48 protein-coding genes and 1 pseudogene (1 of these 49 cut by a window edge) are annotated in these 56959 nt (G+C 71.6%); 21 read left to right on the top strand and 28 right to left on the bottom strand.

Features of this window, described 5'->3' with window-relative positions:
- A protein-coding gene (locus ACLQ2S_RS21880; protein WP_155214721.1) for a carbohydrate-binding protein crosses the window boundary here: on the bottom strand, positions 1-532 show its 5' end (the start). 890 nt of this gene lie to the left of the window's left edge; 532 of the gene's 1422 nt are visible here — the first part of the coding sequence; it begins with the start codon at positions 530-532; its stop codon lies off the left edge, out of view.
- 216 nt (positions 533-748) lie between these two features.
- On the opposite strand from ACLQ2S_RS21880, the gene ACLQ2S_RS21875 reads away from it, so the two are divergent.
- The 4 genes from ACLQ2S_RS21875 (at position 749) to ACLQ2S_RS21860 (ending at position 5786) form a co-directional block, all read left to right on the top strand.
- Entirely contained in the window at positions 749-1897 is a 1149-nt protein-coding gene (locus ACLQ2S_RS21875) for a carboxylate-amine ligase (protein WP_425702548.1), read from the top strand.
- A gap of 14 nt (positions 1898-1911) precedes the next feature.
- Entirely contained in the window at positions 1912-3318 is a 1407-nt protein-coding gene (locus ACLQ2S_RS21870) for an FAD-dependent oxidoreductase (RefSeq protein WP_309222562.1), read from the top strand.
- Between the two features lie 52 nt (positions 3319-3370).
- A complete protein-coding gene (locus tag ACLQ2S_RS21865) occupies positions 3371-4795 on the top strand; it encodes a WGR domain-containing protein (RefSeq protein ID WP_155214719.1) in 1425 nt (474 codons plus the stop codon).
- Between the two features lie 118 nt (positions 4796-4913).
- Complete coding sequence (locus ACLQ2S_RS21860; RefSeq protein ID WP_230462225.1) at positions 4914-5786, top strand: aminoglycoside phosphotransferase family protein; 873 nt, start codon at positions 4914-4916, stop codon at positions 5784-5786.
- A gap of 56 nt (positions 5787-5842) precedes the next feature.
- On the opposite strand, the gene ACLQ2S_RS21855 is transcribed toward ACLQ2S_RS21860, so the two are convergent.
- Positions 5843-6652, bottom strand: a complete 810-nt coding sequence (locus ACLQ2S_RS21855) for an Fpg/Nei family DNA glycosylase (protein WP_309222561.1) — start codon at positions 6650-6652, stop codon at positions 5843-5845.
- Between the two features lie 147 nt (positions 6653-6799).
- Here ACLQ2S_RS21855 and ACLQ2S_RS21850 point away from each other — a divergent pair, with 147 nt between their 5' ends.
- The 4 genes from ACLQ2S_RS21850 (at position 6800) to rocD (ending at position 10814) form a co-directional block, all read left to right on the top strand.
- Complete coding sequence (locus ACLQ2S_RS21850) at positions 6800-7489, top strand: SDR family NAD(P)-dependent oxidoreductase (protein ID WP_155214718.1); 690 nt, start codon at positions 6800-6802, stop codon at positions 7487-7489.
- A 128-nt stretch (positions 7490-7617) separates the two neighbouring features.
- The gene (locus tag ACLQ2S_RS21845) at positions 7618-8433 is read left to right on the top strand and encodes a thrombospondin (RefSeq protein WP_425702544.1); all 816 of its coding nucleotides are present in this window, start codon (positions 7618-7620) and stop codon (positions 8431-8433) included.
- A gap of 354 nt (positions 8434-8787) precedes the next feature.
- The gene (gene ddaH, locus ACLQ2S_RS21840; RefSeq protein ID WP_196222438.1) at positions 8788-9603 is read left to right on the top strand and encodes a dimethylargininase; all 816 of its coding nucleotides are present in this window, start codon (positions 8788-8790) and stop codon (positions 9601-9603) included.
- Positions 9600-10814, top strand: coding sequence for an ornithine--oxo-acid transaminase (rocD, locus tag ACLQ2S_RS21835; RefSeq protein ID WP_155214715.1), 1215 nt, complete (start codon positions 9600-9602; stop codon positions 10812-10814). Before ddaH ends, rocD begins: the two co-directional genes overlap by 4 nt.
- 53 nt (positions 10815-10867) lie before the next feature.
- Here the strand turns inward: rocD and ACLQ2S_RS21830 are convergent, their stop codons facing one another.
- From ACLQ2S_RS21830 to ACLQ2S_RS21795, 8 genes are all read right to left on the bottom strand, one after another.
- The gene (locus tag ACLQ2S_RS21830) at positions 10868-12016 is read right to left on the bottom strand and encodes an FHA domain-containing protein (protein WP_155214714.1); all 1149 of its coding nucleotides are present in this window, start codon (positions 12014-12016) and stop codon (positions 10868-10870) included.
- Complete coding sequence (locus ACLQ2S_RS21825) at positions 12013-12306, bottom strand: 4a-hydroxytetrahydrobiopterin dehydratase (RefSeq protein WP_425702541.1); 294 nt, start codon at positions 12304-12306, stop codon at positions 12013-12015. Before ACLQ2S_RS21825 ends, ACLQ2S_RS21830 begins: the two co-directional genes overlap by 4 nt.
- A gap of 116 nt (positions 12307-12422) precedes the next feature.
- Entirely contained in the window at positions 12423-13262 is an 840-nt protein-coding gene (locus ACLQ2S_RS21820) for a DUF4097 family beta strand repeat-containing protein (protein WP_425702539.1), read from the bottom strand.
- Between the two features lie 75 nt (positions 13263-13337).
- Positions 13338-13862, bottom strand: a complete 525-nt coding sequence (locus tag ACLQ2S_RS21815) for a DUF1778 domain-containing protein (RefSeq protein WP_155214711.1) — start codon at positions 13860-13862, stop codon at positions 13338-13340.
- A 97-nt stretch (positions 13863-13959) separates the two neighbouring features.
- Entirely contained in the window at positions 13960-17505 is a 3546-nt protein-coding gene (locus tag ACLQ2S_RS21810) for an SCO7613 C-terminal domain-containing membrane protein (RefSeq protein WP_425702537.1), read from the bottom strand.
- A gap of 20 nt (positions 17506-17525) precedes the next feature.
- Positions 17526-17846, bottom strand: coding sequence for a divalent-cation tolerance protein CutA (gene cutA, locus ACLQ2S_RS21805; protein WP_309222559.1), 321 nt, complete (start codon positions 17844-17846; stop codon positions 17526-17528).
- A 9-nt stretch (positions 17847-17855) separates the two neighbouring features.
- Positions 17856-18872, bottom strand: a complete 1017-nt coding sequence (locus ACLQ2S_RS21800) for a 1-acyl-sn-glycerol-3-phosphate acyltransferase (protein WP_155214709.1) — start codon at positions 18870-18872, stop codon at positions 17856-17858.
- Positions 18872-19702: a patatin-like phospholipase family protein gene (locus tag ACLQ2S_RS21795; protein ID WP_155214708.1), complete on the bottom strand. Its 831-nt coding sequence runs from the start codon at positions 19700-19702 to the stop codon at positions 18872-18874. Before ACLQ2S_RS21795 ends, ACLQ2S_RS21800 begins: the two co-directional genes overlap by 1 nt.
- Before the next feature lie 121 nt (positions 19703-19823).
- Between ACLQ2S_RS21795 and ACLQ2S_RS21790 the strand changes: the two genes are divergently transcribed.
- Positions 19824-21446, top strand: coding sequence for a protein kinase domain-containing protein (locus tag ACLQ2S_RS21790; protein WP_425702534.1), 1623 nt, complete (start codon positions 19824-19826; stop codon positions 21444-21446).
- Between the two features lies 1 nt (position 21447).
- Here ACLQ2S_RS21790 and ACLQ2S_RS21785 read toward each other — a convergent pair whose 3' ends face one another.
- From ACLQ2S_RS21785 to ACLQ2S_RS21765, 5 genes are all read right to left on the bottom strand, one after another.
- Entirely contained in the window at positions 21448-22509 is a 1062-nt protein-coding gene (locus tag ACLQ2S_RS21785) for a glycosyltransferase family 4 protein (RefSeq protein WP_425702605.1), read from the bottom strand.
- Between the two features lie 142 nt (positions 22510-22651).
- Positions 22652-23323: a BON domain-containing protein gene (locus tag ACLQ2S_RS21780; RefSeq protein ID WP_425702532.1), complete on the bottom strand. Its 672-nt coding sequence runs from the start codon at positions 23321-23323 to the stop codon at positions 22652-22654.
- A 172-nt stretch (positions 23324-23495) separates the two neighbouring features.
- Complete coding sequence (locus ACLQ2S_RS21775; protein ID WP_425702530.1) at positions 23496-25043, bottom strand: trypsin-like peptidase domain-containing protein; 1548 nt, start codon at positions 25041-25043, stop codon at positions 23496-23498.
- 62 nt (positions 25044-25105) lie between these two features.
- Positions 25106-26659 carry a sensor histidine kinase gene (locus ACLQ2S_RS21770; RefSeq protein WP_309222557.1) on the bottom strand — a complete coding sequence of 518 codons (1554 nt, stop codon included), beginning with the start codon at positions 26657-26659 and terminating at the stop codon, positions 25106-25108.
- The gene (locus tag ACLQ2S_RS21765; protein ID WP_155214704.1) at positions 26656-27357 is read right to left on the bottom strand and encodes a response regulator transcription factor; all 702 of its coding nucleotides are present in this window, start codon (positions 27355-27357) and stop codon (positions 26656-26658) included. The genes ACLQ2S_RS21770 and ACLQ2S_RS21765 overlap by 4 nt, the downstream gene beginning before the upstream one ends.
- Positions 27358-27544: 187 nt before the next feature.
- Here ACLQ2S_RS21765 and ACLQ2S_RS21760 point away from each other — a divergent pair, with 187 nt between their 5' ends.
- The 6 genes from ACLQ2S_RS21760 to ACLQ2S_RS21735 all read left to right on the top strand — a co-directional run bounded on the left by ACLQ2S_RS21760 (position 27545) and on the right by ACLQ2S_RS21735 (position 35420).
- A complete protein-coding gene (locus tag ACLQ2S_RS21760) occupies positions 27545-28195 on the top strand; it encodes a hypothetical protein (RefSeq protein WP_155214703.1) in 651 nt (216 codons plus the stop codon).
- Between the two features lie 165 nt (positions 28196-28360).
- Complete coding sequence (locus ACLQ2S_RS21755) at positions 28361-29296, top strand: ABC transporter ATP-binding protein (protein WP_155214702.1); 936 nt, start codon at positions 28361-28363, stop codon at positions 29294-29296.
- Entirely contained in the window at positions 29293-30108 is an 816-nt protein-coding gene (locus ACLQ2S_RS21750; RefSeq protein ID WP_155214701.1) for an ABC transporter permease, read from the top strand. The genes ACLQ2S_RS21755 and ACLQ2S_RS21750 overlap by 4 nt, the downstream gene beginning before the upstream one ends.
- A 287-nt stretch (positions 30109-30395) precedes the next feature.
- Positions 30396-34163: a multifunctional oxoglutarate decarboxylase/oxoglutarate dehydrogenase thiamine pyrophosphate-binding subunit/dihydrolipoyllysine-residue succinyltransferase subunit gene (locus ACLQ2S_RS21745; RefSeq protein ID WP_425702526.1), complete on the top strand. Its 3768-nt coding sequence runs from the start codon at positions 30396-30398 to the stop codon at positions 34161-34163.
- Between the two features lie 85 nt (positions 34164-34248).
- Positions 34249-34428 carry a DUF6104 family protein gene (locus tag ACLQ2S_RS21740; protein ID WP_091124467.1) on the top strand — a complete coding sequence of 60 codons (180 nt, stop codon included), beginning with the start codon at positions 34249-34251 and terminating at the stop codon, positions 34426-34428.
- Positions 34428-35420 (top strand): glycoside hydrolase family 6 protein, encoded by a 993-nt coding sequence (locus ACLQ2S_RS21735; RefSeq protein WP_155214700.1) that lies wholly within the window; start codon positions 34428-34430, stop codon positions 35418-35420. Before ACLQ2S_RS21740 ends, ACLQ2S_RS21735 begins: the two co-directional genes overlap by 1 nt.
- Positions 35421-35475: 55 nt before the next feature.
- Here ACLQ2S_RS21735 and ACLQ2S_RS21730 read toward each other — a convergent pair whose 3' ends face one another.
- Both ACLQ2S_RS21730 and ACLQ2S_RS21725 read right to left on the bottom strand, forming a co-directional pair.
- Complete coding sequence (locus tag ACLQ2S_RS21730) at positions 35476-37665, bottom strand: bifunctional polysaccharide deacetylase/glycosyltransferase family 2 protein (protein ID WP_155214699.1); 2190 nt, start codon at positions 37663-37665, stop codon at positions 35476-35478.
- On the bottom strand, positions 37658-38458 hold the full coding sequence (locus ACLQ2S_RS21725) for a hypothetical protein (RefSeq protein WP_155214698.1): 801 nt from the start codon (positions 38456-38458) through the stop codon (positions 37658-37660). The genes ACLQ2S_RS21730 and ACLQ2S_RS21725 overlap by 8 nt, the downstream gene beginning before the upstream one ends.
- Before the next feature lie 466 nt (positions 38459-38924).
- On the opposite strand from ACLQ2S_RS21725, the gene pta reads away from it, so the two are divergent.
- Together pta and ACLQ2S_RS21715 are read left to right on the top strand one after the other, a co-directional pair.
- Positions 38925-41018 carry a phosphate acetyltransferase gene (gene pta / locus ACLQ2S_RS21720; RefSeq protein WP_309222555.1) on the top strand — a complete coding sequence of 698 codons (2094 nt, stop codon included), beginning with the start codon at positions 38925-38927 and terminating at the stop codon, positions 41016-41018.
- Between the two features lie 58 nt (positions 41019-41076).
- Complete coding sequence (locus tag ACLQ2S_RS21715; RefSeq protein ID WP_155214697.1) at positions 41077-42195, top strand: acetate/propionate family kinase; 1119 nt, start codon at positions 41077-41079, stop codon at positions 42193-42195.
- A 91-nt stretch (positions 42196-42286) separates the two neighbouring features.
- Here the strand turns inward: ACLQ2S_RS21715 and ACLQ2S_RS21710 are convergent, their stop codons facing one another.
- Positions 42287-42454 carry a hypothetical protein gene (locus ACLQ2S_RS21710; protein ID WP_196222425.1) on the bottom strand — a complete coding sequence of 56 codons (168 nt, stop codon included), beginning with the start codon at positions 42452-42454 and terminating at the stop codon, positions 42287-42289.
- Between the two features lie 97 nt (positions 42455-42551).
- Between ACLQ2S_RS21710 and ACLQ2S_RS21705 the strand changes: the two genes are divergently transcribed.
- Positions 42552-43544: an alpha/beta hydrolase family protein gene (locus ACLQ2S_RS21705; protein WP_155214696.1), complete on the top strand. Its 993-nt coding sequence runs from the start codon at positions 42552-42554 to the stop codon at positions 43542-43544.
- An 85-nt stretch (positions 43545-43629) separates the two neighbouring features.
- Here the strand turns inward: ACLQ2S_RS21705 and ACLQ2S_RS21700 are convergent, their stop codons facing one another.
- The 3 genes from ACLQ2S_RS21700 to ACLQ2S_RS21690 form a co-directional block, all read right to left on the bottom strand.
- On the bottom strand, positions 43630-44592 hold the full coding sequence (locus ACLQ2S_RS21700) for a zinc-binding dehydrogenase (RefSeq protein ID WP_309222554.1): 963 nt from the start codon (positions 44590-44592) through the stop codon (positions 43630-43632).
- A 112-nt stretch (positions 44593-44704) separates the two neighbouring features.
- Positions 44705-45883 (bottom strand): NAD(P)-dependent malic enzyme, encoded by a 1179-nt coding sequence (locus tag ACLQ2S_RS21695; RefSeq protein WP_155214694.1) that lies wholly within the window; start codon positions 45881-45883, stop codon positions 44705-44707.
- 138 nt (positions 45884-46021) lie between these two features.
- Positions 46022-46414 (bottom strand): S24/S26 family peptidase, encoded by a 393-nt coding sequence (locus tag ACLQ2S_RS21690; RefSeq protein WP_155214693.1) that lies wholly within the window; start codon positions 46412-46414, stop codon positions 46022-46024.
- 25 nt (positions 46415-46439) lie between these two features.
- Between ACLQ2S_RS21690 and sodN the strand changes: the two genes are divergently transcribed.
- The gene (gene sodN, locus ACLQ2S_RS21685) at positions 46440-46844 is read left to right on the top strand and encodes a superoxide dismutase, Ni (RefSeq protein ID WP_099849980.1); all 405 of its coding nucleotides are present in this window, start codon (positions 46440-46442) and stop codon (positions 46842-46844) included.
- A 142-nt stretch (positions 46845-46986) separates the two neighbouring features.
- Here sodN and ACLQ2S_RS21680 read toward each other — a convergent pair whose 3' ends face one another.
- Together ACLQ2S_RS21680 and ACLQ2S_RS21675 are read right to left on the bottom strand one after the other, a co-directional pair.
- The gene (locus ACLQ2S_RS21680; RefSeq protein ID WP_155217525.1) at positions 46987-48276 is read right to left on the bottom strand and encodes a GAF domain-containing protein; all 1290 of its coding nucleotides are present in this window, start codon (positions 48274-48276) and stop codon (positions 46987-46989) included.
- Positions 48277-48566: 290 nt separating this feature from the next.
- Complete coding sequence (locus tag ACLQ2S_RS21675) at positions 48567-49058, bottom strand: SgcJ/EcaC family oxidoreductase (protein ID WP_155217527.1); 492 nt, start codon at positions 49056-49058, stop codon at positions 48567-48569.
- Positions 49059-49116: 58 nt separating this feature from the next.
- Between ACLQ2S_RS21675 and ACLQ2S_RS21670 the strand changes: the two genes are divergently transcribed.
- The gene (locus tag ACLQ2S_RS21670; RefSeq protein ID WP_425702519.1) at positions 49117-49581 is read left to right on the top strand and encodes a MarR family winged helix-turn-helix transcriptional regulator; all 465 of its coding nucleotides are present in this window, start codon (positions 49117-49119) and stop codon (positions 49579-49581) included.
- A 128-nt stretch (positions 49582-49709) separates the two neighbouring features.
- Here the strand turns inward: ACLQ2S_RS21670 and ACLQ2S_RS21665 are convergent, their stop codons facing one another.
- From ACLQ2S_RS21665 to ACLQ2S_RS21655, 3 genes are read right to left on the bottom strand one after another with little or no spacing between them, the layout of a single operon-like run.
- Complete coding sequence (locus ACLQ2S_RS21665; RefSeq protein WP_155217531.1) at positions 49710-50747, bottom strand: sporulation-delaying protein SdpB family protein; 1038 nt, start codon at positions 50745-50747, stop codon at positions 49710-49712.
- Entirely contained in the window at positions 50744-51313 is a 570-nt protein-coding gene (locus ACLQ2S_RS21660; RefSeq protein WP_155217533.1) for an SdpA family antimicrobial peptide system protein, read from the bottom strand. The genes ACLQ2S_RS21665 and ACLQ2S_RS21660 overlap by 4 nt, the downstream gene beginning before the upstream one ends.
- Before the next feature lie 56 nt (positions 51314-51369).
- Positions 51370-52023 carry a hypothetical protein gene (locus tag ACLQ2S_RS21655; RefSeq protein WP_425702516.1) on the bottom strand — a complete coding sequence of 218 codons (654 nt, stop codon included), beginning with the start codon at positions 52021-52023 and terminating at the stop codon, positions 51370-51372.
- 142 nt (positions 52024-52165) lie between these two features.
- On the opposite strand from ACLQ2S_RS21655, the gene ACLQ2S_RS21650 reads away from it, so the two are divergent.
- Positions 52166-54850 (top strand): LuxR C-terminal-related transcriptional regulator, encoded by a 2685-nt coding sequence (locus ACLQ2S_RS21650; RefSeq protein WP_425702514.1) that lies wholly within the window; start codon positions 52166-52168, stop codon positions 54848-54850.
- Between the two features lie 145 nt (positions 54851-54995).
- Here ACLQ2S_RS21650 and ACLQ2S_RS21645 read toward each other — a convergent pair whose 3' ends face one another.
- Positions 54996-56612 carry a GDSL-type esterase/lipase family protein gene (locus ACLQ2S_RS21645; RefSeq protein ID WP_425702512.1) on the bottom strand — a complete coding sequence of 539 codons (1617 nt, stop codon included), beginning with the start codon at positions 56610-56612 and terminating at the stop codon, positions 54996-54998.
- A 201-nt stretch (positions 56613-56813) separates the two neighbouring features.
- Positions 56814-56959, bottom strand: a pseudogene (locus tag ACLQ2S_RS21640) (IS5 family transposase); the annotation flags it as partial.

Below are 56959 nucleotides of genomic sequence, written 5' to 3'. Positions count from 1 at the left end.
GCCAGTTGTGGTAATTGCCCCGGTACGGCGAACCGAGCGCCCAGAACGCCGGCCAGTACCCCATCGCGGCGGCGCCGGTGACGTTGGGCATCTGGAGGCGGCCCTCGATGGCCAGCACCCCACCGGCCGGGGCCTTGAAGTCGCTACGTACGGTCTCGATGCGGGCCGAGGTCCAGCGTCCGGCGCCGTCGCGCAGCGGGGTGATCCGCAGGTTGCCGGCCCCGTCGTGGCTGACGTTGGCGGTGCTGTTCGTGTACGTCTGGATCTCGCCGGTGCCCCAGTTGGGCGGCCCACCCGGGTAGCTGGTGCCGGTGTCGATGATCCAGTTACTGGCGGACGGCAGGGTGCCGGCGGCGCCGGTGAAGTCGTCGCTCCACACCAGGCTCCAACCCGACGGTGGTGGTGGCACGGCGGCGTCCGCGGTGGTGGTGAGCCCGGCCAGACCGGCGGTGAGGGCGGTGACCAGGGCTAACGCCAGCGGTAGCCGGCGTCGCGCAGGCAGGGCGGCGGGTGCCGCCGGGGCAGGTGTCATGGGGTTTGCCTCTCTGCGGGACGGGAATGAGAGAGCGCTCTCTCAGGAGTTGTACGTCTCACCCAGGCAGTTGTCAATGTCGATCGATACGACCCGCTCGACGATCGAACGCCCGGCGCCACGCAGGCGGGCGTTTCCGGGTACCACCACTGGGGGTAATTGCCCGCCGACCCGGTGCGGACAGCCCGCCACCGGCAGGAGTGGACGGTGGTAGTGATGGTCAGGCAGACGGCGACGGCCCCCGAACCGACGACTGAGTCAACCGACCTCCTCACCGTGGGTGTCGAGGAGGAGTTCCTGCTCGTCGACCCGGACTCCGGGGCGGCGACGCCGGCCGTCGAGGCGGTGCTGGAGCAGGTCCCCGCCGAACTGCGGGGACAGATCGAGCGGGAGTTCCAGACCAGTCAGATCGAGATCGGCAGCCCACCCGGATTGGAACTCTCCTCGATCCGGCACTCGCTCGGCCTGCTCCGCTCCGCGCTCGCCGACGCCGCCGAGCGGGCCGGTGCCCGACTGCTGGCGATCGGCACCGGACCGATCGACGGACCGGTGCCCCCGGTGGTCGACAAGCCCCGCTTCGACCGGATGCTCGCCCGGTTCCGGCTCCTGGTGCCCGGGCCGGGTAACAACGGGATGCACGTGCACGTCGGTGTGCCGGACCCCGACGCCGGTGTCCAGGTGCTCAACCACGTACGGCCGTGGCTGCCGATCCTGCACGCGATCACCGCCAACTCGCCGTTCTCCCGGGGAGCGGACACCGGCTACGCCAGTTGGCGGTCGGTCGAGTGGGAGCGCTGGCCGTCGGTCGCGCCGACGCCCTACCTGGTCTCCCACGAGCACTACCAGCGACTGATCCGTCAGCTGATCGCCAGCGGCGTGATGCTCGACGAGGGGATGCTGTACTGGTACGCCCGCCTGTCGGCCAAGTATCCGACGGTGGAACTGCGCATCGGTGACGTCTGCCCGACCGTCGACGACGCGGTCCTGGTCGCCGCGCTGGTCCGTGGGCTGGTGGCCACCGCGCTCGACGACATCGCCGCCGGGCGGCCGCCGCTGCCCACCGACCACCACCTGTTGGTCGGCGCGCACTGGCGGGCCGCCCACGACGGGTTGGAGGGCGAGGCGGTCGACCTGTCCAGCGGCGAACTGCGGCCGGCGTGGGACGTGCTGCACCAGCTCGTCGGGCGACTCGGCCCGGCCCTGGAACGACACGGTGACCTCGCCGAGGTGACCAGCCTGCTGGAGGGACTGCGCTGGCACGGCAGCGGCGCCGCACGGCAGCGTTCGGTGTACGCGCGGACCGGACGGTTGGAGGATGTGGTGGAGGACGTGGCACGACAGACCCGGGGCGAGGGCCCGGCCTGACGAAGGGTGATGCCGTGGCGGAACGGTTGATCGTCATCGGCGCGGACGCGGCCGGCATGTCGGCCGCGGCGCAGGCGCGTCGACGCCGGGGCACCGACGACCTGGAGATCGTGGCCTTCGAACGCGGGCACTTCACGTCGTACTCGGCCTGCGGGATCCCGTACTGGATCAGCGGACTGGTCACCGACCGGGAGCAGCTGGTGACCCGGTCGCCCCGCACGCACCGCGAGGACTACGCCATCGACGTGCGGCTGCGGCACGAGGTGGTCGGGATCGACCTGGTCCGTCGCGAGGTGGTCGCCCGCGACCTGGACGGCGGCGGCGAGGTCCGCGAGCGGTTCGACACCCTCATGTACGCCGCCGGGGCGGTGCCGAAGAAGCCGGCCTGGGCGCACACCGACGCGGCGGGCGTGTTCGGGGTGCAGACCCTCGACGACGGCTCGGCGCTGCGTGCCTGGCTGGAGGCGGACCCACCGCCCCGGCGGGCGGTGGTGGTCGGCGGCGGCTACATCGGGGTCGAGATGGCCGAGGCACTGGTTCGCCGCGGCCTGTCGGTCACCCTGGTCGAGCGTGACGAGCAGCCGATGTCGACCGTCGACCCGGACATGGCCCGGCTGGTCACCGATGCGATGCGCGGTCTGGGGGTGGACATCCGCACCGGCGTGCGGGTCACCGGGCTGACGGAGCGCGACGGCCGGGTCTGCGAGGTGGTCACCGACCAGGGGTCGATTCCGGCCGACCTGGTGGTGCTCGGTCTCGGCGTGAGCCCGAACACCGAGTTGGCCGCCGCTGCCGGCCTGCCGCTCGGGCCGACCGGCGGGATCAGGGTGGACCGCCGGATGCGGGTGTCCGGGGTGCCCGGCGTGTGGGCCGCCGGAGACTGTGTGGAGACCCTGCACAAGGTCAGCGGACTGCCGGTGCACGTGCCGCTGGGCACCCACGCCAACAAGCAGGGCCGGGTCGCCGGGATCAACATCGGCGGCGGGTACGCCACCTTCGCGGGAGTGATCGGCACCGCCGTGACGAAGGTGTGCGAGCTGGAGGTGGGTCGCACCGGCCTGCGGGAGCGGGAGGCCCGGATGGCCGGATTCGAGTTCGTCTCGGTGATCGCCCGGTCGACGAACCGCGCCGGCTACTACCCCGGATCCCGGCAGATGACGGTGAAGCTGATCGCGGAGCGGCCGAGCGGGCGGTTGCTGGGCGCCCAGATCGTCGGCTGGTCGGAGGCGGCGAAGCGGATCGACACCCTTGCCGTGGCGCTGTGGAACAAGATGACGGTGGACGACATGACCGCACTCGACCTCGGCTACGCCCCGCCGTACGCCCCGGTCTGGGATCCGGTGCTGGTCGCGGCCCGCAAGGCCGTCGACGCGCTCGCCGCCGATCCCCGCGCGCCCGGTTCTGTCAGTGGCAGGGGTTAGCGTGTACGCGCCGCCCGGTCAGGGCTGACGCGAACCCCTCGGAGGAACACCCATGTCGCAGGAGACGACTTACCTTGAGCTGTCCGAAGTGGACGGTTCAGCGCACAAGTTCTATGAGGTGGTGGTCGATGACACCACGATGACTGTGCGCTACGGGCGGATCGGCGACCAGGGCCAGGTCAAGAGCACCGGCTACCCCGACAACGCGCGGGCCCGGGCCGCCGCCGCGAAGAAGATCGGCGAGAAGGTCCGCAGGGGATACGCCCCGGCGGTGCCCGGCGTACGCCAGAAGCGGGCCGTCTCCCGGCGGCAGATCGTCAGCACCCGCTCGACCGCCCGCACCGCCCCCGTGCTCTGGCGGTACGAATCCGGCGCACCGGCCTTCGGCATCTTCGTCGACGGGCGCACCTGCATGGTGGGCAACGAGCAGGGTGTGATCACCACTCTCGACCACGACGCCCGCGTGCTCGACCAGGTCCGCCTCCCCGACGGGGTCAAGTGCATCGTCGCCGACGACGCCTGGATCTACGCCGGCTGCGACGACGGCAACGTCTACGACCTCTCCGGCAAGATCCCCCGGGTGGCGTACGCGATCGTGCCCGACATCGACATCTACTGGCTCGACATCCACGACGGCGTGCTGGGTGTCTCCGACGCCGACGGCGGGATCGCCGCCATCGACCACGAGGACGAGTTCCTCTGGCGACGCGCAGGACGCGGCCGGTCGGCCTGGATGGTGCGCTGCGACGCCGACGCCGTCTACCACGGCGACTCGGCGGGGGTGACCGGCTACGACTGGCGCACCGGCCAGGAGTTGTGGCACACCCGCACCGGCTCGGTGCTCTTCGGCTGGCAGGAACGCGACGCCGTCTTCGCCGGCACCGCCACCCGCGAGGTCGTCCGGCTCGGCAAGCACGGCGGTTCCGCGACGCGGACCTACCGGGCCGACGCGCCGGTCTTCTCCTGCGCCACCGCCTCCGACGGCCGCTACGTCTTCGCCGGGGACAGCCAGTCCTCGATCTACTGCTTCGCCGCCGACGGCACCCGGCTGTGGAAGCTCGGCACCGGCTGCGGTTCGGCGTACTCCATGCAGTACCACGACCAGCGCCTCTACGTGGTGACCACCAGCGGGCACCTGGCCTGCATCGACGCCAGCGAGCCGGCGATCCGGGCGGCGGAGGCGGGCAGCGTGCCGGAGGTGGTCGACGTCAAGGCCCCGGCCCGGTTGCCGGAGCCCGCCGCCGTGACCCAGGTCGAGGTGGTCGGCGACACCGGCGGCGGCGTGGTGGTCGAGTGTGTCGAGCAGGGCGGGCGGCTGCGGGTCCACGTGCTCTCCAGCGGCTACCGCCCGGACTGGTCGGTGCAGTTCCCCAAGGGCATCCGCGAGCCCGGGGCGCGCTACCTGGTCACCGAGGTCCGCGAGTCCGGCCGGGGCGGCTTCTATCGCGCCTACGGCGACATCCGCCGCCTGCGCTGAGGGTGAGCATGGCGGGTTCGGCGGTGGTGAGTGCGCGTGCGGCAACCCGCGGGGACAGCCGGGTGCGGCCGGTTGAGCCGTGTTGTGCCGTCAGGTCGGGCTCGGCCAGGATGAGCCGATGACCGGCGTGCTGCGGATTCCCGACGGGTTGACCTGGTTGCACGGCATGCCGGGCGGTCCGCAGTGGTTGGCCGAGCTGCCGGAACTGTTGGCCACCTGTGCCCGACGCTGGTCGCTGCGGCTCGGTGCGCCCTTCGGGTACGCCTTCGCCTCGCTGGCGATGCCGGCCGACCTGCCGGACGGCACCCGGGCGGTGCTCAAGGTGCAGTTTCCGGACGCCGAGAGCGAGCACGAGGCGACCGCGTTACGCCACTGGGACGGCGACGGTGCCGTCCGGCTGCTCGCCCACGACCCCGACCTGCGGGCACTGCTGGTGGAGCGCTGTGACCCCGGCACACCGTTGCACGCGTTACCGCTCGACGAGGCGCTCGACGCCGTGGTGGCGCTGCTCCCCCGCCTCTGGGTGCCGGCCGGTGAGCCGTTCACGCCGTTGACGGAGGCGGCTGCCGGCTGGGCGGACCGGCTGCCGGTCAAGTGGGAACGCACCGGACGGCCGTACGAGCGGCGACTGGTCGATCTCGCGCTCGACCTACTCGGTGCGCTGGCCGGCAGCCAGGGTGAGCAGGTCCTGGTCAACCAGGACCTGCACGCCGCCAACGTGCTCAGCGCGGCACGCGAACCGTGGCTGGTGATCGACCCCAAGCCACTGCTCGGCGAGCGGGAGTTCTCGGTGGTGCCGATGGTGCGCGGTACCGAGCTGGGTCACTCCCCGACCGCCGTCCGTCGCCGACTGGACCGCCTCAGCGCCGAGTTGGGGCTGGACCGCGACCGGGTACGCGGCTGGACGATCGCTCAGACCACGGCCTGGAGCATCGACGGTGACCGCGTCTTCACCGACCACGTCGAGGTGGTCCGCTGGCTCGTCGGGTAGCGCGGACCCTGGCCGGGCACCTGCGGGCGGATGGGCGGCACGATCCGCCCAGGGTCTCAGGCGGCCTGGCAGGTGGCGCACCAGTAGAGGTTGCGGGCAGTGATGGTGCCTCGGCTGACCGGCGTGCGGCAGACGTGACAGGGCTGGCCCGGGCGACGGTAGACGTACACCTCTCCGCCGTGCCGGTCGACGCGGGCCGGGCGACCCATCGCCTCGGGCAGGTGGGCGTCGCGGACGGTGTCGATCCGGCCGGTGGCGACCGCGCGTGTCATCAGCTCCACCAGATCGGCCCAGAGCACCTGCCAGCCAGCCCGGGTCAGCTCCCGGCCGGGCAGCCTCGGCGACAGCCCCGCGCGGAACAACGCCTCGGTCACGAAGATCAAACCCGTGCCGGCCACCACCGACTGGTCCAGCAGCAGCGCGGCCAGCGGCGTCGCGCTGCGCGAGATCCGGGCGTACGCCCGGTCCGGGTCGGCATCGGCGCGCAGCGGATCCGGGCCGAGTCGGGCCCGCAGCGCCGCCACCTCGGGCGGGCTGAGCAGCTCACAGGCGGTCGGGCCGCGCAGGTCGAGCCAGTGCCGGTCGCTGGTCAGTCGGAGGCGGATCTGCCCCACCGGCTCCGGCGGCTCACCGTCACCATCGGTGACCTTGCCGTAGAGGCCGAGGTGCACGTGCAGCGCCAACTCACCGGCGTGGTGGTGCAGCAGATGCTTGCCGTACGCCTCGGTGCCCTCCAGCACCGTCCCGGAGATCAGCGCGGCACCGTCGGCGAACCGCCCCTGCGGGCTGGTGGCGTGCACCTTGTCACCGACGAACAACTCGGCGTGCCGGGCCGCCAGGCGATGGATGGTGTGTCCCTCTGGCACGCGTCAAGCGTAGCCAGCGGGCAGGTGAGCAGCGATCGAGCCGTGAGCTACTCGACGGTAGGGAATCCTTCTCGCCGTCTGGTTCAATTGCCGGTCGAGCCGCCGGCACGGGCGGGCGCCACGTCGACTCGATAGGGGCAGTGGGTCATGACGGTTCGGATGCGCCGTGCGGTGGTGATCGGCAACAGCGACGGGATCGGGCTGGCGTTCACCCGCAGACTCCTCGCCGACGGTTGGCTGGTCACCGGGCTGTCCCGGCGGGACAACACGATCATCGTCCCGACGTACACCCACCACACCGTCGACGTCACCGCGCCGGACTATCCGCAGGTGCTGGGCAAGGCGGTCGACGAACTCGGCGGCCTGGACCTGTGCGTCTACGCCGCCGGCATCGGCGAGCCGGTCGACCCGACCGACCTGGACACGCAGACGCGCACCTTCGAGGTCAACCTGATGGGCGCGGTACGCACCGCTGCCGTGGTGGTGCCGAGAATGCTGGCCACCGGTGAGGGGCACCTGATCGGGATCTCCAGCCTCGCCGACCGGCTCGTCTCCGGCGAGGCCCCCGGGTACGCGGGTTCGAAGGCCGGGCTGTCGTCGTACCTGATGGGCCTGTCGGCGGCGCTGCGGCGGCATGGCGTGCACGTGACCACCGTGCGGTTCGGTTTCGTGGACACCAAGATGGCCAAGGGCTCGTCCCGGCCGTTGATGATCCCGGTCGAGCGGGCCGTGGAGATCCTCGTGCGCTGTGTCCGCAGCCGTCCCGTCCTGGTCTCCCGCCCCCGCCGCCTGGCCCTCCTCACCTCCGCCCTGGCCTGCCTGACCCGCCCTCGCTGAGTCACCTGTTCCCGCGTGGCGGGAACGGGTGTCGGCGCAGCGGGGTGGGGGTACCTCCGGGGTGTTGTGGCGTGGCTGGCGATACGGGGCTGATGCCGCCGTCCACGCATCGATCAGGAGGTGAACCTATGAGATTTCCTTCGCTGTCACGTCGGGACGAACCGACGCCGCCGGCAGACGGTCGGGGCGGGACGGTCGCCACCGACACCCGTCCCGACGGGCGAACCGACGTCGAGGGCCGCTCCGACGGCGGCACACCGGCCGCCGACAGCACCACCCGCCGCGCACCGGCCGACGGCAGCACCGCCGCTGGCCGGGCCACCGTGGATGACTCGGCGGACAGCCGGGCCGACGCGCGACGGGCCGCCGAGGCCCGGGCCGCCACCGCACGGTCCACCGTTCACGGCTCCTCCCGGGCCCGTACCACCACCGGGACCGCGGACCGCGACCGGACTGTCGACGAGCGTGACCCCCGTCTCGACGGCGACCGGGCCGAAGTGGGCCGTACCGCCGACCGGGAGCGGATCGACGACAGCGATCGGCCGGTCAACCCGGTCGACGAGGACCGGGGCCCCGCCGGTGACGCCAACCGGGACGTCCCGGCGACGCCGGTCGGACCGCGACCACGGGCCAGTCTGCTGGCGACGCTCGGCCTGATCGTGGGCGTCGGCGGCATCCTGTTCGTGCTCACCGGCGCGCTCGCCGGGTACGGCATCGCGCTGGGCGCGTTCGGGGCGGTGCTCGCCGTGCTCGGGCTGATCGCCACCCGTCGGCGGCACATCGCCGGCAAGTCCGACGCGCTGCTGGGCATCGCCTTCGGCCTCGGTGCGGTGGTCCTGGGCGTGCTGGCGATGACCGGTCAGTACGACTGGCCGAGCACCGACGGCGACCTGGTCGCGCGCTTCCGTGAGTGGCTTGATTCACAGTTTGTCGATCGCTGGTAGTGGGCACTTTTCGGCCCGCCGGTGGTTCACCGAGCCGGTCGGTGAAGAACCGACCGTAGTCCGATCACATCTGGTGGTTCACCAGTCGGACGCACACGCTCGTCAGGGGCGGCGATTCGCCGCCCCTGACGTGTGTCCGGGGTCGGCCCGGCCGCCGCCGACACGGATCGGGGTCGACGGCCTCACGCGCAATGAACGGCCACCAAGCAGGCGTTATACGCAACGATCTGCCACTGAATGCAAGGGTTCGCGGTGGATCCTGCCGGTCGGGCCCGCATACCGTTGAGCCACGGCGCCAGCCCGTGGGCCGACGGTGGCCGGGCGCGCCCGACCCTGGGAGCAGGACTCATGACGATGGACGCCACCCGCCAGCGCTTCCTGATGTGCCGGCCGACGTACTTCGCCGTCGACTACGCGATCAACCCCTGGATGGACCCGACCGCTCCGGTCGACGTCGATCTCGCCGTTCGCCAGTGGGAGCGGCTACGCCAGATCTACCTGGACCTGGGCCACACCGTCGAGGAGATCACTCCGGTACCGGGCCTGCCCGACATGGTCTTCGCCGCCAACGGCGGCACCGTGATCGACGGCAAGGCGATGGCGGTGCAGTTCCGTGATCCGCAACGCGCCGACGAGGCCCCCGCGTATCGCGCCTGGTTCGAGGCCGCCGGTTTCGAGATGTACGACCCGAAGCACGTCAACGAGGGTGAGGGCGACGTCCTGCTGGCCGGCGACCACCTGCTCGCCGGCACCGGTTTCCGCACCGCGCACGCCTCGCACGCCCAGCTCCAGGAGGTCTTCGGGTACCCGGTGGTCACCATGCAACTGGTGGACCCGCGCTTCTACCACCTGGACACCGCGCTGACCGTGCTCGACGAGCGCACCGTGGCGTACCTGCCGGAGGCGTTCTCGCCCGGCAGTCAGGCCGTGCTGCGGCGACTCTTCCCGGACGCGGTGCACGCCACCATGGCCGACGCGGAGGTGCTCGGCCTCAACGCGGTCAGCGACGGTCGGCACGTGGTGCTGCCCGAGCAGGCCACCGGCCTGGCCGCCAAGCTGCGCGAGCGGGGCTACGAGCCGATCGGCGTCGACCTGTCCGAGCTGCGTCGGGCCGGCGGCGGCCCGAAGTGTTGCACGTTGCGACTCCGTCAGGGAAAGGCGAACCGATGATCGAGGACATGCTCCGGACTCCTGTCGCGGTGCAGGACGCGGAGCGGCACACCGCGCACAACTATCACCCGCTGCCGGTGGTGATCTCCTCCGCCGAGGGCGCCTGGGTGACCGATGTGGACGGCCGGCGCTACCTCGACTGCCTGGCCGGCTACTCGGCGCTGAACTTCGGCCACCGGCACCCGACGCTGATCGCCGCCGCGCACGCCCAGCTCGACCGGTTGACGTTGACCAGCCGGGCGTTCATCCACGACCAGTTCGCCGACTTCTGCCGCGAGCTGGCGGCGCTGTGCGGCAAGGACCTGGTGCTGCCGATGAACACCGGGGCCGAGGCTGTCGAGACCGGCATCAAGGTGGCCCGCAAGTGGGGCTACCAGGTCAAGGGGGTGCCGGCCGACCAGGCCAACATCGTGGTCGCGGAGGGCAACTTCCACGGGCGTACGACCACCATCGTCAGCTTCTCCACCGACTCCGACGCCCGAGCCGACTTCGGGCCGTACACCCCGGGCTTCCGGATCGTCCCCTACGGTGGCCTGGCCGCGCTGACCGAGGCGATCGACGAGCACACCGTCGCCGTGCTGCTGGAGCCGATCCAGGGCGAGCAGGGCGTGGTCGTGCCGCCCGAGGGCTACCTACCGGGCGTCCGACGGCTCTGCACCGAACGCGACGTGCTGTTCATCGCCGACGAGATCCAGTCCGGCCTGGGCCGCACCGGCACCACGTTCGCGTGCGAGCAGGAAGGCGTCGTGCCCGACATGTACCTGCTGGGCAAGGCGCTCGGCGGCGGCATCGTGCCGGTCTCCGCGGTGGCCGCCGACACCGACGTACTCGGCGTCCTGCGCCCCGGCCAGCACGGTTCCACCTTCGGTGGCAACCCGCTGGCCTGCGCGGTGGCGACCGAGGTGGTCCGGCTGCTGGCGACCGGCGAGTTCCAGCGCCGCTCCACCGAGTTGGGCGAGCGACTGCACACCGGCCTGCGCGGGCTGATCGGCAAGGGTCTGGTCGCGGTACGCGGCCGGGGCCTCTGGGCCGGTCTGGACATCGACCCGTCGCTGATGAGCGGCCGGGTGGCCTGCGAACGGCTGATGGCGCGGGGGGTACTGGCCAAGGACACGCACGGCTCGACCATCCGACTCGCCCCGCCGCTGGTGATCACCGAAGAGGAGATCGACCACGCGGTGGCACAGGTGGCCGCCGTCCTGGCCAGCTGAGCGGTCGTACCGTCCGGGTGGGCGTGCGGGGCACGCCCACCCGGGGTCAGGTCTCAGCGGGGTAGGCGCATCGCCATGGTCGGCGCCTCGGACATCACCGAGTCCGGGTTGTACGGTGCTCCCGACGGAAACTCGCTCGGACGGCCGACCTGCACGCCCGGGTACAGCTCCACCATGTCACCGGCGCCGAGCACCCGGGACTGCTGCGGGGTCAGCGGGATCCGGTCCGCCTCCGCCATGGAGCCACCCGGCCGTACGCCGGAGCCGTTGGTGCTGACGTCGATGGCGACGATGTCGCTGCCGCGCAGTTCCAGCCGCAGGTGGTTACGGCTGATCCAACGCCGCGCCTCGTCGTTGAGCCACTGGCCGAGCATGATGCCGCCGGTGCCCTCCGGCGCGCGGCCGATCATCACCGGCTGTTCCTCGGTGACCACGAACCGACGGCGGATCAGGCCACCGACGCGTACCGCGAGGACCTCGCTGCGCGGTCGGGGACCGGCGTCCCGCAGCCGCGTGCCGTGCCGGGGGCAGGTGGGTACGCCGTTGCGCAGCGACGGCGGCGGTTGCCCGGTCGGCGCACGGTCGATCCGGGCCAGGTCGGCGAAGGCACCGCCGCCGCCGGCACCGCCGAACAGGGTGCAGCCCGACTCCGGGCAGCGCCACTCGCGGGACAGCAGCTTGGCGGCGGCCGGTGCGGGTGGACCGGCGAGCGGTGTGTGACCGCCGCCGACGTGGGCGATGAAGACCGGGCCACCGGCACCCGGCACCGGCGCCACGATCCGACCCGGCTGCTCCACCAACCAGGGGAACCGTCCGCGCAGACCGTCGAAGCGGACCCGGCTGAGCACCGGCAGACCGAGCAGGTCGGCCACCTCCAGCATCCGGTCACCAGGGTTGTCGAGCACCTCCACCAGACCGTCGTCGGCCCACCTGCGCACCACCATGCGCTCGTTGGAGGTGAGGTCGGCGTCGGAGAGCATCCCCCGGTGCACCACCGCATAGACCGGGACGCTGTCCTCCTCCAGGCTGCGCGCCAGCGCGTCGATGACCATGCCGAGCCGCAGCGAGCTGGCCGGACGACCGCCGTCGAGATCCTGGTAGCGGATGATCTCGGCCAGGTCCAGCACCGCACGGGCCAGTTGCGGGTCGGTGCAGACCCGCCCCTCGATGGCGTCCAGCACCTTGCTGATCTCGAACCTCATCGGGCACCCTCCACGATCTCGTCGATCCGCCGGGCCAGCCGGATGTCACGCATGGTGACCCCGCCGGCCGAGTGGGTCGTGCAGCGGAAGGTCACCGTGGGCCACCGGATGTCGATGTCGGGGTGGTGGTCCTGTTCCTCGGCCGTGGCGGCGACCCGGTCGACCACCGCGATGGCGTCCGGGAAGCTGGCCAGCTCCACGGTTCGGGTGATCCCGGCGGGGTCTCCCGACCAGCCCGCCAGCCCACCCAGCTCGTTTCGCACCGCCTCGGCGGTGAGCACCTCTGCCATGGCCAGACCCTACCGGTGCCGGCCGATACCACCGCAGCGGTGACCGGCCCATCGGGCGGAGACCGGTGGTGGCCACCGGGTACCCGTCATGATCTTTTCTTCCGGATCCGGTGCGGTCAGGCGCGGTGGACGGTGATGTCGCCGTAGGAGGTGCGCCCGCGTACCTCGACCGTCTTGTCGCCGGCTTCCGGCCGGGTGGCGTCCTGGAGCAGGTTGCGCACCTGCCCGAAGTTGGTGTGCACCTCAAGCCAGGCGGCGGTGCCTTCGGCGATACCGATGTCCAGGTCGCCTGCGGCGGTGGCGAGGACGACCTCACCGCGTACCACCTCACGGAGGTGGATGCTGCCGTTGGAGGTCTTCACGTCGACGCCGGCACCGGCCCGCGCGAGGTCGATGGCACCGTTGGCGTTACGGACCCGCACGTCGCCGCCGACCGCACCGATCGTGGTGTCGCCGTTGGAGTTCTTGACCTCCGCGGTGCCCGCGATCTCGCCGATCTGGATCTTCCCCGAGCCGGTGGAGACCTGCGCGTCGCCGGTGACCTCGTCAGCGGTGAGGTGACCGAATCCGGTGTGCAGGCGCAGCGAGCCGGTCCGTTCGAGCCACACGTGGCCGGTGGTCTTGACCCGGCACTCGCCGAGCCGACCGGTAGCGCGGACGTCCCCCAGCAGCAGGTGCGCGTCGAGCCGGGAGTCGCTGGGCAGTTCGACGGTCAGGTCGACCGACCTGGTCTTCCTGGCGAGGTCGAAGGCGCGCCGGGGCCCGGTGACGCGCAGCGTGCCGTCGGCGTAGTCGATCCGGATCTGGGCGGCGGCTTGCACATCCGACTCGTCGGCCGCGTCACTCGGCCGGACCTCGACGACCGTGTCGGTCCGGTCGCTGGCGGTCACGCGTACGTTGCCGACACCGATCTCGACCGAGACGGAGATGGCTGCGGGCGTGTCGAAAACAGGCATGGTGGTCCCCACTTCCTGGGTAGCTGGGTCGTCCCCGCAGATCGGGGGCGTGAGGTGGAAAGCCGAGCGGCGCGGTCAGCGCACCCAGCCGGTCAGGCCCTGTTTGGCTCGTTTCGCACTGCTGCGTGGCGTGGTGCGCTGGTCGCGGTCGGGCCGTTGCAGTGCGGCGGCGGCCGACCGGACCAGCCAGGCGTTGACCGAGCGCCCCTCCTTCGCCGCAGCCTCCTCGATCGCCGTCTTGAGCTGCTCGGGCATGCGTACGTTGATGCGTGCCACCGGACCGTCCTCGGCAGCAAGCAGGTCGTCGGCGGTGTCCGCCGCGGTCGTCGCGGTCGGTGCCCCACCGTCCGGCTCGGCCGGTGGCAGGTTGACCACGAAACCGGGCTCGCGACCGCGCAGGCGTAGTTCCACCGAGCCCGGAGCCATGTCCCGGGTGATCTCGTCGGCTGCCGCCGACAGCACGTCCAGCAGGGTCATCCGGATCGCCGACTCAAGCGAGCCGGTCAGCCGCTCGACCAGCGCACGCGCATCCTCACCGCCGGCTTCGGCGAGCGTGGCGAACTCGCGGCCGAGGTTGCTCACATACGGGGTGACATCCATGGCACCATCTTGGCACGTGTTTGGCATCACGCCAAGCTCTAATGGCCCACAATGCCGTCAGCATGGCACCACACGGTGCCGCACCCGCGGAGCCTGGTCAGCTCATACGACCCACGGCAGAGCGCAGCCGGAGCAGGTCGCGACGACGGCGCTCGTAGGTGGTCGCCAAGCCGATCAACGCCAGCCCGGCGGCGGCCAGGAAGGCCCACCGGGGCAACAGGTCCCAGCTACGCACCAGCTCGTGCAGGGCGAGCAGGCCGAGCGTGCCTCCACCGAGCACCACCGGTGCCTGCCACCGGCGCACCGCGCCGAGCAGCGTCACGGCGAGCGCGGCGACACCGAGCAGCAGCCGCCGCCAGGGCTGCGGGTCGGGCCCGAACAACACGCTGTTCAGGCTGGGCAGCAACGCGGCCGCCAAGCCCGGGCCGAGCGCCAGCCAACTGTTCAACCCCGCGCGGGTACGCAGCCCCACCGCACCAGCGACCAGTGCCACCGCCGCCACCGGGACCGTGTATGCCTCCAGCACGGTCACCCCGCCGGCTGCGAGCAGCAGCCAGACGGCCAGCAGTTCGCTGCCACCGCCGATACCGGCGAAGAGCCAACGCCGACCGGTCGACTCGCCCCGGCGCAACAGCCGCACGCCCATCGCGACGCCCCAGAGCACGCAGACCGTCGCGGCGTGCCGAAGGGCACCCAGGGTGAGCAGCAGCGCGAGCAACGCGACCGCCTGTGCGACGGCGTCCAGCACCCGGTTCAGCAGGGACTCCGGCGCAGGTCGCGTGGCAGCCTCGGCGGCGGGCGGATTCGGCCGGCCCGACGGCAGCGTCGCGGCCAGCGCGAGGGTGAGCGCGGCGACACCGAGCACCGCGAACGCCGCCACCCGTAGCGGTTGCCCCGCGGCCAGTGGGGCGGTGACCGCGAACCCGGTCGCCGCCGCCACCGCGACCAGCCAGCCGAGCAGACGTGCCGTGACGTGACGTGCGCCCACTCCGACGATCGTCGCCGCCACCACCAACAGACCCGCCGCAGCCAGAGTGCCGGCCCGGGTCGCCTGCACGTTGAGCAACCCGCCCCCGGCCAGCACCAACCCGACCGGGATGGCCGTCCCGACGAACGCCCTACCCGGGGCCCGCAGTGCGGCGGTCGCCAGCACAGCCACCCCGCCCAGCAGCGCCACTGCCGGCACCACCGGCCAGTGCACCTCGGCGGCGACCAGCAGCACCAGACCGGCGGCGGCCACGAAGGGCAGCATCAGACCGGCGGCCCGCCACCACACACCACGCATACCGGTCGGGGTGTCCCCGGGTGCGAGCCCGGCGATCAGGGCCGCCAACGACAGCAGCAGCAGGGCCAGGCCGACCGGAAGCGCCCCCGGCGACGGCTGGACCGTCGGCACGCCGGACCAAACCGCCGGCGGCGGACCGTACGGCGTCAGCAGGGCGGTCACCACCATCGGCAGGGCCGCCAGCACCGCCACCCCGGCCAGACCCAACCCGGCCACCGACAACGGCCGTGCCCGGCCGGCCCGGAACCCGGCGAGCGCGACGAGCGACGCGGCCACCGCCGCGTACACCGTCACCCGCTCATCGCCCGGTACGACCAGGGGCGACAGGCCGGTCAGCACCGCCACCACGGCGAGCCCGGTCGAGGCGTACCCGGTCAGGTCAGACCAGGACCGAGGCAGCGCGAGCAACGCCACCGCCGGCAGCGCGACGGCGGCCAACGCGGCTCGGGCCTGCCACCACGGCGGGGCGCCGACGCCGATCATCGTGATCGCCGCTCCCGCCGGGACCACGAGTACGGTGGCGGCCAGCTCGCACCCGGCCACGACCCGCCGTGGCAGGTCCCCGCGCCGACCGAGGGCCGCCACACCGACGCCGACGGCCGCGATCACCGCGCAGGCGACACCGGCACCGGCGGGCTCGGCCAAGCCGACCAACAACCCGTGCCCGAGCAACGCCGCACCGGCGGCCGACGAGATCAGCACCAGCGGAGTGGCCAGCGCCGGGCGAGCCACCGCCGTGACCAGCAACACCGACCCCACCACGAGGTCGATCGCGACCACGGCCGGCCAGGGCGCGGCCCAGGCCACCGGCACCGCGAGCACGGTCGCGGCGACACCGACCAGCAGCACCGCCGGACGAGCCACCCGGGACAGCAGCAGGGCCGCCGCCCCCGAGGACAGCGCCACCACCAGCGGCAACTGCCAACCCCAGGCGAAGGCCGGCCCCGCCTCGGCCCCCCGCCACGGCGGCAACGACCGGCCCACGGCAGCGCCGGCCAGCATCAGCCCGGTCAGCGCCGCCAGCGCTCCCGCGCCACCGGCGACCAGCAACGCCCCCACCCGTGGACCGGTCCGCCAGCCACTCGGAAGCAGCCGTACCGCGCCGGCCAGCCCCACCACGACCAGCGCCGACACCAGCAGCCACACCGAGGGGCGCACCGCCACCACCGGGCGGACGACCGCACCGGCCAGCACCGGCACCAGCGCACCACCCGCCAACGTCCGGGCCGGGTCACCGCCGGTCAGCAGCGCCGCGCCGAACGCGGTCAGCGCCACCAGCAGCATCGGCCCGCCGGCCAGCAGCGGTACGCCACCGGCCCGACCGACCAGCAGCGGCACCAGCGCACAACCCGCGGCGAGCAGCAGCCAGCCGGCGAACCCGATCCAGACCAGCGCCGTGCCGGCCAGCCGCAGTGCCGGTGTCGTCGCGGCCCCCTCGCCCGCGACCACACCGGCGCGCTGCCGCAGGGCGACCACCACCGCCAGGTCGACAACCGCCACCCCGACGAAGACCACCGCCCAACCGGCCGGTTCCGGGCGCGCCTCGGCGGCGAACAACGGCAGCACCGGCTGGGCGACGAGCAATGCGGCGAACCACGGCACCACCAGGCGGCTGAGGCGGGCGTAACCGACCGCCACCGCCACCCCGACCACCGCCACCAGCGCGGCGTACCGGCTGCCCGGCCAGGTGGTCACCGCGAACAGGTCGACCGACCAGGCGGCATACCCGTCGAGCAGCACCAGCAGCAGCCCGACGGCGGCGAAGGTCTCGGCGGTGCCGCGCAGCCCCCGCCAGCGGGCCACCAGTGGCACCGCCAGCAGCAACGCGGTGAACGCCAGCAGGATCAGCGCCCGACCGGCCACCCCGACCGATGCCCAGGCCACCGCCGCGAAGACCGTGGCCGCCGTGCCGAGCAGCAGGCCACCCAGCACGAAGAGCAGGCCCTGCACGGTACGCGTGGAGGCTTCGGCACCTCCCGGGCGAACCGGCACCTCGACGGGCCGTCCGGCGGAGGCCGCCACCGGCACCGGGCGCGCGTACCCGCCGACAGCCGGTGCCCCGCCACCGACCGGCGGTACGGCGGGCACCGGGAACTCCGTCCGGATCGCGGCGGCCAACTCGCCTCGCCGCCGCCGTACCGCCTCCAGCCGACCGCGCAGCCCCTCGTACGCCTGACGGGCCCGCTGCACCTCGCCGCCCAACACGACGATCTCCCGGTCGAGCCGGATCACCTCGGCGGCTGCCGGGTGTGGCGGTCTGCCGCAGCCGGAGCAGCCGGAGTTCAGATTGGCCGGGGAACCGCAGGCCGGGCAGGGGTAGGCGTTGTCCACACCAGCATCCTTGTCGGCCGGTGCCACCGGCAACAGAGTGCGCGTACTCAGGGACGGGTGTGCTCGAAGACCCAGGTCGCGTACCCGGGATCACCGCAGTCGACCCGACTGACCAGGATCTCCGGCACCTCGTAGGGATGGCTGGCCCGCAACTGATCGACCAACGCGTCCACCCGGTCGAGTGCGGTCTTGAACTGCACCGACCACTCGGTGCTGGTCTCCACCGCCGACCGCCACCAGTATGTGCTGTCCACCTGGCCACCCACCTGCGCGCAGGCCGCCAGCCGCCCGGCCACCGCGGCGGCGGCCAGCAGATCGGCGACCGAGCGCGCGTCGACCACTGTCGTCACCACGCTGATCTGCTCCACGAGCGCACCCTACGTCGCGTCGTCGTGGTTGGTCGCGATCCACTCGTCTATCCGACTCCACCAGTCGTAGAGCCAGTCGATGCGCTGCTGCCGGTCGGTCGGGACCTCCTCCGGGGGCACCGACCAGAACCGCATCACCAGTTGTTTGTCCATGGGCAGTTCGCGCCACACGTCGGCGACGGTGAGCATCCGGTCCAGACCGGTGTGCGCCACGAAGATCACTCCGGCGTCGGGCGCGGCCTCCAGCGCGGCCAGCAGACCGCCTGGCTGCGGTGCGAGCACGTGCCGCATCGCCTCGGCCTTCACCGCCATCCGCTCGTGTCCACGGTCGCGCAGTCGGGCGATGGCCCGCAGGCGGCGCTTCGGGGTGAAGTTGCCGCCCTCGGGAAAGATCACGAAGGCGTCGTCGTCGTCCAGGCCGGTGGCGAGATGGCCGACCTGTTCGGACAGCGAGCCCTGGTCGGCCCGGCCCGGCGCGATGAACCGGCTCGGCAGCCGGTTGAGCAGCACGTCGATCGCCGGATCCCACTGGAGCGTGTCCTTGAGGACGATCCGGGGCTCCCGGCGGAACCAGTTCACCAACGCGTGGATCAGGATGAACGAGTCACCCGGGCCGGCGTGGCGGCACAGCACCAGTTCGGGCCGGCCCGGCAGGGCCGTGTCCGGGTCGGTGCCGACCACGTCGACGCGCAGCCGCAGCGTCCACCGGGCCTGCCAGAACAACACCCGCAGGAACCAGCCGGCCAGCACGTAGTGGGCCCGTTGGAAGGCCGGTGAGCGTACCCGCCAACCGAACCCGGACCCCACCCAGAGGGCGAAGAGGCACAGCAACGCCGCCGCGTCCCACACGAGATAGAAGCAGCCGATCCAGAGCAGCCGCAGCGGACGCAGGTGCCCGGGGAAGAACGGGGACACGGCGAGCGCCAACAGGGCCCACAGCGGCACCGTGGTGACCAGCAGCATCGCCAGCAACACCACGCCGGGTGCCAGCAGCAGTCGGCGCAGCCAACGCGGCGGTAACGGCATCAACGGTCCAGGTTGGCCAGGTAGTGCCGGGAGGCCGAGTAGGCCCGGCTGATCCGTCGGCCGACCGCCGCCATGTCCCGGTACGCCCATGGGCTGTCGTCGCGCGGTTGCAGCCCACCGGTCGGCAGCACGTGCACCTCCACGCCGTCGGGCACGGCGGCCATCTCCCGGGCGAACCGGTGCCGCCGGGCGATCTCGAACGCGACCTGGGCGACCTCCCAGGGCCGCCGGGGCGGTGCCAGCGCCCGCTCGATCCGACCCACCTGGAGTACGAAGATCCGGCCGGCGCCGGCCGCGACCGCCTCGCCGATGGGGATGGAGTTCACGATTCCTCCGTCCACGTAGTGCTGGTCACCGATGCGGGCCGGCGGCAGCAGTCCCGGCACCGAGGCGGACGCCAGGACGGCCGGCACCACCGGGCCGTCGACGAACCAGTGCTCGGCGGCCCGTTCGATGTTCGCCGCACAGCAGCGGAACGGCACCTTGAGATCGGCGAAGGTGGTCTCGGCGCCGAGTTCGTTCTCCAGCAACTTGCGCAGCGGGCGGGGCGAGTGCAGGTAGGTCCGGGCGGCGAAGCGCCGCAGCTGCCGGGCGACCGAGTCGCCGTACACCTCGCTGGCCTCCGGGGAGGCCCAGAGTCGTACCAGCCGGTCGGTCACCGCCTCGGTCGGGTCGGCGGCCACCAGAGCGCCGTTGACCGCGCCGATGGACGTGCCGAGCACCAGGTCGGGCCGGATCCCGGCCCGGAAAAGGGCACGCAACATGCCCACCTCGACCGCGCCCAGGACGCCCCCGCCGCCGAGCACGAAAGCCACCGGTCCCCGCGCCATGCCGTTCATCCTGGCACGACCGCGCCCGGCCGGGCCCACCCATGTGCGTCCGGGGCACCCGGCGCATCGAGGCCCGTTGACAGTGAGGCAACATTCGCGCAACCTGATACCGCTCCCACCTATGAGGCAGGTGCGATCCGTGAAGCCAGCGCTGCAGCCAGGCCGCTTGCTGGCCACCAGATACCGACTGCTCGACCAGATCGGTGCCGGCGGCATGTCGGTGATCTGGCGGGCCCACGACGAGGTACTCGACCGCGTGGTCGCCCTGAAGGTGCTCGCCCCGTCACTGGCCGCCGATGCCAGGTTCCGCGACATGGTCCGGGAGGAGGCCCGCGCCGCCGCCCAGTTGGTCCACCCGAACGTCACCTCGGTGCACGACTACGGCGAGACGGTGTCGCCGGACGGTGCCATCACCTCCTTCGTGGTGATGGAGCTGCTCTCCGGCGAGGAACTGGAGTTCCGGCTCACCGAGGGTCCGCTGCCGTGGCCTCAGGCGGTGGAGATCAGCGCCCAGGTCGCCGACGCGCTGGCCGCCGCCCACCGGCTCGGCATCGTGCACCGGGACATCACCACGGCCAACGTGATGATGACCCAGACCGGCGCGAAGGTGCTCGACTTCGGCATCGCCACCCGGATCGGCACCCCGGACGACGACGAGGACGGCGCCACCTTCGGCACGCCCGCGTACGTCGCCCCGGAGCGGCTCGACGGTGCTCCGGCCCAACCGGCGACCGACGTCTACTCGCTCGGGGTGCTCCTGCACGAGACGCTGACCGGTCGGGTGCCGTACCCGGCGGACACCTGGGACGAACTCACCGTCGCGCTGGCCGAGGGCCCTCCGCCGTCCCTGGCCGGGGTGCCGGGGCTGCCGGAGGCGGTGGCCCGCATCTGTCTGCGTTGCCTGTCCCGCGACCCCGCCGACCGTCCCACCGCAAGGCAGGTGGCGACCGTGCTGCGCGACCAGACGCAGCCTGCCGATCCACCGGCCCACCCGGTCTCCGTCCCGACGGTCACCCTGCCCGCGATGGGGTCGGCCGGTCCCTCCGGCCCGGCCCCCGCCTGGGTCGTCCCGACCGTCGGCGACCCCGACCCGCAACCCTCGCCCGGCGGGGCCGGTGCTGCCGCGGTCGCCACCGACAGCCAGCCGGGTGACCGCCCCGACGGAGCCGACACCGGCGAGGGCGCGCACGTGCCGTCGAATTCCTCTATGGACGGTGGACGGGGGCGCCTGCGGCGGCCTCTGCTCGTCACGGCGGCCGTGGCCGCGCTGATCGTGGCGGCGCTGACGGTACCGGCGCTGCTGTCGAAGGACGGCGAAGACCTGCCCACCGTGCTGCCCACGACGGAGCCGACCGGGCCCTCCGAGCCGCCCGAGCCGGACGACACCGCCAGCGCCCCGCCGACCGCGGTGCCGTCGAGGCCCTCCCCCACACCGGCGGCCACCTCCGGCGTACCGAATCCACCCGTGGGTGGCGACAGCCTCGTGGAGGCCGCGAACCGCTTGGACCAGGTGATCGATGCCGGCCTCGCCGACGGCGGCATCCGCGACGACGTCGGCCTCGACCTGCGCAACGAGCTGCGCAACCTCACCCAGGCGGTGACCGGTGGCGAGGGCGAGCTGGGGCCGGGAGTCGCCCGGCTGCGGGAGAAGGTCTCCATCCGGCTGCGCGAGGACGGGCTGAGCGCGGCGTACGCGCAGGAGTTGGACGCGGCGATCACCGCGCTCGGCGCCGCACAGGTCTGAGTCAGGCCGGGGTGACCCGGGCGGGCTCGCGGACCGGCTCACGCCGGTTGGCGGCGGCGAGGAAGCCTCGGTACACCTCCTCGTAGCCGACCGCCATCCGTTCCGTCGAGAAGGTCCGCGCCACGTGTGCCACGCACTCCTTCGGGTCGAGATCGGGGGCCTGCCGTAGCGCCGCCGGCAACTCGTCCGGCTGCTGGCAGATCAACCCGCTCACCCCGGGACGGACCAACTCCGGCACCGCTCCCCGGTTCAACGCCACCACCGGCGTACCGGTCGCCATCGCCTCCAGCATGACGATGCCGAACGGCTCCTCCCACTGGATCGGCATCACCAGGCAACGCGCCTCGATCAGCAGGCGCAGCACGGTGCTGCGGTCGGCGTCGAGCACCACCGTGACGTCTGATCCGAGCATCGGTCGGACCACCTCGTCGAAGTAGCGCCGTTCGACCGGCTCGTTGCACTTGCCAGCCAGCACCAGCGGCAGACCGGCCTCGCGGCAGGCGCGGATGGCCAGGTCCGGCCCCTTGTCCGGACTGAACCGGGCGAGCCACAGCACCGGCCCGTCGCTGGGGCTGTCCTTGCGCGGGAAGTCGTCCAGGCTCATCGCGTTGTGCACGGTGCCGACCCAGGGCAGGTGTGGGTTCAGCCCTCGCTGGGCGTGTGAGATCGCCACCAGGCCCACGCCCCGGTCGGTGTCGCTGAGCACCGTGCCGTACTCGCCCACCGGGTTGCCGTGCACGGTGGCCACCGTGGGTACGTCCCGCCGCCCGGCCACCAGCGGGCCGATGGTGGTGTGGTCGTGCACGATGTCGAAGTCGGCCCGGCTGAGCAGATGGTTGATCCGGGCCAGGTGAGCCAGTTCGGGCAGCGCCTCACCGAGCCGGTCGAACTGCAACTCGTCGACGGTGGCGAGGAAGTCTGCGGCGGTGCCGTGCGCCGCACCGGCACCCATCAGCGTCACCGCGTGCCCCCGGGCGACCAGGGCGTCGACCAGACCGGCCACCACCTGTTCCAGACCGCCGTAGCCGGGTGGCGGCACGGACAGCCAGGGTGGCACGACCATGGCGATCCGCAACCGGTGCTGACGCGCAAGGTTGTCGCTCACGTGCCCTCCCCCGTCGCTCTCCCGCCGCGTCGACGCCGATCGCCGCCAGGCTGGTTCGAGCGTCTTCCCGGTCTCGGTACGGACAAACCGGGTTGACGATTCAGCCGCCCACCAGCAGGTGGTCCCGTACCATGCACACGCCCTCCGCCGACCAGGCGATCCGTTCCGCCTGATCCCGCTCCCACCAGGACCGCACCACCCCGCGCAAGGTCACCGTGTCGCCGTCCACCTGGGCGATCACCCGTTCCGTGCCGATGCCCCGCATCAGGGCACGCTGCACGTCACTGCGGATGCGGTCGGCGTCGGCCGGGGCGGCGGGCCGCACCTCGACCAGGTTGGTGACGCCGCGTACGCCCCGCAGCCGACGCAGCTCCCGCTCGGCGATCCGCCGCTGCCAGCCGAACTCCACCGCACCGCGCAGCATCAGCCAGCCATCGGCGACGGTGAGGTCCAACCGCTCGGCCGGCACGAAGCTGTTCCACTCCAGGGCACGGCTGGCCGCGAGCGCCAGATCGCCGTCGGTGATGTCGACCGGCCCGACGGGGCGTACCTCGATGTTGTCGGCGACCGCCCGCACCCCGCGTACCCGCTGCGCCCCGCGTACCGCCGCCCATTTGCGGGCGGCGCTGTCCACACCGCCGGTGAGCGACACCACCCCGGCGTGCACGCTCACCCCGATGTCGGTCGAGCGCACCTGCGCGTCCCAGGCGAGTTCGTCGAGCACGTCGCGCTGGATCTGGTCATCGCTGCGGGTCGCCGTCGCCGTGGTCATGGCACCCCCATCCGCCGCCGTGTCCTTCTCCGCCCGAGATTGCCGACCGGCGGGGTTAGCCCGGTTCACCCCGCCCGGGTGAACCGGTAGAAAGAAGGGCGGCGGGTGTCGCGGCCAACCCCCTTGGCCGCGCCACCCGCCGCCCCGGAGGGAGGAAAGCAGTCCTGTTTCGTTATGACGCTTCGGCGAGCGTCACGGTTGCCTTCGCCTCGGCCCCATTTCGCAGATACGTCACCTCGACCTCGTCACCGACCTTGCCGGCCTGGACGGCGGCGACCAGATCGTTCGAGTCGTTGATCACCTTGTCGCCGAACCGGGTGACCACGTCGCCCTGTTGCAGACCGGCCCGCTCGGCCGCGCTGCCCGGATTCACCGCGCCGATCAGCGCGCCGCCGTCGGGAGCGGAGTTCACGCTGACCCCCAGCGACGGGTGGCTGATCTTCTCGCGACGCTGAAGCTTCCCGGCAACGTCCTTGGCCTTGTTGCTCGGGATGGCGAAGCCGACGCCGATGTTGCCGGTGTTGCCCTGCCCAGCTGTGGCGATCGCGGTGTTGATGCCGATCACCTCGCCCCGGGTGTTGACCAGCGCCCCACCGGAGTTGCCCGGGTTGATCGGGGCGTCGGTCTGCAACAGCCCCGAGATCGAGCTGACCCCCTGGCCGGGGATCTGCTGCCCCCCACCGGCCTGGATGGTGCGGTCCCGGGCGCTGAGGATGCCCGCGGTGACCGAGCCCTGCAGACCGAGCGGGCTACCCAACGCGAGCACCTGGTCGCCGACCTGCATCGCGTCGCTGTCGCCGAAGGTGGCCGGTTGGAGATCGGTCATCCCGTTCGCCTTCAGCACCGCGAGGTCGGTCCTCGGGTCGGTGCCGATGACCTCGGCCTGGGTGTTGGTGCCGTTGGCGAAGAAGACCCGCACGGTGTCGCCGCCACCGGCGATCACGTGGTTGTTGGTCAGCACGTAACCATCGGCGCTGAGCACCACGCCGGAACCCTCGCCGCTGCCGGTGCTGATGGACACGACGCTGTCCTGCACCGCCGCCGCGATACGTGGCAGATCAGCGCTGTCGATCACGGGCGCGGCGGTGTAGGTGCGGGTGACCCCGCCACCGTCACTGAAGGCGAGGGCGAGGGCACCACCGGCGGCCCCGCTGCCGAGCATCAGGGCGAACACCGCCACGCCGGCTCCGGCCACCTTGGCGATCCGGCCGGGGCGGGGCCCGGTGGGCGGGTTGGGTGCCCACGGGTTCGGCTGACCTGGGTGGCCACCCGGCATCCCGGCGGCCTGCCCCGGATACCCGGGTTGCCCGGCACCGGGTCCCGGGGACTGAGCACCGCTCCAGGTCGGCTGACCGGGGTACCACGGATTGCCGGGGTAGCGGGCACCTGGCTGGTACGGGTGCTGGTACTGCTGGTGCTGGTACTGCTGGTGCTGAGGGCCGGCCGGTGCCCAGGCGGACTGACCGGCCACCGGCTGACTGGCCGGGGGTGAACCGCCACCGTCACCCGGGCCGGGGCTGCTCGGGGTGGCGTCCGGGCCGGTCGACCCCGTTTCGACGGCCCGAACCGGCACGGTCGGCGCCTCAGCCGTCGGGGCGGCGTCGGGGCGGTCGGTGGACGCAGAGTCGGACCGCGCGTACTCGGCGCGGGACAGCTCGGATTGCGACGGCTCGGCGTCGGTGGGGGCCGGCCGGCGCGGGTCGGACTCGTACTCGGTCATGTCCCTACCTTCTCCCATCGCTCTGCGCCCCGCCTTGGGCTGACCTGAGGATTGGCTGAAAATCACTCATCGTCGATGTCAGTGGCGGGGGCGAGCGGCAACCGTACCCGGAAGGTGGCTCCGCCGCCCGGCGTCCCGGTCACCTCGACCGTGCCCTGGTGTACGGCCACCAGCGCGGCGACGATGGCCAGGCCGAGGCCGGTGCCGCTGTTGCCGTCGGTCCGCCGGGTCCGCGAGGCGTCCACCCGGTAGAACCGCTCGAAGACCCGCTCCGCCTGCTCGGCGGTGAGCCCCGGCCCGGTGTCGGCCACCTCGATCACCGCCAGGTTGCCGGGCTCGGCGCGCAGCCGCAGCGTCACCGCCGCCTCGGGTGGCGTGTGCCGCAGGGCGTTGGTCATCAGGTTGCCGATCACCTGACGCAGCCGGGCGTCGTCGCCCCGCACCACCAGCGGGCCCGAACCCGCCTCGATCTCCAGCTCGATCCGCCGGTCCGGGGCCATCACCCGCGCCGCCGCCACCGCGTCGGCCGCCAGCACCGGCAGTTCCACCGGGGTGAGGGCCAGCGGTCGTTCGCGGTCCAGTCGGGCCAGCAGCAGCAGGTCCTCCACCAGCAGCCCCATCCGGGCCGCCTCGTCCTCGATCCGGCGCAACAGGTCGGAGGTCTGCTCGGGGGCGCGGGCCGCACCCTGGCGGTACAGCTCCGCGAAGCCCCGGATGGTGGTCAGGGGGGTACGCAGCTCGTGTGAGGCGTCCGCCACGAACTGTCGCATCCGTTCCTCCGAGCGACGGGCGCGAGCCTCGGAGGCCCGCGCCGCCTCGGCGGCCTCCCGAGCGGCGACCTCGGCGTACCGGGCGGCGGATTCCGAGGCCGCTCGGGCGGTGAAGGCCATCTCGATCTGGCTGAGCATCGCGTTCAGGGCCCGGGACAGCCGCCCCAGCTCCGAGGTCGGGCAGGGCTGGCCGTCCTCCGGATCGGGCACCCGTCTACTGAGATCGCCGCCGGCGATGGCCGCGGCGGTACGTTCGATCTCCACCAGCGGCTTGAGGCTGGTCCGGACGATCGCCGCGCCGATCGAGGCGAGCAGCACCAGCACCGCCCCGCCGACCAGCAGGTCGATCCAGATGAGGCGTTTCACCGCCTGGTCCACGTCGGTCAGGTGCTGCGCGATCGCCGTCCACTGGCCGTTGGGCAGCTCCGTGTAGAGCATCCGCCAGCGCATGTCGCTGGCCCGCGCCCGAGCGGGGAAGGGTTGTCCGGCCGCCTGTTCGAAGCCGGCGGCGTTCTCCGGCCAGGGCGGCAGGTCGTTGACGTCGAACCGCTTGGTGTCGAAGTACACCGAGTAGACGGCGCCGGTCCGACTGTCGGTGAAGACCACCAGGTAGTCGGTGGGCAGGTCGGTGCCGAACCGTTCAGCGCCGGCCACCGCCTCCAGGTTGTCGGCCACGCTCTTCAGCTCCGCGTCCACCTGGTCCACCAGGTAGCTGCGCAGGAAGATCGTGGTCAGCGAGGCGATCACCAGCAGCGCGGCGGCGACCAGGGTCAGCACGGCCGCGACCAGCTTGACCCGCAGCGGAATCGTGCGGAGCCAGATCTTGGCCTGCTGCAACGCGTTCACGCCACCGGCTTGCGCAGGACGTACCCGACGCCACGCAGGGTGTGGATCAACCGGGGATCGGTCGTGTCCACCTTGCGTCTCAGGTACGAGATGTACGACTCGACGATGTTGTCGTCGCCGCGGAAGTCGTAGTTCCACACGTGGTCGAGGATCTGCGCCTTGGACAGCACCCGGTTGGCGTTGAGCATCAGGTACCGCAGCAGCTTGAACTCGGTTGGCGACAACTGCACCCGCTGACCGGCCCGGTAGACCTCGTGGGTCTCCTCGTCCAACTCCAGGTCGGCGAAGGTGAGCCGGGCGGGGGCCTGCTCGCCGGTGCTGGTGCGGCGGAGCACCGCGCGGATCCGGGCGGTCAACTCCTCCAGGCTGAACGGCTTGGTGACGTAGTCGTCACCGCCGAGGGTCAGCCCACGGATCTTGTCGTCGGTGGCGTCGCGGGCGGTGAGGAAGACCACCGGGGTACGGGTGCCGCCCTCGCGCATCATCCGGATCACCTCGAACCCGTCGAGGTCCGGCAGCATCACGTCGAGCACCACGAGATCGGGGCGATGGTCCCGGGCCGCGCTCAGCGCGGCGCTGCCGCTGGTGGCGGTGGCGACGTCGAAGCCCGCGAAACGTAGGCTCGCGGAGAGCAGTTCGAGGATGTTCGGGTCGTCCTCGACGACGAGCAGTCGCGCCTCGGTCTGGGTAGCGGCCATGCCGCCCATCATCCGCGCAGCCGCTGCACCGGCGCTGGGCGGAGCCTGAAAAAAGCCTGTGAGCGGCGGGTACGGACCCGGCGAGCCGGTGCTCCGGCGGTGACCCGTCAGGTCGACCGGTGGCGGATACGTGCGAGGCTGCCGGTGCCCGGCGACGAGGCCGGACCACGTGGCGGAGGGAGACTCGATGATCATCGAGGGGCGCTTCAACGGACCGCCCGGCTCGGGCAACGGCGGATGGAGCGCCGGTGTCTTCGCCACCGCGTACGGCGGGGACGGTCCGGTCGAGGTGACGCTGCGTCGACCACCGCCGTTGGACACCCCGTTGACGCTCGCCGACGCGGAGGTGCGCGACCCGGCCGGCGAGGTGGTCGCGCTGCTGCGCGCAGCGGAGGAGTTCGACGAGGCGGCGGTCCCGCCGGTGGATCTGGCGACCGCCCGGGCCGCTTCGGCGGCGTACCCGGGCCTGGTGGACCATCCGTTTCCCGGGTGCTACGTGTGCGGGCCACAGCGCGCCGACGGCCTACGGGTCTTTCCCGGTCGGCTGCCGGACGGCCGCACGGCCGCCCCGCTGCGGGTGCCACCGCAAGTGGAGGTCGCCACGATCTGGGCCGCCCTGGACTGTCCCGGCGGGTGGGCGGTGATCGCCGCCGGTCGACCGTACGTGCTCGGCCGGATCGCGGCCCGCGTCGAGGCGCTGCCCGGCCCGGGCGACGAGTGCGTGGTGACCGGCGCGGTGATCGGCACCGAGGGCCGTAAGGCATTCGTCCGCACCAGCCTGTACGCCCCGGACGGCCGCCTGCTCGGCCACGCCCGGGCGACCTGGATCGCCGTGTAGGCCCGGATCCGGGTCGGCACCGTCGTCGATCGGGTCGTCCCTGGGGATGAGACGACTCCTGCCTGAGGCGGATCACCATCTCCCGACCGAGCCCGATTGATTTGCCCAACCGCTAACGTCACGCTGTGCAACGGCGCATCCCGGCGCCGCCACGGGAGGAGAACGATGACCCACGGGCGACCAAGCCCCACCAACGACGCGCAGATCGTGGTCTCCGGTCTGACCAAGCAGTACCGCAACGTGCTCGCGGTCAACAACCTGTCGTTCACGGTCGAACCGGGTCGGGTCACCGGCTTCCTCGGCCCGAACGGCGCGGGTAAGACCACCACGCTGCGGATGCTGCTGAACCTGGTCACCCCGACCGCCGGGGTGGCGACCATCGGCGGTCACCGGTACCCCGAGCTGACCAACCCGTTGGGACACGTCGGCGCGGTCCTGGAGGCGTCCAGCGCGCACAAGGGCCGTACCGGGATCAACCACCTGCGGGTGCTCTGCGCCGCTGCCGGGCTGCCCCGGGAGCGGGCCGACCAGGCGTTGGAGCTGGTCGGGTTGACCCCGGCGGCGAACCGCAAGTTCAAGGGCTACTCGCTGGGCATGAAGCAGCGGCTCGGTATCGCCGCGGCGATGCTCGGTGACCCCCGGGTGCTGATCCTCGACGAGCCGGCCAACGGCCTGGACCCGGAGGGCATCCGCTGGATGCGCGGGTTCCTCAAAGGGCTGGCCGCCGAGGGACGGACCGTGCTCGTCTCCAGCCACCTGCTCTCCGAGATGCAACTGCTGGCCGACGACGTGGTGATCATCGCGGCGGGCCAGTTGGTCCGGCAGGGCCCGGTGGACCAGGTGATCGGTTCGATGGCGCAGGGCGTCCGGGTCCGGGTCCGCACCCCGCAGGCCGACGCGCTGACCGCCGCGCTGGCCCAGGGGCCGGCCACGGTGGAGAACGACGGGCAGGGCACGCTGTTGATCGGCGGGGTCGACGCTCCGACGGTGGGCCGGGCGGCCCTGGCCGCCGGGGTCGAACTACACGAGCTGACCACTGAACGACCAGACCTGGAACGTGTGTTCCTGGAGCTGACGGCCGGAAAGGCGGGCATCCGATGAGCAACCTTGTCCGCTCCGAACTGCTCAAGATCCGTACGACCAGCACCTGGTGGTGGTTGGCCATCGGGGCGTTCCTGTCGATCGCCCTGGCCTTCGCCTTCAACGCCTGGCTGGCCAGTGAGACCCTCACCGGCGGCGGGGAGGAGTTCGGCTACACCGGCGACGCCGCCTCCGCGCCGGCTCAGGCGGCGAACCTCTACACCTCGGGCCAGTACCTGGGGCTGATGTTCGTGATGCTCATCGGCATCCTCATGGTCACCAACGAGTTCTTCCACCAGACCGCGACCACGACCTTCCTGGCCACCCCGCGCCGCACCTCGGTGATCGTCAGCAAGCTCATCGCGGCCAGCCTGCTCGGTTTCGCGTTCTGGCTGGTGACCACGGTGATCGACCTCGCGGCCGGTGCGGCGTTCCTGTCGCTCAACGACTTCGGCACCCAGCTCGGCGAGTGGGAGGTCCACCGCGCCCTGCTGCTCAACCTGATGGCGTACGCGATCTGGACGGTGCTCGGTGTCGGCATCGGCACGTTGGTCACCAACCAGCTCGGCGCGGTGATCACCGCCTCGGTGCTCTACCTGATCGGCACGCAGGTGGTGGGACTGCTCTTCCTGCTGTTGGCCAACCTGATGGACAACATGGCCGTGCTCAAGTGGCAGGTGATCTGGCCGGCCGCCGCGTCCCAGGTCATGATCACGCCGGGTGAGAACGAGATGCTGCCCGTCTGGTGGGTGGGGGCGCTCGTGCTGGTGGGCTACGCCGTCGTCAGCGGCGTGGTCGGTGTCCTGATCACCCGACGCCGCGACATCTCCTGACGCCCGAGCGGCCGAGCAGGGTCGCACCGCCCGACGGGCCCGGTACACCGGTGGACGACCGGCGTACCGGGCCCGTCGGCGGGTCAGGCACCGGCCATAGCAGCGACCGGAAAGACACGCAGCGCTTACCGAACTTCTGGCATCTTCTGTGAATCCGACCACGCGACCGAGGCGGAAATGCCCTGGGGTTCGCTACGGCGTAGCCTGGGAACCGTCCTGTGCGCCCGTCCCGGCGCGTCGGGCACCGCGTGACACACAAACCCGCGTGAAAGAGGCGATTACCGGCCGTGTCGACCCAGCAGACTTCGCAGGAGAACCCACTGGCGGGTTTCGGCCCGAACGAGTGGATCGTCGAGGAGATGTACCAGCGGTATCTCGCCGATCCCAGCAGCGTCGACCCGGCCTGGCACGACTTCTTCGCCGACTATCGGCCCGGTCAGGGCACAGCGAGCGGCGGTGACGGCCGACCGGTCGCCACCGAGACCAAGGACGCCGCCCCGACCAAGACCGAACCGGCCCCCAAGAGCCAGCCGGCGGCCAAGGCCGAGCCGGCCGGCAAGGGCGAACGCCGCTCGGCGGCACCGACCACGTCGAAGCCGGCACCCGCCGCGGCCAAGCCGGCCGTCGCGAAGCCGACCACCGGTAAGCCGGCGGCGGCCAAGGCCGAGCCGACGAAGACCCGGACCGCGCCCACCGCCAACGGACCGCAGACCACGCCACTACGCGGCGTAGCCGCCAAGATCGTCCAGAACATGGACGCCTCGCTGGCCGTGCCGACCGCGACCAGCGTGCGCGCCGTACCGGCCAAGCTGCTGGTCGACAACCGCATCGTGATCAACAACCACCTCGCCCGGGGGCGCGGTGGCAAGGTCAGCTTCACCCACCTGATCGGCTACGCCCTGGTGCGGGCACTGGTCGCGCACCCGGAGATGAACAACTCCTTCGCCGAGGTCGACGGCAAGCCGGCGATGGTCCGCCCCGAGCACGTCAACCTGGGCATCGCCATCGACCTGACCAAGCCGGACGGCAGCCGCAACCTGGTGGTCCCCTCCATCAAGGCCTGTGAGCAGATGGACTTCCGGCAGTTCTGGCAGGCGTACGAGGACGTCGTCCGGCGGGCCCGCCGCAACGAGCTGACCATGGAGGACTACTCCGGCACCACGATCTCGCTGACCAACCCCGGCGGCATCGGCACCGTGCACTCGATGCCGCGGCTCATGCAGGGCCAGAGCGCGATCATCGGGGTCGGTGCCATGGAGTACCCGGCGCCGTACCAGGGGATGAGCGAGGCCACCCTGGCCGAGCTGGCGGTCAGCAAGGTCATCACGCTGACCAGCACGTACGACCACCGGATCATCCAGGGCGCGCAGTCCGGCGAGTTCCTCAAGGCCATGCACGAGCTGATGCTCGGCGAGCACGGCTTCTACGACCAGATCTTCACCTCGCTGCGCATCCCGTACGAGCCGGTGCGCTGGATGCGCGACGTCGCGGTCGACAGCGAGGGTCAGATCAACAAGACCGCCCGGGTCCATGAGCTGATCCACTCGTACCGGGTGCGCGGTCACCTGATGGCCGACACCGACCCGCTGGAGTTCAAGATCCGTAAGCACCCGGATCTGGACGTCCTCCAGCACGGGCTGACCCTCTGGGATCTCGACCGCACCTTCCCGGTCAACGGTTTCGCCGGTCGGCAGCGGATGAAGCTGCGGGAGATCCTCGGCGTGCTGCGTGACTCGTACTGCCGCCGGGTCGGCATCGAGTACATGCACATCCAGGACCCGGCCGAGCGGCGCTGGATCCAGGAACGGGTCGAGCGCAAGTACGAGAAGCCGCCGGCCGGCGAGCAGAAGCACGTGCTCAACCGGCTCAACGCGGCCGAGGCGTTCGAGACCTTCCTACAGACGAAGTACGTCGGCCAGAAGCGCTTCTCGCTGGAGGGCGGCGAGTCGCTCATCCCGCTGCTCGGTGAGGTGCTGGAGGCCGCCGCCGAGGACGGGCTGGACGAGGTCGTCATCGGCATGGCCCACCGGGGCCGGCTCAACGTGCTGGCCAACATCGTCGGCAAGCCGTACGAGAAGATCTTCTCCGAGTTCGAGGGGCACCTGGACCCACGGTCCACCCAGGGCTCCGGCGACGTGAAGTACCACCTGGGTCAGAACGGCAAGTTCAGCACCCCCGACGGCGACCACGCCGTGAAGGTCTCGGTGGTGGCGAACCCGTCGCATCTGGAGGCCGTCGACCCGGTGCTGGAGGGGATAGTGCGGGCCAAGCAGGACCGCATCGACCTCAAGCTGGAGGGCTACACCGTGCTGCCGCTGGCGGTGCACGGCGACGCCGCCTTCGCCGGTCAGGGCGTGGTGGCCGAGACGCTCAACCTCTCCCAGCTGCGCGGTTACCGCACCGGTGGGACGGTCCACGTGGTGGTCAACAACCAGGTCGGCTTCACCACCGCACCGGAGTACAGCCGCTCCAGCCTCTACAGCACCGACGTGGCCCGGATGATCCAGGCCCCGATCTTCCACGTCAACGGTGACGACCCGGAGGCCGTGGTGCGGGTCGCCCGGCTCGCCTTCGAGTACCGCCAGGCGTTCAACAAGGACGTCGTCATCGACCTGGTCTGCTACCGGCGGCGCGGACACAACGAGGGCGACGACCCCTCAATGTCCAACCCCCAGATGTACCGGATCATCGACTCGAAGCGCTCGGTCCGCAAGCTCTACACCGAGGAGCTGATCGGGCGGGGTGACATCACCGTGGAGGATGCCGAGGAGCTGCTGCGCGACTACCAGGCGCAGCTGGAGCGGGTCTTCAAGGCCACCCGTGACGCGGCCAGCACGCCGCGTCAGTTGAGCCGCCCGCCCCGGCAGGACGAGCCCGAGCCGAAGGTGGAGACGGCGACCGAGGTGTCGGTCATCAAGGCCATCGGTGAGGCGCACGTCAACCTGCCCGAGGGCTTCACCCCGCACAAGCGGATCCAGCAGCTGCTCGACCGGCGGGCCCGGATGGCCGTCGAGGGCAACATCGACTGGGGCTTCGGCGAGATCATCGCCTTCGGGGCACTGCTGCACGACGGGATAACGGTCCGGCTCGCCGGTCAGGACTCCCGCCGGGGCACCTTCGTGCAACGGCACGCCTCGATCGTCGACGCGGAGACCGGCGACGACTACCTGCCGCTGAAGTCGCTCACCGCCGACGGCGAGCGTTCCCGGTTCTTCGTGCACGACTCGCTGTTGAGCGAGTACGCGGCGATGGGCTTCGAGTACGGCTACTCGGTGGAGAACGTCGACGCGCTGGTCTGCTGGGAGGCGCAGTTCGGCGACTTCGTCAACGGCGCCCAGACGGTGATCGACGAGTTCATCTCCTCCGGTGAGGTGAAGTGGGGCCAGCGGTCCGCGGTCACCCTGTTGCTGCCGCACGGCCACGAGGGCCAGGGGCCGGACCACACCTCCGGCCGCCCGGAGCGGTTCCTCCAGCTCTGCGCCGAGGACAACATGCGGGTGGCGAACCCGACCACCCCGGCGAACTACTTCCACCTGTTGCGCCGTCAGGCCCTCTCGCCCAAGCGCAAGCCGCTGGTGGTGTTCACGCCGAAGTCGCTGCTGCGGCACAAGCTCTGCGTCTCCTCGGTGGAGGACTTCACCACCGGCACCTTCTCCCCGGTGCTGCCCGACCCGGCGGTGAGCGCGCCGGAGCAGGTCAAGCGGGTGCTGCTCTGCTCGGGCAAGGTCTACTACGACCTGTTCCAGGCCCGGCAGGAACGCGGTGTCACCGACACGGCGATCATCCGGCTGGAGCAGCTCTACCCGATGCCGGTGGAGGAGATCCGGGCCGCCCTCGCGCAGTACCCGAACGCGGAGGACTTCGCCTGGGTACAGGAGGAGCCGGCCAACCAGGGCGCCTGGTCGTTCGTCGCGCTCAACCTGCTGGAGCACCTCGACGGTGTCCGGCTGCGCCGCATCTCCCGCCCGGCCGCTGCGGCTCCGGCCGTCGGTTCGGCGAAGATGCACGAGGTCGAGCAGACCGCGCTGATCGAGGCGGCGTTCCCCCGCCCCTGACGAGAACTGACCCGGTCCCGTCCCACCGATGGTGGGGCGGGACCGGCCGGTCACCGGGACATTCCGGTGAGGAAGCGAGCAGGTCATGTACTTCACCGACCGGGGCATCGAGGAGCTGGTCGAGCGCCGCGGCGAGGAGCAGGTCAGCCTGGAGTGGCTGGGTGAGCGGCTGCGTGACTTCGTCGACCTGAACCCGGAGTTCGAAACCCCGATCGAGCGGTTCGCCACCTGGCTGGCTCGGCTCGACGACGAAGACGACGAGTGATGCGTCGGCGCGTCGTGGTGGCCGCCGTCGCCCTGGCGATGCTGGCCGGCTGTTCCGACCCGCCCACCCCGACTCCGGCACCCGATCCGACGGGCTCCGCGCCACCGCCCGCGCCTTCGGTGTTCTACCTCGACCCGGCCAATCCGGCCGAGGCGGAGGCGCAGCGGCGTGCGGCGAAGGGCGATGTGACCGCCGCGGAGGCGCTGGGTGTGATCGGCAGCCGACCGAGCGCGAAGTGGCTCACCGGTGGCGCGGCCCGGGACGAGGTCGACGCCTTCCTCGGCCAGGCCGCGATCGCCGGCCAGACCCCGGTGCTGGTGGTGCACAACGTGCCGCAACGGGACTGCGGTCGGCGTGGCACCGGCGGTGCCCGCACCGGGGCGGAGTACCAGGCGTGGATCCGCGAGGTCGCGGCGGGTGTGGCCGGTCGACCGGTGATCGTCGTGCTCGAACCCGGCGCGCTGCCGGACGCGGTGGCCGGCTGCGTGGCCGACACCGCCGGGCGGCTCGCGCTGCTGCGTGACGCGGTCACCGTGCTGGCCAGCACGGGCAAGGCACAGATCTACCTCGACGCCGGGCATCCGGGGTGGATCCGCGACGTCGAGGCGTTGGCGGGTGCGCTGCGTCAGGCCGGGGTGACCGAGGCCGACGGGTTCGCGCTCAACGTGGCGAACTTCGTCCGCACCGGGGACAACGTCGCGTACGGGCACCGGATCTCCGATGCGCTCGGCGGCGACACCACCTTCGTCATCGACACCAGCCGCAACGGCAACGGCCCCTACCCGGCCGAACGCGTCGACGGTGCGCCGAGCTGGTGCAATCCCCCCGGACGGGCGATCGGTGAGGAGCCCACCGCCGACCCCGGGCTGCCCCGGGTGGACGCTTTGCTCTGGGTCAAGTTCCCCGGTGAGTCCGACGGTGACTGTCGGGCCGGTGAGCCGCCCAGCGGCGAGTTCTGGCCCGCGTACGCCATCTCCCTGGTCCGGTCCTGAGCCTGCCCGGCGGGCCTCGGCGGCGGGTGAGGCGGGGGCCAGGCCGGCACACTCCTCAGCCCGGCGGGGCCTCGGCGGCGGATGGGGCGGGGGCCAGGCCGGTTCGGCGCAGCTTCTGCCAGCCCAGGCGGCCACCGGTCAGCGCGGTCGTCACCGACTGGATCATCACCAGGTACATCAGCTGCCGGTACACGAACTGCTGCAACGGCAGCACCCACAGCACGCCGAGCTTCTCCCGGTCCAGCCGGAACGCCACCACGGCGCTCAGCGTCTGCATCGCGAGCATGACCAGCCAGGCCACCGCGGTCGCGGTCCGGTCGAGGAAGAGCAGGCCGTAGAGGGCGAGCAGGTCGATCACCGGTGCCAGCAGCGGCAGGAGCACCCCGAACAGGCTCAGGAACAGCAGGCAACGCCGGGTGAAACGGCCGGAGGCTCCCCGGTCGACCAGCGAGCGTCGATGCTTCCACATCGCCTGCATGGTGCCGTAGCTCCACCGGTAGCGCTGCTTCCACAACTGCCCCAACGTCGCCGGGGCCTCGGTCCACGCGCGGGCCTTCTCCTCGTAGACCACCTTCCAACCGGCGCGGCCGAGCGCCATGGTGATGTCGGTGTCCTCGGCCAGCGTGTCGTCGGTCATGCCACCGGCGTAACGCAGCGCCTGCCGGCGGAAGGCGCCGATCGCCCCGGGCACGGTGGACATGCAGCGCAACGTCTCGTAGAGCCGACGGTCGAGGTTGAAGCCGATGACGTACTCGATGTGCTGCCACTTGGCGATCAGGCTGGCGCGGTTACCCACCTTGACGTTGCCGGCGACCGCGCCGACCTGAGGGTCGGCGAACGGCTGGACGAGCCGCCGCACCGAGTCACGCTCGAACACGGTGTCGCCGTCGACCATCACGACCAGCTCGTGCCGGGCCAACGCCAGCCCGGTGTTCAACGCGCGGGGCTTGCCGCCGTTGGGGGTCCGGACGACCCGGACGTTCGGTAACCGGAGCGCCTCGACGATCTCGGCCGTGCCGTCGGTGGAGCCGTCGTCTACGACGATCACCTCGATGCCGCCGGGATGGTCGCCATCGGCCAGCGAACGGACCGCCGCGGCGATCCCCTCCTTCTCGTTGTACGCGGGCACGATCACCGAGACCGGCTCGGTCACCGGTGGTCCCCATGACCAGCTCCTCGCCCGGCGTCGGCGGGCGTGTCGCCCGGCGAGCACGAGCAGCAGCACGGTACGCCCCACCGTCAGCGCACCCACCGCCAGGAAGAGCACCCCGAGCCAGCCCAGCGTGCGGTCCGCGCCCTGCACCCCCCAGGTCAGCATCCGCCCGCGCCAACGCTCCCCCGCGCTGGCCGCCTGACCGGTCTCGACCCGGTGGTCGATGCCGGCCTCGGCGAGCGCCAGGTTCAGCCCGTCGGTCACCGTGACGAAGCGGTAGCCGCGCTCCCGCATGAGCGGGATGAACCGGTCGAGCGCGGCGACCGTCTGCGCCCGGTCGCCGCCCGCGTCGTGCCAGAGCGTGATCGCTCCGGAGTATCCGGGCGGCGTCACGTTGGTGAGGATCTGGTCCACACCGGGTAGCGCCCAGTCCTGGCTGTCGGTGTCGTTGAGCACGCTCAGGTAGCCCAGGTCGCCGGCCTGGGTGAACACCGGCCAGTCCAGGTCGCTGATGGCGCTGGCGAACGAGGAGTAGGGAAAGCGGATCAACGAGGTGCGGACGCCGGCCGCGCCGGCGATGGCCAACTGGGTCTGGCTGTACTCCATCCGGCGTCGCCAGTCGGGCAGCGCGGCCAAATCGGGGTGGGTGAAGGTGTGCACACCGAGTTCGTGGCCGTTCGCCGCCAGTTCCCGGACCAGCTCCGGATGGCGGGCCGCCTGCGAACCCACCACGAAGAAGGTGGCCGGCACCTGGTGGGCGGCCAGCACCCGCAGTACCTCCCGGGTCCAGACCGGGTCGGGCCCGTCGTCGAAGGTGAGTGCGAGGGTGCGCGGGGGTAGCCGGTACGACCGGGTCAGCCCGTCCGTGGAGCTGATGATCGGGCCACCGGAGACCACCGTCGTCGGCACGTCACGCTGCCCGTGGTGGACCTGCTGGCGGTCCGGTGCGAAGGACGCGTTGGCGTACGCGCCGACGAGCAGCACCGCGGCCAGCACCGTGCAGAGCACGCCGAGGATGGCCCAGTTCGCCGGTGGCACGACCCGGCGGCGGCGTACCGCCCGGCGGGACCGGCGCGCTGGCGGTTCAGTCATCGGCGGAAGGAGTTTCGTCGCCGCCGCCCGACGGGTCGCTGGTCGACGGCGACGGTTCCGTGCTGGGCGGCTCGGCGCTGGGGGTGGTCACCGGCGTGGTCGACCGGGAGGGTCGGGGCGACGCCGGCACCGAGGAGGGGGCGGGGCGCGGCGTCTCCGGTGGGCTGGTCACCGTCGCGGGTGTCCGGGACGGGGTGACCCGGGGGCGCGGCGCGTCGTTGCCCGTGGGCCGGGGCGCGGCGGTGGTCGCCGGGGCCTCCACGGCGGGGACCGACGGGGCGGGCGGCGGTTGCCAGGGCGGGCGGGTCGACTCCACGAACGGCAACACCAGGTCCGCCTTGACCGGGGCGCCGGCGAAGCTCGCCACGACCAGGCCGGTGTAGATCAGACTGACCAGACCCAGGGCGTACGCGATCCAGCGCAACCGGGACCGTCGCCGCCCGCTCGGATCGACGAAGACCGGCTGCGGATCCGACACGGCGGAGATGACGGTGGTGGGGCTGTCCGCGGACACCATCGGCGGGTTCACCGGGACGGCCGGTTGCACGACCGTGGGCGCGTCCGACAGCACGCGCTGGACGCCGGTCGGCGCGTCCCGCACTGCCGGTTGGACGACCGTGGGGGTGTCCAGCACGGGTCGCTGGAGGACCGTCGGCGCGTCCGCCATGGCCGGCCGCACAAGCGTCGGCGGGTCCGTGAGCCCTCGCGTGGTGACCGGTTCGTCGGCTGCGGTTCGCTCGACCTCCCGCCCGCCGTCGGCCGCATCGGCGCTGGTCAGAGGGTCCGCAGTCATGGCCGGGAGTCTAGGAGTGAACAATTTTCGGCTTACTCGCGGAGCGGGGCGATGCGACGTGGATCCCAGTGCGGCGAGCATCCCCGACCACTCTCGTACGCGCCGCCTCACCGACGGTGAGCGCCACTTCGCCCGGTGGGCGCACCGCCGCCGTCGACCCGGCTTCCCAGCACCACCGAAACCCGCCGTGAGCAGGTCAAACGGCCTGGTCGACCTCCTGCCGTCGGTCGCCGTGCCCGGGCGATCCGGCGGCCCGACCTGGTCGGTCGGGCCGAAACAAAAATCCTTCCGGCCGAACCGACCGTGGCGGAAACGGGTGGCCCGTGGCGCGGGATCCCCGGTCCCTCCCCCGCCACGCTGGTGGCGCAGGCTCGGTGGCCCGTGGGCGCGCGGGATTGCCGGACGGCCCGGATGGGCGGGTCCGAGGACCTACGCGGGAACAACCCTGATCTTGTAGCGTGAGTCCGTGGCCCGCAGCGTGTACCTGACCAGTGTCGGCTCGGGCGGGGGGAAGTCGACCATCGCCCTCGGCCTCGCCGAGTTGTTGTCCCGGCAGGTCGGCGGGATCGGCGTGTTCCGTCCGCTGGTCGCGCAGGACCGTCCCGACCCGATCCTCGCCCTGCTCAGCGAGCGTTACCGGGTGGGGCTGCCGGTGGCTGACCTGCACGGCACCACGTACGCCGAGGCCACCGCCCTGGTCGCCGACGGTCGCCGGGAGGAACTGATCACCCGGATCGTCGAGCGCTACCGCGAGGTGGAGCGGAAATTCGCCGCGATGGTCGTCATCGGCAGTGACTTCGCCGCCGCCGGTGACAAGGCCGGGCCACGGGAACTGGCCTTCAACGCCCGACTGGCCACCGAGTTCGGCAGCGTCGTGGTGCCCGTGGTCGACGGGTACGGGCGGCAGCCGGAGGCGATCGCCGCCGCCGCCCGGGGCGCCTACCACGACCTCGCGGACCTCGGCGCGACCGTGCTCGCGGTGCTCGCCAACCGGGTTCCCGAGTCGATGACGCTGCCCCGGCTGCCGGTCCCCACGTACGCCATTCCGGAGGTGCCGAGCGTCTCCGCGCCGACCGTGGCGGAGGTGGCGGCGGCGCTGAACGCCCGGTTGCTGGCCGGCGACGAGAACGCCCTCTCCCGTGACGTGCTCGACTACGTCGTCGGCGCCGCCCACGTGCCGACCCTGTTGGAGCACCTGACCGAGGGCGCGCTGGTGATCATGCCGGGCGACCGGGACGACCTGCTGGTCGCGGCGAGCGCCGCGCACGTCGCCGGGGAGGTGTCCCTGGCCGGGCTGGTGCTCACCCTCGGCGTGCCACCCGATCCCCGGGCGATGCGCCTGGTGGAGGCGCTGAACGCCCGGCTCGCGGTCCTCTCGGTGGACAGCGACAGCTATCACACGGTGGCCGCGTCGAGCCGGATCGAGGGCCGACCCAACATCGGGAACCCCCGGAAGGTGGAGACCGCTGTCGGCGCGTTCGAGGCGCACGTGGACACCGACGAGCTGGCCGCCCGGCTACGGGTCAGCCGCCCCACCCGGGTCACCCCGCTGATGTTCGAGTACGACCTGATCGACCGCGCCCGCGCCCAACGGCGGCACCTGGTGCTGCCCGAGGGGACCGAGGAGCGGATCCTGCGCGCCACCGAGATCCTGTTGCGTCGGCGGGTCGCCGACCTGACTCTGCTCGGCCGCCCCGAGGAGGTCGCTCGACGCGCCCGGGACCTGGGCGTGGACATCGGCAAGGCACAGGTGGTGGACCCGGCGACCAGCCCGTGGCGCGACGAGTTCGCCGAGGCGTACGCGAAGCTGCGTGCCCACCGGGGCGTCACCGCCGAACTGGCCCACGACATCGTCGCCCAACCGAACTACTTCGGCACCATGATGGTGTGGGCAGGCCACGCCGACGGCATGGTCTCCGGTGCCACGCACACCACGGCGGCGACCATCCGCCCGGCCTTCGAGATCGTCAAGACCATGCCGGACGTCTCCGTCGCCTCCAGCGTCTTCTTCATGCTGCTCGCCGACCGGGTCCTGGTCTACGGCGACTGTGCGGTGAACCGTGACCCGGACGCCGCACAGCTCGCCGACATCGCCATCTCGTCGGCGGACACCGCGGCCCGGTTCGGCATCGAACCTCGGGTGGCGATGCTGTCGTACTCGACCGGCAGCTCCGGTGCGGGCGAGGACGTGGAAAAGGTCGCCGCCGCCACCGCGCTGGTCCGCCAACGCCGACCTGACCTGGCCGTGGAGGGTCCGATCCAGTACGACGCGGCGATCGATCCGGCGGTCGCGGCCACCAAACTGCCGGACAGCCCGGTCGCCGGTCGTGCGACGGTCTTCATCTTCCCCGACCTGAACACCGGCAACAACACCTACAAGGCGGTGCAGCGCTCCGCCGGAGCGGTGGCCGTCGGGCCGGTCATGCAGGGCCTACGCCGGCCGGTCAACGATCTCTCCCGGGGGGCCACCGTGCCGGACATCGTGAACACCGTGGCGATCACCGCCATCCAGGCCGCCGCACTCGCCGAGGTGCCCACGTCGGACGAGGCGGCGTCGTGAACCGCCGACCCGGCCCCGGTAGGCCCGCGGCCACCCCGCAGTGCGACGGAGGGTCGGCATGAGCAAGGTGCTGGTGCTCAACAGCGGCTCCTCATCGATCAAATACCGGCTGTACGACGGTGACCGCGTCCTGGACAAGGGCACCGTCGAACGCATCGGCGAGCCCGGCGGTGGGCCGAGCGACCACACCGGCGCGATCCGGCAGATCCTGGGCGAGCTGGACCTGACCGGCCTGGCGGTCGTGGGTCACCGGGTGGTGCACGGCGGCCGGCGGTTCACCGCACCGACCCTCGTCGACGACGCCGTACTGGCCGCCATCGCCGACCTGGTGCCGCTGGCGCCCCTGCACAATCCGGCGAACCTCGCCGGTATCGAGGTGGCCCGTCGGGCCCTGCCGGACGTGCCGCAGGTGGCGGTCTTCGACACCGCGTTCCACCACACGCTGCCCGAATCCGCCGCCACGTACGCGATCGACCGCGAGGTCGCACAGCGGTACGGGGTCCGGCGGTACGGCTTCCACGGCACCTCCCACGCGTACGTGTCCCGGCGCACGGCGGAACTGCTGGACCGCCCGTACGAGGAGATCAACACGATCACGCTGCACCTGGGCAACGGCGCGAGCGCGTGCGCGGTGGCCGGTGGCCGCAGCGTCGCCACCTCGATGGGGATGTCGCCACTGGAGGGCCTGGTGATGGGTACCCGCAGTGGTGATCTCGATCCGACCATCGTGTTCCACCTGCGTCGCGAGGGGGGCATGGGCGTCGACGAGATCGACGATCTGCTCAACCACCGCAGCGGCCTGCTCGGGTTGAGCGGGGTCAACGACGTACGCGAACTACTCGCCCGCCGGGCCGCCGGTGACGAGGCCGCAGCGCTCGCCTTCGACGTCTACTGCCGCCGGATCACCGGCTATGTGGGGGCGTACTACGCGCTGCTCGGCCGGGTGGACGCGGTCACCTTCACCGCCGGTGTCGGCGAGCACGCGGCACCGGTACGCGCGGCGACGCTGGCCGGACTGGACCGGCTCGGCATCGTCGTCGACCCGGACCGCAACGTGGGCAGCGGCGATCGGCTGATCTCCCCGGACGGGGCGGAGGTCGCCGTCTGCGTCATCGGCACCGACGAGGAGCGGGAGATCGCCCGGGCCGCCCGGGCAGTGGTCGCGGACGGCGGTTGACCTCGGCCGGGCACGACTGGTCGGCCCACGGGCGCAGCGGGGTCGGCCGGGCGCGCGGGCGACGTGCGGAGGATCGGTCGAGCCCGACCGGTCAGCCGAAGGCGAGCCAGGTGGCGAGGGCGAGCAGCACCACGGCGACCACTGCCGCCCCGATGATCAGGCCGGTACGCGAGGTCGCCTCCGCCGCAGCGGTGTCCGTGTTGACGAAGGCGCGGAACGCCTCGGTGTTGCCGCTCGGATCGGTGTAGTTCTCAGCCATGCCGGGAACCTTAGCGAAACCTGTCCAGTCGGCATCCTGCCCACCGCCGTCGAGCCCGCACCGCCCGGACGAGCCGACGGCGGGCACAATCTGAGCCATGTCGCCTCGCACCGTCGCCGCTCTGGTCGCCACCGGTCTTCTCGCCAGCGCTCTGGTCGGCTGTTCCACCGATCAGGAGCCGACCGTCGGGGCGGAAGCGCCCAGCCCGTCGGCCACCGCCTCCGTCACGCCGTCGGCCTCCGCCTCGGCACCGGCGATCCCCGCCGGCAGCGCCCCGGAGCGGACCTTCGCACTCGGCGTACGCAAGCTGAAGGCGAACCCCGACGACGACCGGAAGGTGCCGATCACCATCTGGTATCCCGCGGTCGGGCGGGCCGGCGGGAATCCGGTCAGCGGTGCCGACGCCGCCGACGGGACGTTTCCCGTGATCATGTTCAGCCATGGCCTGGGCGGTTACCCGGAGGACTACGCCACGCTGGTGACCCGCTGGGCCGCCGCCGGATTCGTGGTGGCCGCCCCGACCTTCCCGAACACCTCCGGGAGCAGTGCGAACCTCAACGTGTTCGACGTGCTCAACCAGGCGGCAGACGTGTCGTCCGCGTTGACCCGGGTGCTCGCCCTCGACACCCGTGACGGCGATCCGCTGCGCGGCCGACTGGCCACCGACCGGGTCGCCGCCGCCGGGCACTCGGCGGGAGGGGTGACCACCATCGGGTTGTTCACCTTCAACCGCGACATCCGGCTCTCCGCCGGGGTCGTCCTCTCCGGCACCGCCGCCGGGGTGGGCACCGCGTTCGCCGGTACCCCCGCTCCGCAACTGTTCGTGCACGGCGAGGTCGACGAGGTGGTGCAGTACGCCGCCGGCAAGGCCGCGTACGACAAGGTGCCGTGGCCGAAGGCGATGCTGAGCCTGCCCGACGGCGACCACGGCCGTGGCCTGCTGCGCGATGAGGGAGCGTCGCTGCGGGTGGTCTCGGACACCACCATCGAGTTCCTCCGGTGGACGCTCTACGGCGACGCCGAGGCCAAGGAGCGTATTTCCACCGCCGCCTCCCGCGACGGCATCGCCAACCTCGACAACCAGCTGTAGGTCACGCGGATCCGCGTACGAACACCCGGTCGTCGTCGCCTCCGGCGCTCGCCCGGCGACGACGACCGCAAGGTGAGCGGCGGTCTCACGCGGTGTGGTCGACGACCACCTTGCCGAAGACGTCCCCGGAGTGCAGGCGGGCGAAGGCGTCGCCGACCCGGCTGAACGGCACGACGCTGTCCACCACCGGGCGGACCCCCCGCTCGGCGCAGAAGGTCAGCAGGGCGGCCAGCTCGTCCAGGGTGCCCATCGAGGTGCCCAGGATCTCCAACTGCATGGCGAAGACCCGGCGCAGGTTGACCTTCGGCTCGTGACCGGCGGTCGCGCCGGAGACCACGATCCGGGCCCCCAGGGCGGACGACTTCAACGAGTGGTCGAAGGTGGCCGCGCCGACCGTCTCGATCACCACGTCGACCCGCTCGGGCAGCCGTGCGCCGGGTTCCACGGCGGTCGCGCCCAACTCGGCGATGCGCGCACGCTTGGCGGCATCCCGGCTGGTCGCGTACACCCGTTTGCCCATCGCGGCGGCCAGCACGACGGCCGCGGTGGCCACGCCGCCCCCGGCGCCCTGTACCAGGACGGCGTCGGCCTCGTCGACCCGGCCCTTGGTGGTGAGCATCCGCCAGGCCGTCAGCCAGGCCGTCGGCAGGCACGCGGCGTCGGTGGCCGTGAGCCCCGTCGGCAGCCGCAGCAGATTCGACCGGGGTACGGCCACCCGCTCCGCCAGCGTGCCGGGGAAGTGCTCGGAGAGGATGGACATCCCGCGCGGATCGCCCGGCGTCGGCACGACGGGGTAGACGACCACCTCGTTGCCGTCCGGGTCCACGCCGGTGGCGTCGCAGCCGAGAATCATCGGCAACTGCTCGGCCCGGAGCCCGACCCCGCGCAGTGACCAGAGGTCGTGGTGGTTGAGCGAACTGGCCGTGACGCGCAGCGTCACCCAGTCGTCGTCGGCCAGGCTCGGCTCGGGTTGCTCACCGACGGTGAGCGCGGCGAGCGGGTCGGCGTCGTCGAATCGGCAGGCGAAGGCGGCACGCATGATCCGCACCGTAACAAGCTGAGCGCCCGTTAAGAAGGGCCCCTTCCTACACCTGGATGTAAGGAAGGGACCCTTCCTATACACCAGGCGTTAAGAAGGTGCCCTTCCTTACACCAACACCTCAGGCGCGGGCGACGCCGTCGCGGCGGGCGGCCTCGGCGACCGCGTCGGCCACCGCCGGTGCCACCCTGGGATCGAGCGGCGAGGGGACGATGGCCTCCGGCGTCAGCGCCTCGGCCACCACCGAGGCGATCGCGTCGGCCGCGGCGACCTTCATGGCGTCGGTGATCCGGGAGGCTCGGGCCTCAAGCGCTCCCCGGAACACGCCCGGGAAGGCCAACACGTTGTTGATCTGGTTCGGGTAATCGCTACGACCGGTGGCGACCACCGCGACGTGCCGAGCGGCCACCGCCGGGTCCACCTCGGGGGTGGGGTTGGCCAGCGCGAACACGATGCCGTCCGGTGCCATCCCGGCCACCGCCCGCTCGGGGATCAGCCCGCCGGAGACGCCGATCAACACGTCGGCGTCGCGCAGCGCCTCGGTGATGTCACCCTGCCGACCGTCGGCGTTGGTCAGCTCGGCGAGCTCCGCCTTCGTCCCGGTCAGCCCGGTGCGCTGCCGGGAGATGATGCCCCGGGAGTCGCAGACCACCACCCGCTCCGGGTCCACTCCGCCGGCCACCAGCATCTTGGTCACCGCCACGCCGGCCGCCCCGGCGCCGCTGACGGCCACCCGCAGATCGCCGAGTTTGCGGTTGAGCAGCGTCGCGGCGTTGCGCAACGCCGCCAGCACGACGATCGCGGTGCCGTGCTGGTCGTCGTGGAAGACAGGGATGTCCAACGCCTCGTCGAGCCGCCGCTCCACCTCGAAGCACCGGGGCGCGCTGATGTCTTCCAGGTTGATGCCACCGAACGACGGCGCGAGCGCGGTGACCACCGCGACGATCTCGTCGACGTCCTGGGTGGCCAGGCAGACGGGTACCGCGTCGACTCCACCGAACTGCTTGAACAGCACGGCCTTGCCCTCCATCACCGGCAGCGCGGCGCTCGGGCCGATGTTGCCGAGACCGAGTACGGCCGAACCGTCGGTGACGACCGCGACGGTGCGCGACGCCCAGGTGTAGTCGTGCGCGAGGTCCGGTTCGGCGGCGATCGCCTCGCAGACCCGGGCCACACCCGGTGTGTACGCGAGGGAGAGGTCCTCACGGCTGGTCAGCGGCACGGTTGAGACGACGGCCATCTTGCCGCCCCGGTGCAGTTGGAAGACGGGATCAGCAGGGTCCACGGTGGACGAAGACATGGTGACTCCAGAAGAATCGAGCGACTGGACCGACCGATCGGGCGCACGGTGAGGCGACGAGCGGCGGCGCGCGGTGCGGGGGGTCACCCGGGCGCTTCCGAGCATAGTCACGCCCTACGGTCCAGTATGTGAGCAGGGTCATAACGGCCGGGACGACAACCGTCCCGGCCGTGGCCAGTACCGGAGCAGCACGCGGCCATGCACGTCAGCCACGCCGTACGCCCGGGAGTCGTCGGTGACCAGATCGTTGTCTCCGGCCAGCCACCAGCCGCCGTCGACCGGGCGAACCGCCCGTTTGACCACCAGCAACTCAGGCCGGCTGCGGAAGACCGCGATCACCACGTCACCGGGGCGGACGGCACGGTCCCCCCGCCGTACCAGCACCGCGTCACCGTGGCGCAGCGTGGGCGACATGGAGGGTCCGGTCACCAGCACGGCCGACAGCGGCCACCGCAGCCGGGGTGCGGGCACGGGTTTCACCTCCAGCGGCCTCGGGGACCACCGTCCAGGAGTAATGTCGTCTTGGATCATCGCAAACTTCCCATGGAGGATCCCGATGCGACTTCCACGCATCCTTACGCCCCGCGTGAGCGCCAGCGCCCACTGCGACCTGCCCTGCGGCGTCTACGACCCCGCACAGGCCCGCATCGAGGCCGAGTCGGTGAAAATGATCTGCGAGAAGTACCAGGCCAACACCGATCCGGAGTTCCGCACCAGGGCGATCCTGATCAAGGAGCAGCGGGCTGACCTGGTCAAGCACCACCTCTGGGTGCTGTGGACCGACTACTTCAAGCCGCCGCACTTCGAGAAGTACCCGCACCTGCACCAGCTGTTCAACGAGGCCACCAAGCTGGCCGGTGCCGCCGGGGCCAAGGGCGCCACCGACCCGTCCAAGGCGGACGAACTGCTCCAGAAGATCGACGAGATCTCCAAGATCTTCTGGGAGACCAAGCAGGCGTGACGCCTGCCGCGTACGGCGGTTGAGGCGCGAGTCGCCTCACTGCCGTTCATCGCGTCGGGGGGGGGGGGGGGCCCCCCCCCCCCCCCCCCCCCCCACGCCCCACCCCGCAAGGCTGCGGGGAACGGCACCGTGGGACCGTCGGTCAGCGGTTTACGTAGGCGGCCAGGCCGCCGAGTTCCTCGGTCGCGATGAAGACCGCCCGTACGTTGAGGATGGCCTCCTCGACATGGCGGGGGCAGCCCCACGCCGAGTCTCCCCAGGAGTCGGCGATCTTGATCTCGGCCGGTTCGGGGCAGCCCTGCCTGCCGCCGAGCTGGCAGTGCTCCGGGTGTGGCGCGGCGGCCTGGGCGGCTGCGGCGGCGCGCATCTGGGCGTTCAGCTCTGCGGCGGCGGCTGCGCGCTGCTCGGCCTCGGCTCGAAGTTCCCGCTCCGCGCGTATCGCCTTGGCGAGTTCGTCATGAGCCGCCTTGGCCTGCGCCTCCGCTTCGAGCTTCGCCTGCTCGATGTGGTGACGCTCGATGGCCAGCGCGGCGGTGCCGGTGAACACTCGGGCGAGGGCCAGGTCGGTGTCCTGCGGAACGCGCGGGGTGCGGTGGTACATGGCGAACGTGCCCAGCAGGCTGCCGTCGCGGGCCAGGATCGGCGTGGACCAGCAGGCGGCCAGCCCGGCACGCTCGGCCAGCTCGCGGAAGTCGACCCAGAACGGATCGGTGGCGATGTCGGTGACGATGACCGGTTCCCGCCGGTGGGCGGCGGTGCCGCAGGAGCCGACCCCCTCGCCGGTGGCGATCCCGTCGATGGCCTGGTTGTAGAAGTCCGGCAGGCTGGGCGCGGCACCGTGGCGCAGGTGCTGGCCGTCGGGGTCGGTGAGCAGCACGGAGACGAGCATCTCCTGCGGGGCGAGGTTCTCGATACACCGCGCCATGCCGTCGAGCACCTCGGTGAGCGGTGCCTGGCGGGCGATCTGTTCCAGCATGGCGCGGTGCTCGGCCATCAACCGCTGCGCGTGCTTGACCTGCGTGGTCTCCACGCCGATCACGCGGATGCCGATCACGGTGCCGTCGGTGTCCCGGCGCGGCTCGTAGGTGAAGTCGAAGTACGCCTCCCGGGCGTGCGGCTCGACGCCCAACATGACCCGGACGTCCCGGCCCGTGTAGGACTCACCCGTGCGGTAGACCTGATCGAGCAGCTCGATGAAGCCCTGGTTGGTCAACTCGGGCATCACGTCCACGAGCGGTACGCCGGTGTGGGCCCGCTGCTCGCCGATGGCGGCGAAGAACGCCGGGTTCGCCGTCTCCACCACGTGCTGCGGCCCGATCAACGATGCGTAGACGGCGATGGAGTGCCCGAACAACGTCCGCAGATCCTCTGCCGCCTGGCCCGAAACGGCCGGGTCCGCAGCGGTGGGAAGCTCACCGGGTGCCGCCGTCATCGTCGGTTCGCCTCTCGTGCCGTCGGGATCGATCACTGTGATGTACCAGTCGGAGACGGTGGCCGCAGGCCGCGCAGGAGCGGGCTGAGGTCGCCCGATGCAGCGTACCGGCAGTCGGCGCAGGCGGCGACCGGTGCACCGCCCGCCGCCTGGTGCGGGCTGAGTGACCGTGCCCGCAAGGCGTTCGACGCCGGAATCGACTGCCGCAGGACCGGTATCCGGTCCTGCGGCGCTGACCGGTGTGAGGCTGTCGGCGCTGACCGGTGTGAGGCTGTCGGCGCTGACCGGCGTCAGGCTGTCGTGGCGCGACGGCCGAGGCCGAGACCGCGAGCGAACCGCCCCATGGCCTGCGACATGCGCGACGGTACGGAGTCGGGGGCGGGGATGCCGACCGGTCGGATTCGACCGTTGTGCAGGGCGGTGAACCGCCAGCCGTCCGGGGTGCGTACGGCGACCAGGGTCTGCCGGGACCGGCGCCGCTTGGGCAGCGTCGACCGCCATGGCATCAGGACCGAGGCGGTGCCGTGGACGATCGCGACGTCGGGGGTGACGTGGCGAATCGACTCGACCTCGCCGACCAGCGCTGACCCGGCCAGTACGCCACGGAAGAGCTGGTCGTGGGCGTGTTGCATGGGTGCCCGGCCGACCGCGCGGGTGCCGTCGTAGGAGACGTAGTCGGAGTCCTCGGTGAAGCAGCTCCCGTAGGCCACCGCGTCATTGTCGGTCCATGCCTGCATCAGGCGGTCGAACAAGGTGATGATCGCCTGGTCGTCGGTACTCATGCCGCCCCCAATCCGGTACGATTTGCTGATCGAACATTACGATAGCAGGAAGTTTCGAATGTCGAAAGATGAGTTGGTCGGTGTCGTCGCCACGCACCTGCGGCTGCTCCAGCAGAGCTTCGACGCGTTCGACGAGGCGGCAGCCACCGCGCTCGGGCTGAACCGGACGGACCTGCGGGCGCTGGATCTGCTGCTACAGGACGACGGGCCACTGTCGGCCGGTGAGTTGAGCAACGCGCTGAAGCTCAGCCCGGCCGCCACGACCACGGTCATCGACCGCTTACAGCGCGCCGGACTCGCCGAACGGATCCCGGACCCGCACAACAGGCGGCGCGTCCTCGTCGCCACGACCGACGCCGCCCGTGACGCCGAGCGCGAGATCTACGCCCCGGTGGGCGTCGCCGGTTCCGAGGCTCTGGCCCGGTACACGACCGACCAACTCACCACGATCCTCGACTTCCTGCGCACCGCCCGGCAGGTCCAGGAGGAGCAGGTGACCCGGATCGCGGACATCCGGCCGTGACCGCCGTGGCGCTCGTCGAGCCCGGACCCGCCAACCGTCCGGGGAGGTCAGCGTGTCCGGGCTCGGACGAGGGCTGCGAGCGGGATCGGGCGCCCGCCCGCAGGGAGATCGCGGGCTGTGAGTGACCGCTAACCGACAAGCTGGCCCGCCAGCGTCGGTTCCTCATCCTTCTTCCGCCGCTCGGTCGAGGGGGAGCCCACGTCCGGCACGTTTACGTCCGGCGTATCGGCTTCCGGTTTCCGGGCGGGTCGCCGACGGACCGCTTCCCGGACCGTTCGCCAGGTGTCGGGTAGGTGCGTCCCCATGGGTACGAGCAGCAGAATCTGCGCGGCGATCATGATGATCGAGAAGCTCCACAGCCCCATCAGCATCGCGATGGAGATGTGCAGCAGCACCCCGAACGGCAACAGCCACCACCGGACGGCGGGACGCACCAGCAGACTGACGGCCAGCGCGAACTCGATCGCCAACGGAGTCCAGGTCAGCAGGGCCACCCCCACCGGCTGGTTCACCAGGGCGTCCGTCACGGGTTGCAGCCAGCCGGGGGAACCGAAACCACGGTGGTTGAGCCAGTAGTACATCACCGTGCCGTCGGCCCACTCCGGCTTGCTGAACTTCGCCACCGACGCCTGGAAGTAGATCCCGGCGACCTGTAGACGGATCGCGAAGAGCAGGACCACAGCCGTGGCGACCAGCAGCGTGCCCCGGCCACCGGGGCGGATCACCCGGTCCGCCGAGGGCGGCGGCTGCCAGTGCCAGCGACGCGAGTCGGCCAGCAGGACCGGTATCAGCAGCAGGGTGATCACCTGGTTCACCTGCTCGCCGCCGTCCGGAATGGACATGCTGGTGCTCAGGCTGAAGGCGATCCACCAGTGCGGCAGGGCGGTGAACCGGGGACGCCACCCGCTCGCCACCACCAGCAGCACCGCGACCGACGCCCAGCGCACCAGTTCCGCGTGCTCCGGCCCGGCGAGGCAGAACGCGCCGATGTTGCCCGGGCCGACGCAGTGCGGCCCCGGCCCCGCCCCGACAAGGGGGGTGAACAGTGTTCCGACGTCGTTGAACACCAGGGTCGCGGCGGTCGAGGTGGCGAGCAGCGTACGGGCGAGCCCGAGCCAGGACCCCCAGGGCACCGCGACGGAGAAGCCGGGACGACGGCGGCTCAACACGACACCTCCAGCCGGACGACGTGGGTGAACCGGAACTCACCGGCGACCAGGTCCCGGTAGGCCCAGGGCACCGGTTCGGTACGGGCGATGACGACCGGACCGCACACCGTCGGGGTGTCCTTCTGGCTGCGGACCGGGTTCGCCGACGTCGACGCCCCCTCGCCGAGGCACGCCTCGGTCGGCTGCCGGCACTGCTGCCAGGCATCTGCGGAAACCTGGGACACCAGCAGGGCCAGTTCGGTGGGCTGCGCGCGGGCGGACCGGTCGAGCCCGAAGGCGTACCGGGGCTCGGCGTTGGCGCCCGCGGTGATGTTCTCCAGTCGGCCGTCCGGTCGGATCGCGTGCACGGCGAGGTCGGGGGAGCGGGGTGACTTGGTGAAGAACGCCCAGCCCTGGGGCAGAAGCACCCGGAACACCGAGGTGGCCTGGTGCTGTCCGGGCAGCGTGATCGCGTTGGTGGGCAGGAACGTCTGTAGGTCGAACAGGGCGATCAGGCCCACCAGTAGCCCGATCCAGAACACGGGACGGCGGGGTACGACCACCTGGTTCCGGTTGTCCGCCATGTCATCTCCTCGTGGAAGAAGTGGTGCGGGTGGGCACGAGCCCACCCGCACCGGGTTCAGATGGTGCGTAGTTCGGTGGCGAACAGGGCCATCAGCCGCTCGACCTCCAGCGACCGGCTGCCGTCCCGAGGCAACTGCGGCGTGTTGATCAGCGCCAGCAAGACGATCACGGCCGCGATCGCGACCACCACTGCCGCCGCGACCGCATAGGCTCCGGCGTTCACCACCGCCACGACGGTCTCGATTGAGGTCTTGTCGTCGTCGATGAGCGTGGGCTGCTCCACCATCACCGTCTGCAGCGCCGCACCGGCCTCGGTGAGCGCTTCCTCGACCTGGTACGGGTCACCGCTGCGCATCCGGGTGGAGACGCTGGCAAGCATGCCGGGCTGGGCCGCCTCAGCAGCCTCGATCAGCCGGCTGACCGCCGCCACCGCCTTCGGCGACCGGTTCTTGCGCAGGCGTTCTTCGTCCATGAAGACGTACGGCAGCCGCTCCAGCTTCCGGCCCACCTCGCCCTGCATGAAGAAGACACCACGCACCAGTTCCGCGCCGTCCGCAGCCGTACCCACGGTCTGCGCCGCCGTCACGGCGGCCGGCGCCCCGTCCTCGGAGGGGCGGGCGATGGCCGCGTTCGGACCACCGATTCCGGACACCACCAGCGACATCGCGAGCACCGGCACCAACAGCCGACGCCATCGTTTCCTGGGCAAATCAGGACTCCTCACCGTTAGCTGTAACTGCAATTCCCGCCGATGGGCGGGAACCGCGCACATGATTGCCAGCGCGTGCCGCCGGGAGCATTGGGGAAATCCCGTACCTCGATCCCCTGTCCGGACGGCCTATGGTGAGCGAATGTCCATGTTGGCGGGACGGGACGAGGAACTCGCAATGGTCCGAGCCGTCCTGGCCGTGCTCGTACCGAGAAGACCCACACTCGTCGAGATCACCGGTGATCCGGGCGCCGGTAAGACGGCCTTCCTGACCCACCTGCTCCGTCACCTGCCGAGTGAGTTCCACGTCGACCTGACCGCCCACCGGTGGACGCCCGCCGCGCTCGCCCGGCTGGGTCGGCTCAGCCGGGTCCGTCCCGTCGTCGCCGTCCTCGACGACGCCCATCGGGCGGAACCGGCGGTGGCCGCACTACGGCGTCTCCTGGGCGACGCCGCACCCCCCGGACGGCTGGCCGTGGTCTGCGCATATCGGCCCCGACAGGCGTCCCGGAGCCTGCTCCACCTGCTCTCCGATCTCGGCGCGGGGATACGGCAGATGGCCGTGCCGCTGGGGGCGCTGCCCGAGGAGACGGCCGATGCGCTGCTCCCCTCCGAGCTGCCGGCAGCCCGACGGGCGACGCTGGCCGCCGTGGGCGGACGGCTGCCGGGGCTGCTCGCCGTCCTCGCCGCCCACCCGGATCTGGTCGACACCGACGGGAGCGTCGCGCTCGAACGGGTTGCGGAGATCGGTCCGTCCAAGCTGCTGGCCGGGCTCCTGGGGCCGGAGACCGACCTGGCGGACCAGTCGACCCGACGGGCGCTGCACGCCATGGCGGTCCTCGGCGAAGCGGCCGACCCGGCGCTGGTGGCGGAGGTCGGCCAACAGCGCCGGGCGGCGGCCGTCGAGGCGCTCGACCGGCTCGTCCGGATGGACCTGCTCCGGTACGGCGCCGACGAGAGCATCCTGCGCCCGCGACACGCCCTGGTCCGGGCCGCGGCATACCAGGACGCTCCCGTCGGGTGGCGGGCCCGGGCACACCTGCGCGCCGACGCGGTACTACGCCGACGCGGTGCGGACCCGCGTATCCGGGGGTGGCACCTGTTTCAGGCCGGCCGGGCCGCCACGCGGCACCGGGGCATCAACAACACCGCCCACGAACTGTTGACGCTCGATCCGGCGATGGCGGCGAGGCTGGCTCGCCTCGCGGCCACCGTGGTACCGCCGAACGACTCGGTGGCCCTCGGTGACGTGCTGCTGACCGAGGCCCGGGCCACGGCGGCAGCCGGTGACCTGACCGGGGCGCTGCGACTCGCGGAGGCGGCACACGGCGCGCCACCCGGGCCCGACACCCGGCTCGCCTCGGCGGTGTTGCGGGCCGACCTGGCCGACCGACTCGGCACCGGCGTCCCGGCGTTGGCCCGACTGGCCGGGGAGCACGCCACGACGGTGGAGCGCCTACGGCCCCAGCTCTCCGTGGCACAGGGGCGGCTCGCCGCCCGACACGGCCGGTGGGACGACCTGAATCCCCTGGTCAGCGACATCCAGGCGGCGACCGAAATGGAGACGAACCCACCGTTGGCCGCCGTGGCCAGGACCACCCTCGCCGCGCGCGCCGCCGCGCACGGGGTCACCGACGTCGCGGGCAGCGAGTTGCGCGCCGCCGAGGCACTCGTCGACGCCATGTCGGATCGCGCCCTCGCCGGCTGTCTCGACGTCCCGGAATGGCTGGCCTGGGTGCAGGGCACCGTACTGGACAAGGAAGGCGCCCTGCGACACCTCACCCGGGCGGTCGCACTGGCCCGGGAACACGGCCAGGCACACGTGCTGCCCGGACTGCTCGCGGGACACGCCCGGATCGCCGCCGCCAGCGGGCGACTCGACGAGGCGATCAGCGTGGCGATCGAGGCGGAACGGGCCGGCCGGTCGGTGGGTGCCCGGCCAGCGGTGACGATCGCGCTCACCTACCGGGCGATGGCGCTGCTCTGGCACGCGGGCCCGAAGGCCGCAGCCCCGGTCGGTGAGCAAGCCGTCCGGGAGGCCCGCCAGGACCCGACGTTGTACGACATCGCGGTGGCGGTCCTGTCACACATCCGGTACGCCCAGGGGCGGCACGCCGAGGCCCGACACCTGACCAGCGTGCTCGTGCAGCCCGGCCGGATGAAGTTCCGCCGCCGGGACATGCAACCCAAGTGGCTCGCCGGACACGCCGAGTTCCTGGTCGCCGGTGGCCTCATCGACGAGGCGTACGCCTGGTCGCAGCGGGCCGAGGAGGCCGCCGCCGCCCTCGGCCTGGAGGTCCGGCAGGCCGAGGCCCACCTGGCCACCGCGAGCGTGCTGCTCGCCCGCCGGAACCCCGCCGACGCCCTGGTCGCAGCCCAGCGCGCCACCGAACTCCTCGCCGACCGGCAGGCCGACCTGTCACTCGGGCAGGCACACGTGGCGGTGGCGGACTGTCTCGAAGCCCTGGGCGAAAGCGGTCCCGCTCGGGAACACATCCACCTCGCCCGGTCGCTCGCGGAACGCCTGTCCTCCGCGTGGCTGCTCCAGCAGGTGGTCAACGCCCAACGCCGACACGGCGCCGGACAGCGGCGGTGGAGCGCTGCCGCCGGACCCGACCTCACCCAGGCCGAACACCGGGTCGCTGTCCTGGTGGCCGAGGGCCTCACCAACCGCGCCGTCGCGATGCGCCTCTACGTGACCGAACGAACCGTCGAGGCCCATCTGACCCGGGTGTACCGCAAGCTGGGGGTCAGCTCACGGGCCACCCTGGCCGCCCTGCTGCGCGACGGAGGCGGTGTGGTGTTACCGGCCAACCCGGAGGCGTGATCAGACCCCGTCCGCCCCCGGCCACCTTGCGAGCCAGCGCCGGGCGCGAGCGGCGAAACCGGTGTCGGGCACCCCTGGCGGACCAGGGATGCCCGACGGGAGGGCCCGGCCGGGGTCGGTCGGCCGCTGGACGTCCGGCGGTGCGTCAGAGCGGGGGAAGGACCTGGGCCAGCCGGGCCGCCATCGCCTGGTAGCCCGAGGCGTTGGGGTGGAACGAGTCGCTCACCGGTGAGGTGAGGCCGTGGGCCCACACGCCGCTGGTGCTACAGAGCCGGTGGCCGCGGAACAGCTCCAGGCCGTTGACGTAGGTGACCCGCGAGTCGCCGGTGGCCAGCACGGCGTCCCGGATCATCCGATCGGTCTGGGCGGTCGCGGTGTAGATCGCTCGTCGTTCGCTCTCGATGAGATTGCCGCCCAGGTTCGGGCAGCGGTCCTGGGTCGGCGGCGGGTCCGCGGGGTCGTCCGGGTTGGGCACGACGGCCGGGTAGCTCAGCACCATCAGCCTCCCGTTGGGGTGCATCTCCGCCCTGATCTGCCGGTACAGGGCGGTGAGCTGGACTCGGACCTGATCCAGCTGCTGCTGGGTGACCAACGGTCCCGACCCGGAACAATCAGCACCCAGGTAGCAGCCGGTGAGCTTGAGCGAGAAGTCGAGGTCGTTGCCGCCGATGGTCAGCGTGACGAGCCGGGTGTGTGGCTGTATCGCGTCCAGTTGAGGTGGTACGCCGGGATGCTGGCTCGCGTACAAGTCGACGATCTTCCCGCCGTGACACGCCGCCAGGGTCGGCCGGTCCACCGGCAGCCCGGACAGGATCGTCCCGGCGATGAGGTTCGAGTAGGTCAAGGACGACCGCCGGCACTCCTCATGGGAGTACGGCGGAGCGCCGGTGCCCGAGGAGTAGGAGTCACCGAGTGCGACATACCGGATCACCGGGGGCTGGAGCCCGGTCCCGAACGCCCCGGTGCCCAGCACGATGTGCAGCAGGTTGGTACCGAGCCCCTCACACAGCAGGTAGCGCAGCCCGGGAATGGGGAAGCAGCCACCCCAGTAGACACCGGCCGGTGCCAACAGGTACAGCTCGAAGGCGATCTCCACGCTGCGACCACCGTCGAACATCTCGCCGGGAATGCTGAGGCCGCCCGAGGTCGCGCCGTAGTAGGTCTGCCCGTACGACTGGGGTGCCGTGGTGTAGAGGAACTGGCCGTCGAAGCGGCTCCGGTCGATCACGCCGCTGGCGATGTAGGCCGCGCTCAGCCAGAAGTTGCAACCGAACTCCGCCAGGTAGGAGATGTTCGCCGCGTAGTTGGTCTGATTGGGCGCGCCGCTGACGGAGCCGCTCCGCGTGATCGCCTCGGTGCAGTACAACCCGCCCGGCGGGTCGTCGGGGCCGGCCTGCGGCGCAACTCCACGGAAGGTCGGCTCGTCCGCCTTGCGGATCGCCGCACGGGCCGCGCTGTCCACCTTGAGCGTGGCGCCGGGGCCCTTCGTGGCACCCGGCAGCGCCTTGGGTTGTTGCGGTTTCAGCGGTGTCGCGAACGGCGTGATCTTCTTGGTGGTGCCGGGAAGGGTCACCGGGTCAGGCGTCTGGATATCGGGCTGCCAACCTTCACTTCGCGCCACCGGCAAGGTCACGGCGTTGTCGTCGGCGGTCGGTGTTGCGGCCAGCGCCGGTTGTCCGCTGACGAGCAGCCCACCGATGACCGCGACCACGGCGAGTAACCGCGTACGCCGTCCCGATGGCACGACTCCACGTGATGTCACTACCCAACCTCCTAGCATGAGGTGATCGCTATGTGACAGGCAGTGATATGGATGCTAGGCAATGAGTAGGTGAGCGCAGATCCGTGAAATTACGCAAAGATGCGCGCGGAAATCACCTCCACCCGTCGTACGGCTCACCGGCTCCGGCGTCACCAGCCCTCAGAGGACGTCTGATTCACGTATTTTGCGTGCGTTGTGGTTTTAGTCGTCTCGCCAGGTTGGGGTGGTTTCGGTGGTGAGGCGTTTGGCGAGGTTGTCGATCATGGCGAGGGTGATCATGCTGGCGGAGTTGTCGGGTCGGGTTTCGTAGTCGCGGACGAGTCGGCGGTGGTGCATGAGCCAGCCGA

This window comes from Micromonospora sp. DT48 (genome assembly GCF_049844495.1).
GTDB lineage: Bacteria > Actinomycetota > Actinomycetes > Mycobacteriales > Micromonosporaceae > Micromonospora.
Note: the sequence above shows the minus strand (reverse complement) of the source record. Positions and strands in the feature narration are given on the sequence as shown.

Coding starts and splice junctions, on each gene's coding strand:
- ACLQ2S_RS21755 (WP_155214702.1), top strand. CDS start 28,361: ATGACCCACGGGCGACCAAGCCCCACCAACGACGCGCAGATCGTGGTC.
- ACLQ2S_RS21775 (WP_425702530.1), bottom strand. CDS start 25,043: ATGACCGAGTACGAGTCCGACCCGCGCCGGCCGGCCCCCACCGACGCC.
- ACLQ2S_RS21875 (WP_425702548.1), top strand. CDS start 749: ATGGTCAGGCAGACGGCGACGGCCCCCGAACCGACGACTGAGTCAACC.
- ACLQ2S_RS21790 (WP_425702534.1), top strand. CDS start 19,824: ATGAGGCAGGTGCGATCCGTGAAGCCAGCGCTGCAGCCAGGCCGCTTG.
- sodN (WP_099849980.1), top strand. CDS start 46,440: ATGCGACTTCCACGCATCCTTACGCCCCGCGTGAGCGCCAGCGCCCAC.
- ACLQ2S_RS21860 (WP_230462225.1), top strand. CDS start 4,914: ATGACCGGCGTGCTGCGGATTCCCGACGGGTTGACCTGGTTGCACGGC.
- ACLQ2S_RS21730 (WP_155214699.1), bottom strand. CDS start 37,665: ATGACTGAACCGCCAGCGCGCCGGTCCCGCCGGGCGGTACGCCGCCGC.
- ACLQ2S_RS21850 (WP_155214718.1), top strand. CDS start 6,800: ATGACGGTTCGGATGCGCCGTGCGGTGGTGATCGGCAACAGCGACGGG.
- ACLQ2S_RS21845 (WP_425702544.1), top strand. CDS start 7,618: ATGAGATTTCCTTCGCTGTCACGTCGGGACGAACCGACGCCGCCGGCA.
- rocD (WP_155214715.1), top strand. CDS start 9,600: ATGATCGAGGACATGCTCCGGACTCCTGTCGCGGTGCAGGACGCGGAG.
- ACLQ2S_RS21690 (WP_155214693.1), bottom strand. CDS start 46,414: ATGATCCAAGACGACATTACTCCTGGACGGTGGTCCCCGAGGCCGCTG.
- ACLQ2S_RS21750 (WP_155214701.1), top strand. CDS start 29,293: ATGAGCAACCTTGTCCGCTCCGAACTGCTCAAGATCCGTACGACCAGC.
- ACLQ2S_RS21735 (WP_155214700.1), top strand. CDS start 34,428: ATGCGTCGGCGCGTCGTGGTGGCCGCCGTCGCCCTGGCGATGCTGGCC.
- ACLQ2S_RS21710 (WP_196222425.1), bottom strand. CDS start 42,454: ATGGCTGAGAACTACACCGATCCGAGCGGCAACACCGAGGCGTTCCGC.
- ACLQ2S_RS21830 (WP_155214714.1), bottom strand. CDS start 12,016: ATGAGGTTCGAGATCAGCAAGGTGCTGGACGCCATCGAGGGGCGGGTC.
- ACLQ2S_RS21765 (WP_155214704.1), bottom strand. CDS start 27,357: ATGGCCGCTACCCAGACCGAGGCGCGACTGCTCGTCGTCGAGGACGAC.
- ACLQ2S_RS21680 (WP_155217525.1), bottom strand. CDS start 48,276: ATGACGGCGGCACCCGGTGAGCTTCCCACCGCTGCGGACCCGGCCGTT.
- ACLQ2S_RS21780 (WP_425702532.1), bottom strand. CDS start 23,323: ATGACCACGGCGACGGCGACCCGCAGCGATGACCAGATCCAGCGCGAC.
- ACLQ2S_RS21670 (WP_425702519.1), top strand. CDS start 49,117: ATGTCGAAAGATGAGTTGGTCGGTGTCGTCGCCACGCACCTGCGGCTG.
- ACLQ2S_RS21815 (WP_155214711.1), bottom strand. CDS start 13,862: ATGGATGTCACCCCGTATGTGAGCAACCTCGGCCGCGAGTTCGCCACG.
- ACLQ2S_RS21725 (WP_155214698.1), bottom strand. CDS start 38,458: ATGACTGCGGACCCTCTGACCAGCGCCGATGCGGCCGACGGCGGGCGG.
- ACLQ2S_RS21825 (WP_425702541.1), bottom strand. CDS start 12,306: ATGGCAGAGGTGCTCACCGCCGAGGCGGTGCGAAACGAGCTGGGTGGG.
- ACLQ2S_RS21785 (WP_425702605.1), bottom strand. CDS start 22,509: ATGGTCGTGCCACCCTGGCTGTCCGTGCCGCCACCCGGCTACGGCGGT.
- ACLQ2S_RS21705 (WP_155214696.1), top strand. CDS start 42,552: ATGTCGCCTCGCACCGTCGCCGCTCTGGTCGCCACCGGTCTTCTCGCC.
- ACLQ2S_RS21795 (WP_155214708.1), bottom strand. CDS start 19,702: ATGGCGCGGGGACCGGTGGCTTTCGTGCTCGGCGGCGGGGGCGTCCTG.
- ACLQ2S_RS21695 (WP_155214694.1), bottom strand. CDS start 45,883: ATGTCTTCGTCCACCGTGGACCCTGCTGATCCCGTCTTCCAACTGCAC.
- ACLQ2S_RS21865 (WP_155214719.1), top strand. CDS start 3,371: ATGTCGCAGGAGACGACTTACCTTGAGCTGTCCGAAGTGGACGGTTCA.
- ACLQ2S_RS21675 (WP_155217527.1), bottom strand. CDS start 49,058: ATGAGTACCGACGACCAGGCGATCATCACCTTGTTCGACCGCCTGATG.
- ACLQ2S_RS21820 (WP_425702539.1), bottom strand. CDS start 13,262: ATGCCTGTTTTCGACACGCCCGCAGCCATCTCCGTCTCGGTCGAGATC.
- ACLQ2S_RS21800 (WP_155214709.1), bottom strand. CDS start 18,872: ATGCCGTTACCGCCGCGTTGGCTGCGCCGACTGCTGCTGGCACCCGGC.
- ACLQ2S_RS21650 (WP_425702514.1), top strand. CDS start 52,166: ATGTCCATGTTGGCGGGACGGGACGAGGAACTCGCAATGGTCCGAGCC.
- ACLQ2S_RS21760 (WP_155214703.1), top strand. CDS start 27,545: ATGATCATCGAGGGGCGCTTCAACGGACCGCCCGGCTCGGGCAACGGC.
- ACLQ2S_RS21740 (WP_091124467.1), top strand. CDS start 34,249: ATGTACTTCACCGACCGGGGCATCGAGGAGCTGGTCGAGCGCCGCGGC.
- ddaH (WP_196222438.1), top strand. CDS start 8,788: ATGGACGCCACCCGCCAGCGCTTCCTGATGTGCCGGCCGACGTACTTC.
- ACLQ2S_RS21715 (WP_155214697.1), top strand. CDS start 41,077: ATGAGCAAGGTGCTGGTGCTCAACAGCGGCTCCTCATCGATCAAATAC.
- ACLQ2S_RS21660 (WP_155217533.1), bottom strand. CDS start 51,313: ATGGCGGACAACCGGAACCAGGTGGTCGTACCCCGCCGTCCCGTGTTC.